Annotated in this window: 49 protein-coding genes (2 of these 49 cut by a window edge); 24 read left to right on the forward strand and 25 right to left on the reverse strand. The window is 56.3% G+C overall.

Annotated features, from left to right (window positions below; translation table 11 throughout):
• On the reverse strand, nt 1-136 hold the 5' end (the start) of the coding sequence (locus ACR0IK_RS18235) for a response regulator transcription factor (RefSeq protein ID WP_480642624.1). It extends 572 nt beyond the left edge of the window; only the first 136 of its 708 coding nucleotides appear in the window; its start codon is at nt 134-136; its stop codon lies off the left edge, out of view.
• Between the two features lie 219 nt (nt 137-355).
• Here ACR0IK_RS18235 and ACR0IK_RS18240 point away from each other — a divergent pair, with 219 nt between their 5' ends.
• Nucleotides 356-1,084 (forward strand): adenylate/guanylate cyclase domain-containing protein, encoded by a 729-nt coding sequence (locus ACR0IK_RS18240; protein WP_480642625.1) that lies wholly within the window; start codon nt 356-358, stop codon nt 1,082-1,084.
• 131 nt (nt 1,085-1,215) lie between these two features.
• Here ACR0IK_RS18240 and ACR0IK_RS18245 read toward each other — a convergent pair whose 3' ends face one another.
• Complete coding sequence (locus tag ACR0IK_RS18245) at nt 1,216-1,944, reverse strand: DUF5765 domain-containing protein (RefSeq protein ID WP_480642626.1); 729 nt, start codon at nt 1,942-1,944, stop codon at nt 1,216-1,218.
• 112 nt (nt 1,945-2,056) lie between these two features.
• Between ACR0IK_RS18245 and ACR0IK_RS18250 the strand changes: the two genes are divergently transcribed.
• Complete coding sequence (locus ACR0IK_RS18250) at nt 2,057-2,878, forward strand: class I SAM-dependent methyltransferase (RefSeq protein ID WP_480642628.1); 822 nt, start codon at nt 2,057-2,059, stop codon at nt 2,876-2,878.
• Nucleotides 2,879-3,018: 140 nt separating this feature from the next.
• Nucleotides 3,019-4,029: a fatty acid desaturase gene (locus tag ACR0IK_RS18255; protein WP_480642630.1), complete on the forward strand. Its 1,011-nt coding sequence runs from the start codon at nt 3,019-3,021 to the stop codon at nt 4,027-4,029.
• A 290-nt stretch (nt 4,030-4,319) separates the two neighbouring features.
• Here the strand turns inward: ACR0IK_RS18255 and ACR0IK_RS18260 are convergent, their stop codons facing one another.
• The 5 genes from ACR0IK_RS18260 to ACR0IK_RS18280 all read right to left on the reverse strand — a co-directional run bounded on the left by ACR0IK_RS18260 (nt 4,320) and on the right by ACR0IK_RS18280 (nt 8,856).
• Nucleotides 4,320-4,580 (reverse strand): DUF6525 family protein, encoded by a 261-nt coding sequence (locus ACR0IK_RS18260; RefSeq protein WP_480642631.1) that lies wholly within the window; start codon nt 4,578-4,580, stop codon nt 4,320-4,322.
• Nucleotides 4,577-5,212 (reverse strand): DUF1826 domain-containing protein, encoded by a 636-nt coding sequence (locus ACR0IK_RS18265; protein ID WP_480642632.1) that lies wholly within the window; start codon nt 5,210-5,212, stop codon nt 4,577-4,579. The genes ACR0IK_RS18260 and ACR0IK_RS18265 overlap by 4 nt, the downstream gene beginning before the upstream one ends.
• Nucleotides 5,209-6,423 (reverse strand): GTP-binding protein, encoded by a 1,215-nt coding sequence (locus tag ACR0IK_RS18270; protein ID WP_480642633.1) that lies wholly within the window; start codon nt 6,421-6,423, stop codon nt 5,209-5,211. The genes ACR0IK_RS18265 and ACR0IK_RS18270 overlap by 4 nt, the downstream gene beginning before the upstream one ends.
• Before the next feature lie 3 nt (nt 6,424-6,426).
• On the reverse strand, nt 6,427-7,539 hold the full coding sequence (locus ACR0IK_RS18275) for a CobW family GTP-binding protein (RefSeq protein ID WP_480642634.1): 1,113 nt from the start codon (nt 7,537-7,539) through the stop codon (nt 6,427-6,429).
• A 225-nt stretch (nt 7,540-7,764) separates the two neighbouring features.
• Nucleotides 7,765-8,856, reverse strand: a complete 1,092-nt coding sequence (locus ACR0IK_RS18280; protein WP_480642635.1) for a zinc ABC transporter substrate-binding protein — start codon at nt 8,854-8,856, stop codon at nt 7,765-7,767.
• Nucleotides 8,857-8,897: 41 nt separating this feature from the next.
• On the opposite strand from ACR0IK_RS18280, the gene ACR0IK_RS18285 reads away from it, so the two are divergent.
• From ACR0IK_RS18285 to ACR0IK_RS18295, 3 genes are read left to right on the forward strand one after another with little or no spacing between them, the layout of a single operon-like run.
• Nucleotides 8,898-9,425 (forward strand): transcriptional repressor, encoded by a 528-nt coding sequence (locus tag ACR0IK_RS18285; protein ID WP_480642636.1) that lies wholly within the window; start codon nt 8,898-8,900, stop codon nt 9,423-9,425.
• 2 nt (nt 9,426-9,427) lie between these two features.
• Entirely contained in the window at nt 9,428-10,168 is a 741-nt protein-coding gene (locus ACR0IK_RS18290) for a metal ABC transporter ATP-binding protein (RefSeq protein ID WP_480642637.1), read from the forward strand.
• Nucleotides 10,168-10,965: an iron chelate uptake ABC transporter family permease subunit gene (locus tag ACR0IK_RS18295; RefSeq protein WP_480642638.1), complete on the forward strand. Its 798-nt coding sequence runs from the start codon at nt 10,168-10,170 to the stop codon at nt 10,963-10,965. Before ACR0IK_RS18290 ends, ACR0IK_RS18295 begins: the two co-directional genes overlap by 1 nt.
• A 107-nt stretch (nt 10,966-11,072) precedes the next feature.
• Here the strand turns inward: ACR0IK_RS18295 and ACR0IK_RS18300 are convergent, their stop codons facing one another.
• A complete protein-coding gene (locus ACR0IK_RS18300; protein WP_480642639.1) occupies nt 11,073-12,053 on the reverse strand; it encodes a hypothetical protein in 981 nt (326 codons plus the stop codon).
• Nucleotides 12,054-12,636: 583 nt separating this feature from the next.
• Between ACR0IK_RS18300 and ACR0IK_RS18305 the strand changes: the two genes are divergently transcribed.
• The 6 genes from ACR0IK_RS18305 (at nt 12,637) to ACR0IK_RS18330 (ending at nt 19,931) form a co-directional block, all read left to right on the forward strand.
• A complete protein-coding gene (locus tag ACR0IK_RS18305) occupies nt 12,637-13,866 on the forward strand; it encodes an alpha/beta hydrolase family protein (RefSeq protein ID WP_480642640.1) in 1,230 nt (409 codons plus the stop codon).
• Between the two features lie 599 nt (nt 13,867-14,465).
• A complete protein-coding gene (locus tag ACR0IK_RS18310) occupies nt 14,466-15,137 on the forward strand; it encodes a Crp/Fnr family transcriptional regulator (protein ID WP_480642641.1) in 672 nt (223 codons plus the stop codon).
• 103 nt (nt 15,138-15,240) lie between these two features.
• Complete coding sequence (locus ACR0IK_RS18315) at nt 15,241-15,453, forward strand: YgaP family membrane protein (protein WP_480642642.1); 213 nt, start codon at nt 15,241-15,243, stop codon at nt 15,451-15,453.
• A 46-nt stretch (nt 15,454-15,499) separates the two neighbouring features.
• Complete coding sequence (locus ACR0IK_RS18320; protein WP_480642643.1) at nt 15,500-16,384, forward strand: MBL fold metallo-hydrolase; 885 nt, start codon at nt 15,500-15,502, stop codon at nt 16,382-16,384.
• 21 nt (nt 16,385-16,405) lie between these two features.
• The gene (locus tag ACR0IK_RS18325; RefSeq protein WP_480642644.1) at nt 16,406-18,085 is read left to right on the forward strand and encodes a bifunctional protein tyrosine phosphatase family protein/NAD(P)/FAD-dependent oxidoreductase; all 1,680 of its coding nucleotides are present in this window, start codon (nt 16,406-16,408) and stop codon (nt 18,083-18,085) included.
• An 85-nt stretch (nt 18,086-18,170) separates the two neighbouring features.
• Complete coding sequence (locus tag ACR0IK_RS18330) at nt 18,171-19,931, forward strand: SulP family inorganic anion transporter (protein WP_480642645.1); 1,761 nt, start codon at nt 18,171-18,173, stop codon at nt 19,929-19,931.
• A gap of 39 nt (nt 19,932-19,970) precedes the next feature.
• Here ACR0IK_RS18330 and betI read toward each other — a convergent pair whose 3' ends face one another.
• A complete protein-coding gene (betI, locus tag ACR0IK_RS18335; protein ID WP_480642646.1) occupies nt 19,971-20,567 on the reverse strand; it encodes a transcriptional regulator BetI in 597 nt (198 codons plus the stop codon).
• Nucleotides 20,568-20,710: 143 nt separating this feature from the next.
• Here betI and ACR0IK_RS18340 point away from each other — a divergent pair, with 143 nt between their 5' ends.
• Both ACR0IK_RS18340 and betA read left to right on the forward strand, forming a co-directional pair.
• Entirely contained in the window at nt 20,711-21,070 is a 360-nt protein-coding gene (locus ACR0IK_RS18340; RefSeq protein WP_480594921.1) for a cupin domain-containing protein, read from the forward strand.
• A gap of 5 nt (nt 21,071-21,075) precedes the next feature.
• Nucleotides 21,076-22,812, forward strand: coding sequence for a choline dehydrogenase (gene betA, locus ACR0IK_RS18345; protein WP_480642692.1), 1,737 nt, complete (start codon nt 21,076-21,078; stop codon nt 22,810-22,812).
• An 88-nt stretch (nt 22,813-22,900) separates the two neighbouring features.
• On the opposite strand, the gene ACR0IK_RS18350 is transcribed toward betA, so the two are convergent.
• Nucleotides 22,901-25,363 (reverse strand): CoA transferase, encoded by a 2,463-nt coding sequence (locus ACR0IK_RS18350; protein ID WP_480642648.1) that lies wholly within the window; start codon nt 25,361-25,363, stop codon nt 22,901-22,903.
• Between the two features lie 216 nt (nt 25,364-25,579).
• On the opposite strand from ACR0IK_RS18350, the gene ACR0IK_RS18355 reads away from it, so the two are divergent.
• The gene (locus ACR0IK_RS18355; protein WP_480642693.1) at nt 25,580-26,209 is read left to right on the forward strand and encodes a LysR family transcriptional regulator; all 630 of its coding nucleotides are present in this window, start codon (nt 25,580-25,582) and stop codon (nt 26,207-26,209) included.
• A 176-nt stretch (nt 26,210-26,385) separates the two neighbouring features.
• On the opposite strand, the gene ACR0IK_RS18360 is transcribed toward ACR0IK_RS18355, so the two are convergent.
• Both ACR0IK_RS18360 and ACR0IK_RS18365 read right to left on the reverse strand, forming a co-directional pair.
• Nucleotides 26,386-28,884: a tetratricopeptide repeat protein gene (locus ACR0IK_RS18360; RefSeq protein ID WP_480642649.1), complete on the reverse strand. Its 2,499-nt coding sequence runs from the start codon at nt 28,882-28,884 to the stop codon at nt 26,386-26,388.
• Nucleotides 28,885-29,153: 269 nt separating this feature from the next.
• Nucleotides 29,154-29,915, reverse strand: a complete 762-nt coding sequence (locus ACR0IK_RS18365; RefSeq protein WP_480642651.1) for an AraC family transcriptional regulator — start codon at nt 29,913-29,915, stop codon at nt 29,154-29,156.
• Between the two features lie 119 nt (nt 29,916-30,034).
• On the opposite strand from ACR0IK_RS18365, the gene ACR0IK_RS18370 reads away from it, so the two are divergent.
• Both ACR0IK_RS18370 and ACR0IK_RS18375 read left to right on the forward strand, forming a co-directional pair.
• Complete coding sequence (locus tag ACR0IK_RS18370) at nt 30,035-31,225, forward strand: MFS transporter (protein WP_480642652.1); 1,191 nt, start codon at nt 30,035-30,037, stop codon at nt 31,223-31,225.
• A 201-nt stretch (nt 31,226-31,426) separates the two neighbouring features.
• Nucleotides 31,427-31,843: a VOC family protein gene (locus ACR0IK_RS18375; RefSeq protein WP_480595601.1), complete on the forward strand. Its 417-nt coding sequence runs from the start codon at nt 31,427-31,429 to the stop codon at nt 31,841-31,843.
• Nucleotides 31,844-32,451: 608 nt separating this feature from the next.
• Here ACR0IK_RS18375 and guaD read toward each other — a convergent pair.
• The 5 genes from guaD to xdhA all read right to left on the reverse strand — a co-directional run bounded on the left by guaD (nt 32,452) and on the right by xdhA (nt 40,206).
• Nucleotides 32,452-33,816 carry a guanine deaminase gene (gene guaD / locus ACR0IK_RS18380; protein WP_480642653.1) on the reverse strand — a complete coding sequence of 455 codons (1,365 nt, stop codon included), beginning with the start codon at nt 33,814-33,816 and terminating at the stop codon, nt 32,452-32,454.
• Nucleotides 33,817-33,878: 62 nt separating this feature from the next.
• Nucleotides 33,879-35,480: a xanthine/uracil/vitamin C permease gene (locus tag ACR0IK_RS18385; RefSeq protein WP_480642654.1), complete on the reverse strand. Its 1,602-nt coding sequence runs from the start codon at nt 35,478-35,480 to the stop codon at nt 33,879-33,881.
• 43 nt (nt 35,481-35,523) lie between these two features.
• Nucleotides 35,524-36,405: a xanthine dehydrogenase accessory protein XdhC gene (gene xdhC, locus ACR0IK_RS18390; protein WP_480642655.1), complete on the reverse strand. Its 882-nt coding sequence runs from the start codon at nt 36,403-36,405 to the stop codon at nt 35,524-35,526.
• Between the two features lie 3 nt (nt 36,406-36,408).
• Nucleotides 36,409-38,727, reverse strand: a complete 2,319-nt coding sequence (xdhB, locus tag ACR0IK_RS18395) for a xanthine dehydrogenase molybdopterin binding subunit (RefSeq protein ID WP_480642656.1) — start codon at nt 38,725-38,727, stop codon at nt 36,409-36,411.
• A gap of 15 nt (nt 38,728-38,742) precedes the next feature.
• Entirely contained in the window at nt 38,743-40,206 is a 1,464-nt protein-coding gene (xdhA, locus tag ACR0IK_RS18400) for a xanthine dehydrogenase small subunit (RefSeq protein ID WP_480642657.1), read from the reverse strand.
• A 156-nt stretch (nt 40,207-40,362) separates the two neighbouring features.
• Between xdhA and ACR0IK_RS18405 the strand changes: the two genes are divergently transcribed.
• Nucleotides 40,363-41,265: a LysR family transcriptional regulator gene (locus ACR0IK_RS18405; protein ID WP_480595616.1), complete on the forward strand. Its 903-nt coding sequence runs from the start codon at nt 40,363-40,365 to the stop codon at nt 41,263-41,265.
• 71 nt (nt 41,266-41,336) lie between these two features.
• Here the strand turns inward: ACR0IK_RS18405 and ACR0IK_RS18410 are convergent, their stop codons facing one another.
• A complete protein-coding gene (locus ACR0IK_RS18410) occupies nt 41,337-42,569 on the reverse strand; it encodes a urate hydroxylase PuuD (RefSeq protein ID WP_480642658.1) in 1,233 nt (410 codons plus the stop codon).
• A 101-nt stretch (nt 42,570-42,670) separates the two neighbouring features.
• Here ACR0IK_RS18410 and ACR0IK_RS18415 point away from each other — a divergent pair, with 101 nt between their 5' ends.
• Nucleotides 42,671-43,591 carry a LysR family transcriptional regulator gene (locus ACR0IK_RS18415; RefSeq protein ID WP_480595621.1) on the forward strand — a complete coding sequence of 307 codons (921 nt, stop codon included), beginning with the start codon at nt 42,671-42,673 and terminating at the stop codon, nt 43,589-43,591.
• Between the two features lie 5 nt (nt 43,592-43,596).
• On the opposite strand, the gene uraH is transcribed toward ACR0IK_RS18415, so the two are convergent.
• The gene (uraH, locus tag ACR0IK_RS18420) at nt 43,597-43,950 is read right to left on the reverse strand and encodes a hydroxyisourate hydrolase (RefSeq protein WP_480595623.1); all 354 of its coding nucleotides are present in this window, start codon (nt 43,948-43,950) and stop codon (nt 43,597-43,599) included.
• A gap of 147 nt (nt 43,951-44,097) precedes the next feature.
• On the opposite strand from uraH, the gene puuE reads away from it, so the two are divergent.
• The 3 genes from puuE to ACR0IK_RS18435 are packed head-to-tail and all read left to right on the forward strand — an operon-like array spanning nt 44,098 to nt 47,471.
• Nucleotides 44,098-45,510: an allantoinase PuuE gene (gene puuE / locus ACR0IK_RS18425; RefSeq protein ID WP_480595627.1), complete on the forward strand. Its 1,413-nt coding sequence runs from the start codon at nt 44,098-44,100 to the stop codon at nt 45,508-45,510.
• Complete coding sequence (locus ACR0IK_RS18430; RefSeq protein WP_480642659.1) at nt 45,507-45,992, forward strand: ureidoglycolate lyase; 486 nt, start codon at nt 45,507-45,509, stop codon at nt 45,990-45,992. Before puuE ends, ACR0IK_RS18430 begins: the two co-directional genes overlap by 4 nt.
• 54 nt (nt 45,993-46,046) lie before the next feature.
• Nucleotides 46,047-47,471: a uracil-xanthine permease family protein gene (locus tag ACR0IK_RS18435; RefSeq protein WP_480642660.1), complete on the forward strand. Its 1,425-nt coding sequence runs from the start codon at nt 46,047-46,049 to the stop codon at nt 47,469-47,471.
• Nucleotides 47,472-48,012: 541 nt separating this feature from the next.
• Here ACR0IK_RS18435 and bhcD read toward each other — a convergent pair.
• The 4 genes from bhcD to bhcA form a co-directional block, all read right to left on the reverse strand.
• A complete protein-coding gene (gene bhcD, locus ACR0IK_RS18440) occupies nt 48,013-48,978 on the reverse strand; it encodes an iminosuccinate reductase BhcD (protein WP_480642661.1) in 966 nt (321 codons plus the stop codon).
• Nucleotides 48,979-49,095: 117 nt separating this feature from the next.
• Entirely contained in the window at nt 49,096-50,259 is a 1,164-nt protein-coding gene (bhcC, locus tag ACR0IK_RS18445) for a 3-hydroxy-D-aspartate aldolase BhcC (protein ID WP_480642662.1), read from the reverse strand.
• Between the two features lie 42 nt (nt 50,260-50,301).
• On the reverse strand, nt 50,302-51,270 hold the full coding sequence (gene bhcB / locus ACR0IK_RS18450; RefSeq protein ID WP_480595693.1) for a beta-hydroxyaspartate dehydratase BhcB: 969 nt from the start codon (nt 51,268-51,270) through the stop codon (nt 50,302-50,304).
• Nucleotides 51,270-52,460 (reverse strand): L-aspartate--glyoxylate aminotransferase BhcA, encoded by a 1,191-nt coding sequence (bhcA, locus tag ACR0IK_RS18455; protein WP_480642663.1) that lies wholly within the window; start codon nt 52,458-52,460, stop codon nt 51,270-51,272. Before bhcA ends, bhcB begins: the two co-directional genes overlap by 1 nt.
• Nucleotides 52,461-52,629: 169 nt before the next feature.
• On the opposite strand from bhcA, the gene bhcR reads away from it, so the two are divergent.
• Entirely contained in the window at nt 52,630-53,478 is an 849-nt protein-coding gene (bhcR, locus tag ACR0IK_RS18460; protein ID WP_480595640.1) for an HTH-type transcriptional regulator BhcR, read from the forward strand.
• A 10-nt stretch (nt 53,479-53,488) separates the two neighbouring features.
• On the opposite strand, the gene ACR0IK_RS18465 is transcribed toward bhcR, so the two are convergent.
• A complete protein-coding gene (locus ACR0IK_RS18465; protein ID WP_480642665.1) occupies nt 53,489-54,328 on the reverse strand; it encodes a bifunctional allantoicase/(S)-ureidoglycine aminohydrolase in 840 nt (279 codons plus the stop codon).
• 887 nt (nt 54,329-55,215) lie between these two features.
• Between ACR0IK_RS18465 and ACR0IK_RS18470 the strand changes: the two genes are divergently transcribed.
• Nucleotides 55,216-56,247, forward strand: a complete 1,032-nt coding sequence (locus ACR0IK_RS18470; protein WP_480642667.1) for a hypothetical protein — start codon at nt 55,216-55,218, stop codon at nt 56,245-56,247.
• Here the strand turns inward: ACR0IK_RS18470 and ACR0IK_RS18475 are convergent.
• Nucleotides 56,222-57,671, reverse strand: partial view of a winged helix-turn-helix domain-containing tetratricopeptide repeat protein gene (locus ACR0IK_RS18475; RefSeq protein ID WP_480642669.1) — the 3' portion only. 104 nt of this gene lie beyond the right edge of the window; the window shows 1,450 of its 1,554 coding nt (coding positions 105-1,554); its start codon lies beyond the right edge, outside the window; it ends in the stop codon at nt 56,222-56,224. The genes ACR0IK_RS18470 and ACR0IK_RS18475 overlap by 26 nt on opposite strands.

The raw sequence follows: 57,671 nt of genomic DNA on the forward strand, positions 1-57,671 counted from the left end.
ATTTCGAGGCGAGGATCGCGCGGGCATCCGCGACATTGGACGCCTGAAGGACGCTGAAATGAGGCTTGAGAAGCGCAGACGTCAAAGCGAGCAATGACGGATCATCTTCTACCAACAATACATTCAGCTTTTTCAAGGTTCAGTCCTCAACACTATGTTTCGATACGCGATTTCACATGGATGGGTGTCGCGGCCCGCAGTGCTCTAACCTCTTTTTGGAATATGTATCCGGTGAGGCACAAGCCTAGCGTGCGCTAAACCAGCCGCTGTTAACACTTCATTAACATTTGCGTCGCGGCTTGTTGACAATATGCAAGTAGCCTGCGGTGCAAATACTTTATTTTGTGGTGCACAAATGCTGAACACTTCGTTTTCAATTATTGAGCCTGTTGACTACCCCGAGATGCCCGAGCCGTTAAGCCCCTGGAAGAACCTTGGTTCTTTGGGTGTCGTGGATATGAACCGAGACGATCAGTCGGTCGTAAAAAGATTTCCGACCCAGCCCGGCAAGACCCCGTCTGACCAAGGCAACCTGATCGACCAGACCTTTGAAGAAAACATCTCGCTTTGCTCTGGTGACAGTGAAAACGACAGTCTTCTGATCACGATCATGATGACAGACGTAGTGAACTCGACCGAAATTATCGCACGCCTTGGTGATGCAAAATGGCGGGACATCATGGACTGCCTTGATGCGGCCGCGATCCGGACTGTTGCCCAGCACGATGGCTCGCTTATCAAACTGATGGGGGATGGGTTGCTGGCGGCATTCCCACGACCCAGCGCTGCGATTGCCTGTGCCCGGGCGTTTCAGGCTGCGGCAAGTAAATCCGGCCTCAAGATCCGCACCGGGATTCACGCTGGAGAATGCTTGCGAACAGTTAACGACGTGACGGGGATCGCGATTGCAATTACGGCCCGTGTCCTGAGCCTCACGCCGGGCGGGCATGTCTGGGTTTCCAGCACCGTACGTGATCTGGTTCTTGGGTCTGGTCTGGATTTCACCAAAATGGGGTCAAGGCCACTGAAGGGGCTGTCGGAAGAGTGGGTTCTTTATCAACTGGTTGAGGAAGACACGGCATAGCGCCGCGTCAGTTTGTGTTTTCGACTCTCAAAAGCTCAAGGGGGTCTGAATGTTCGGCGAAGAACCCATTCAGGTCGCAAGCATGATGAGGGAAGAAATGGTGATGCGCGGGTGAACGGGTTGTTCGGTTTCTAGAGTGTTCTTTTATATCTACCGTTCACCCTGCGCAGCACATCCCATATCGGCCACGATTTCACGAACAGGAATTCCCGTAGCGGCGTGAAGACAATTATCATTACAATTCCAAGTGAGAACAGACACCAAATGGCGGGCATTTCCGTTGGGCTGGATGCTGTTGCCCAGGCTAGCGTCGGTCCGATCAACAGCTGAAAGCCTGCTACTTTCCACGCGCCCAACAGGGCCGGAAGTATGAACATCACGGTGAAGTAAACCGGGAAATTCAAATCATATTGCCGCCCGAGTATCGTGGCAGGCAGACGTTCACCCAGGTCATTCAGCGGTAAATGCCAGCCGATATGCCAGCTTTCCTTCTTCACGCACAGATGGTCGCTGCACAAAAGCCGACCAGGTCTGCACGCGCCGGCCCATTCGAAGGGGTAGATTTGTATCAGCAGATACGCCCCGGTCAGTGCACCTATGCCCAGAACAACCGGCATGACTATCCGGCGTACGTCGCTGGGGATGAAATAAAGCGCCAGGATACAGGTAAACAATGGCTGAAACGCTATGTGCAAATAAGCCAGCAATGTTGCAACCTGGTTCTGGGGCAGGGCACATTGGCCTTCCACCGAATAGGAGTACCCCTGTAGCACCTCGATCGCAGTAAAATACACCAGCGGAGTCCAGAGCAAAGCGCTGTCGCCCTGACGTATTGCTTTTACTGTGGCGACGACCCCCACGGCGGCGATCGTATAAGAAGCTGGCCCACTCCAACACATTGTTCTATCAATTTCCGAAACTTACCATGTCGGGATCAGTATGCATTCGTTGAACCGCCGAGAAAGGCCTTTTTTGATCGACGAGGTTCTGGATGATTTCGCAAGGTTTGATTTTCCGCTGAAAGACATCTGGCTTAGCGCCGCCCGGTTTCATTTCCAAAACCTCGACCCTGAGATTTCAGCTCTGCCGCAGGGCGCGCGTGCGCTAGAAGTCGGTTGCGGTGCCGGAATACTGCTGACGTTATTGGCGCAAAGGCACCCAAATGTCAGCCTGGAAGGAATCGAACCTTTTGCCGAAGGTTTTGAGGCGATGGAAGGTGTGCTGCAACATGCCCAGGGGTTGGGGGCCAAGATATATCGCTCGACCTACGAGGATTATAACGCCTCACACGCGTATGATCTGGTCTATCTGGTCAATGTGCTGGAGCATCTTCCGGACTGGAGGCACTTTCTGGGTACATTGCCGCGACTTCTGAAGCCCAAAGGGCGATGCGTCGTGCTGTGTCCCAACTATGGGTTCCCCTACGAGCCGCATTTCAACATCCCCATTGTCGGCTCAAAGGTGACCACCGGGCGACTGTTCCGGCGGCGAATTGACTGGGTTGAAGACACCTATGGGGTACATGGTCTGTGGAACAGTCTGAACTTTGTCCGACTGTCCGAAATCAAGCGGTATCTGGCCGCGTCCCAGCTGAATTTACGTGTGCGGCACGAGATAACGGACCGGATGATTGACCGGTTCAACACCGATCCTGTGTTTCAAAAACACATCGGAGTGTTCAACAGGGTTGGGCGCGCAGCTAAGGCACTTGGTCTAACGCAAGCGTTTCGCCTTGGGCCTTTTGAGAACATTCAACCTTACATGTTTCTGGAGTTTTCCCGCGTATCCCAGTGACATCAGGTCCTGTCCGCGCGATCATCGTACCAAGTCAGGTTGTGTTACCAGGCAATCGATAGGCGGCCCAACCCTTGCTAAGGTCAGGTTGTTGATGGCACAGTGCTTTCAAATTAGCAGATTTTGTCCAGCGACTAAGTATGAACTCGATCAAAGTTCCGCGCGAGTTTGCACGAGCAGACGATCGGTCGGCCTGCAAAGCTTTGGCGATCAGTGTGATTATCGTCGCGCTTGGGTTGGGTGTCCCCGCCGTCTTTGCTGGATCCTGGTTGGCACTGATTGGCGGCGCGCTTCTCTTCGGCGCAGGGATTCTGCGGCTTTACTCAATCCAGCATGATTGTGGGCATTACAGCTATTTCTCGGATCGAAAGCTGAACGACCTTCTCGGCAACGGTCTGTCTATTTTTTCGGGAATTGCGCACAGTGTTCTGAGGTACAATCACAATCTACACCACCTGCACCTTGGTGATCTGGAACACCGGGATGTCCACGAGGTTTTTGTAATGACACTGCGCGAATATGAGTCCGCGCCCGTTTCCAGAAAACTGTTCTATCGCATCTACAGGCATCCGATCACATTGTTCCTTCTGGGGCCACTGCTGATCTACTTTGTGCAGTATCGCTGGCCTAGAAATACGCTGAAAGTCAGTGTTCGGGATGTTTTGCTTCAGAATATCGCAATGTTTGGGTTCTGGTTTCTGGTGATCACGTTTCTGGGGTGGTGGGCGTTTTTTGCCCTGATCCTTGGGAGCGTCTTTGCGGGCAGCTTTGGGATTTTTGTCGTCTATATTGGTCACAATTTCGAAGAAACCTATTGGCGGGATACAGGCGAAAAAAACGCTCAGGCCGCGGCGTTGAATGGCGCAAGTTCTCTTCGTCTGGGAGTTCTTGTTGACTTTGTACTCTTGAATTTTGGGTTTCACGATCTGCATCACTACAATGCAAAGATCCCGTGTTATCGCCTGAAGGAATGTAACGCAGCGATAGCCGAAGATTGGAACAGCGCGGCTATTGGTGTGAAAGACTCTTTGGAATGCCTGCGGTGGCGGCTATGGGATGAAGATGCGAACAGAATGATACCGTTTCCGCAGTCTTTCCGACACGACATCCGCTTTGGATTGGTCAATTCAAAGGAGTCACGTCAGAGGTAATCTCAGCAAATTTGTTTGGCGCCCATCAAGTCCAGGGTGCTAGTCATTTGCAACGACACGTTGGGCAAAAAGCTCCTGCAGGCATCGACGATCCGTGTCCCTGTGGTGGCAATGATAATGGCCGCATACCTGCCGGTATTGATGAATGTATCACCCGGGCAAGGCCAATTTCACTTTGGCGCAGTAGGAAACCGCAGGATTCATCAAGCACATACTGACCATCGCCGCACCATTTGCCCGATCCGCCTGAGGGTAAACTGGCGACAGGCCCCATACTCATCCGGTGGTGATCACATGACCGCAGTTGTTACCGTGTCTTTCGCTAACTGCACAGACTCAAGGCGTCTCAACTCCTCCAGCGCGTGTCTTTGGTCACCCGTCCGAGCCAGCGCATTGTTGTAGGCCCGAAGAACTGAGCGTGGACGCCAGGGCAGGGCGGCTTGCGCCACCCACGCGCGTAAAACTGGGGGAAGGCGGTCGAATTCGCGCATCGGGTCCTCTCGGCGACGCCGTTTCCTGAGGTTTGTCTTACCAAGATTGCGGCCCATCATTCGACCTCGTCGATGTCAAAAATTGGATCCAGCACAAGAATAAGGCGCGTTTCACTCGTACCCGCGATCGGTGGTGAGCGATGCACCAGACCAACGGGTGGATCCTGCGGCCAGAGAGTACCGCGCATGATCATCGGCGCGCCGGTCGGGACAGTGAAAACCCGCATTGGGTCTGCGCCATCTGTCGAAATTCCGTATTGTGTGCCGGTGCCCCGATAGGTGCAGATCAGGCGGGCATAGATTGCGTCAATGTGGAACTTCCGGCAGGCGTTGGTGGTGATCGCGTCCAGACGCAGGCGCAAAAAAGGCGCGCGCATTATCTTGGCAAAACGGGCAGCCAAATCGGAGATATCGTTTTCGAACCAGCTGCGTTCAGTCGTGTCTTGCATACCCGCAATGTCGCACAGATGTTGCACGGCACTTGATATTGCCTCCGGACGCAGGATGAGCCGTGCGCTGGGAAGTTGTGATGGGTCGAGCGCGTCGATCCATGCCTGAAACTCGGTATCAGGCTGACGCCGCCAGATTGTCGCAGCGCATCCCGGCATTTCGATTTCCGCCAGTCCTTCGGTGGTGTATGCAACACCGACACCCACCGCCACATCTTTCAATTCTGTTCGGACAAAGTTCACGCGGCATCCTCCACCCGGCGCCAGAGCGGGAACGGGTCGGGCAGATCCATTGGAAGGGCGTCCGGTCCGGGTGCATCGTTCTTGGACAGCAAACAGGAATCGAGCCGGGACTTCAGCACCGGCCAGTTGATACCCGCGCCGATGAAGACAATCTCTTGCCGCCGGTCGCCCCATGGCTGGCTCCAATGCTGTTTGATGTAGTCCAGCACCGATGGGTGGTCGGGCCACCGGCTATCCGGCACGGACGCCCACCAGGTGCCGATCGGTTGAACGCTCGAAAGGGCGCCCGCGAGGGAGAACTCAGCCACCCATTCAGGCCGCGTCGCAATCCAGAAATGGCCCTTTGCACGGATCACACCGGGCAATTCGCCGTTGAGCATGGCCAGAATTTTCTCGGGCTCAAACGGCTGTCGTGCGCGGTAGACAAAGGACGAAACACCGTATTCCTCGGTTTCTGGAACATGGTCGTCGAAACCGTAGAGCTCTTTGGCCCACATTGGGTGCTGATGAGCCGCTTCGAAATCGAACAAGCCGGTGTCCAGAATGGCGTCGCTGTCGACGTCGGAATGGTTTGTTTCCAAGATAACGGCGTCCGCGTTCAGGCTGCGGATAATCTTGCGCGCGGCATCGGTTCGTTCCGCCCCGGCATCGTCAATCTTGTTGAGAATGACCACGTCTGCAAATTCGATCTGATCCGTCAGTAGATGCACCAGAGTGCGCTCATCGCCTTCGCCCATTGTTTCGCCTCGGTCATGCAGGAAATCATGGCTGGAGAAGTCCTTGAGCAGGTTCACGGCATCAACGACCGTAACCATGGTGTCAAGGCGGGCGACATCCGAGAGGCTGTTGCCATCCTCGTCCCGGAAATCAAAGGTTGCAGCAACGGGCAGGGGTTCCGAGATGCCCGTGGACTCGATCAGCAGGTAGTCGAACCGGCCTTCAGCCGCCAGCCGACGTACTTCATTCAGCAGGTCATCGCGCAGGGTGCAGCAGATGCAGCCGTTCGACATCTCGACCAGCGTTTCATCGGTGCGGCTCAGCACGGTTTCGGCGCGCACCAGGTCAGCGTCGATATTCACTTCGGACATGTCGTTGACAATCACGGCAACGCGCCGGCCTTCGCGGTTGTTCAGCACACGGTTCAGCAGCGTGGTTTTTCCGGCCCCGAGGAAGCCGGACAGGACGGTGACGGGAAGACGGGTATCAGTCATGGCTCAGAAGTTTTCCTGCGTTGCGGTGTTGGATTGATGGGCGCGCAACATGTCGAGGCTGCGCTGCAGTTCGGGATGGCTGAGATCACGGGCAATGACCACAATGCGCGAGCGGCGGTCATCCCCGATCCAGTTGTTCAGCGGAATGGGCGGGTCGAAGATGTTCTGCACGCCGTGAAACACGAATGGCACCTCGATGCCTTCTAGGAAGACAATGCCTTTCACGCGCAGAATGTCAGGGCCTTTCAGCGCAATCAGGGTGTCCAGCCAGTAGTCAAAAACAGTGTCCTTGATTGGCGCATCCAGAATGATCGAGGCGGAACTGATCCGGATATCATGAGGCGTCGGTGCAAACGCCACCGGCTTGGGCTTGGACAGCCCGGACAGGTTAGCAAATGAGTCTGCCTTGGGGTCGGCGTTCGGCGTCGTCCACAGGATTGCGTCTTCCTGAGCTACACCCTTGCGCAAGCCGCTCAGCCCCCATAGTTTTTTTGGATCGAATTGCCCAGCGATAGGGCACTCAACCCGGGCAGTGGGGTTGAGCGTATTCAATCGCTTGGAAAAGGTATCCGCCGCCGTCTTGGAAACAAGATCGGTTTTGCTGAGCAGGATCAGATCGGCCATCGCGACCTGTGAGACCGCTTCGAACTGCGCATCCAGAGTCTCGGGTCCATTGGCTGCATCGACGACGGTCACCAAGCCATCCATGCGGGTTGTGCGCCCCAGTTCGGGTTCAATCAATAGCGTCTGCAGGATGGGGCCGGGGTCAGCAAGACCCGTCGTTTCGATTACAATTCGTTCAAACTGAAGTAGCCCGTCGTCCCGCCGATCGATTAAATCTGCGATGGTTCCGGCCAGATCCCCCCGAATGGAACAGCACAGACAGCCGGATTGCATCAGGATGACCTCATCCTCAGTGGTTTCGATCAAATCATGGTCCAGCCCGGCCTCGCCGAATTCATTCACAATGACCGCGATTTTCTCGGAAGATGACTCTGATAGTACCGCGTTCAAGAGCGTTGTTTTCCCGGCACCCAGAAAGCCTGTCAGAACAGTGACGGGTAGCCGTCTGTCTTTCGTAAGGTCTACGTCTTGTGCGTCCTGGGAAATCACCATTCTCTCCTGTTTTCGGAATGTGATATCATAACATAATGGAAAAACAACACAAGCTGTCCAATGCACGATCACAACGCAGGCTAAAACATGCTGGTAGAGACGAAACCTAAAGCGCCTTGGGAAATGATGCAGGGGCGCGGTCGGTTGGAGTATGGCATACGGTTCGTCGCGTGCAGTAGGAGGTGGTTGGCCCGGCCGAAATCCCAACTTCAGCCGGGATTCGGTTTAGAGGCACTCGGCCAGTGTATTGGCCATATTGCGGATAACTTGCGGATAGAGTTCCGCACCGGGCTCAAGATCAGAACCAAGTGGGTCCATTACCCCGGTGTTGGCTTCGGTGCCAGACAGAACGGTTGCAACGATCCCGGGGTTGAACTGAGGTTCGGTCATGACGCAGTCGATACCCTCTTTGCGGATACGGTCCTGAATTTCGGCGATACGCGCCGGGCTTGGGTCGGATGCGTCGCTGAGGGAAATCGCGCCCGAGGCCGGGAAGTTGAATGCATCCTCGAAATACTGGTAGGCGTCATGGAACACGATGAAGCTGCCGCCACGGACCGGCTCCAGGGTTTCGACCACTTCGGCAGACAGTGCCGCCATTTCTTCGCGTGCAGCCGCGGCATTAGCAAAATATGCACCCGCGTTGTCTGGATCAGCAGCCGATAGTTGCGCCGCAATTACGTTCAGCCAGGTATCGGCGTTTGCCGGAGATAACCAGGCATGGGGGTCATGGTTGCCATGTGCGTGATCGTTGTGATCATCGTGGTCAGCATGATCTGCGTGATCATGGTCCTCGTGGTCATGATCGTCGTGCTTGGCGTGATCATTGTGATCATGCTCGTCTTCATGCGCGTGCTCGTCATCATGATCGTCGTCGTTGTGATCATGTTCATCTTCGTGCGCATGCTCACCGTCTTCGGCATGCTTGTCGCCGTGGTCGGCATGATCATGTGCCTCGAACAAGACGTTTTCGCGGAAATCCAGTCGAACTGTTCCGTCCGAGGCAAGCAACGATGTGACTGAGGCGCCATCAGCGAGAGTCCCGACCGCGTCTTCCAGCCAAGGTGTCAGGTCTTCACCGATCCAGAACACCAGGTCTGCCTCTTGCAGTGCGGCGGCTTCCGATGGGCGCAGGTTGTATTCGTGAGGCGACGCACCCGGCTGGATGATCAGGTCAGGTGTTCCAACACCATCCATGACACGGGTCACCAGCGAATGGAGTGGCGCGATATCGACTGCCACGTTCGGAACATCCGCCATGGCCGTGCCACCCACAAGTGCAGCCGAGATCGATACTGGGAGAAGCTTTCTGGACATCAGACCCTCTGTGTGATTTTATAACGTTACGAGCCGCATACATGATATGGAATAACATGACAAGTGACGCGCAACCCCTGCCAGTCGACAAGACGGCCCCGGTCGGGTTCCAGGAACATGATCACGAGCATTGCGTTGAGACCGCGCTGGCCACGGCGGAAGCCCACTGCAAACAGGAAGGGCTTCGTCTGACCCCGGTGCGACGCAAGGTTCTGGAGATGTTGCTGCAAGAGCATAGGGCGCTTGGGGCCTATCCCATCCTTGACCGATTGCGCGACGCAGGATTTGGATCTCAGCCTCCGGTGGCTTACCGGGCCCTCGACTTTCTTGTTCAAAACGGGTTTGTGCACAAGATCGAGCGTTTGAACGCGTTTGTCGCCTGCTCAAATCCTGGCGCAGCCCATTCTCCGGCCTTCATGATCTGCAGAAAATGCGATGCCGTGGCCGAGGCTCAGTCGACCCCGGCCAAGGGCGTCTTGGGTGCGGCAGCGCGTGCAGCGGGTTTCGAGATTGAACGAACGGTTGTAGAAGCTGAGGGACTCTGCCCAGACTGCACCGAAAAGGCGTAGAAATGACCCTTATTACCGTTGAGAACCTCAGCGTGCGCTATGGCGCAAACACCGTTCTACACCACGTGGACTTGGCAATTGAACCGGGAGAAATCGTAACCATTGTCGGACCAAATGGCTCTGGCAAGACCAGCCTTTTGCGGGCTATCATTGGTGCAACCAAGCCATCCGTGGGGAACGTTTCCCGCAAGCCCGGTTTGAAGATCGGCTATGTCCCGCAAAAATTACATATTGATCCGACACTGCCGATTTCTGTTGAACGTTTCATGGGTCTGACCCACCGTGTTTCACGCAAAAGCTGCGCCGAGGCGCTTGAAACGGCTGGGGTGCCTGATCTTTTGCAGCGCCAGATGTCACAATTGTCCGGCGGGCAGTTTCAGAGGGTTTTGCTGGCCCGTGCTCTGATCAATCGGCCGGATATCCTGCTTTTGGACGAAGCGACCCAAGGGCTCGACCAGCCGGGTTCAGCTGCGTTTTATCGCCAGATCGAAGATGTACGGCGCGAAACCGGCTGTGCCATTCTAATGATCAGCCACGAATTGCATGTGGTCATGAGTGCCTCGGATCGGGTGATATGTCTGAACGGACACGTGTGCTGCGAAGGATCGCCCGCCGTTGTCGCCTCAGCCCCGGAATACCGCGCGCTATTCGGAACCGGTACCGGCGGTGCGCTGGCCCTTTATCGACATGATCATGACCACGATCACGACAACTGTGACCACTCTCAGGAAGCTGCGGAATAATGCTTGATGATTTTATGACTCGCGCGACACTTGCGGGTGTTGGCGTTGCCCTTGCCGCGGCCCCCCTTGGGTGTTTCGTCGTCTGGCGCCGGATGGCGTATTTCGGAGACGCAACAGCCCACGCAGCAATCCTTGGTGTCGCCCTTTCGCTGACCTTTCAAATGTCGGTCTTCACCGGGGCACTGGCTGTTGCATTGGTCATGGCACTAACCGTCACCCTGTTGGCCGGTCGTGGCTATGCGATGGACACGCTATTGGGGGTCTTAGCCCATTCCGCACTGGCTTTTGGCCTTGTGGCGGTTTCGTTCCTGTCGGGCGTTCGCATTGACCTGATGGCATATCTCTTCGGCGATATTCTTGCGGTTTCTCGCTCTGACCTTGTGGTGATCTGGGGAGGTGCTGCGCTTGTCGTAGCGCTGATTGCGTGGCGGTGGTCTCAACTGCTGACCGCGACATTGAACGAAGAACTGGCCTATGCCAGCGGCTTTGACCCCAAGCGCGAGCAGTTGATCCTGACGCTTTCTCTGGCTGTAACTGTGGCCGTGGCGATCAAGGTGGTGGGAGTATTGCTGATCGCGGCGATGTTGATCATACCGGCTGCTGCGGCGCGCAGCCTTGCAAAGTCCCCGGAAACCATGGCTTTGATTGCCGCCGTGATCGGTGCGTTTTCCGCTGTTGCGGGGCTGAGGGCTGCTTATGTGTTCGATACACCTGCGGGCCCGTCTATAGTCTGCGTCGCCGCGATCTTGTTTGGTTGCTTAAGTCTGGTTGGTTGGCAGACACGGCGCCAAACTTAAACCGCTTGGGCAGAAGGTTCTGGGTGTATGGCAACCCGTTACACTTGTCCGATTGCTGATGCCAGTTTCAGTCCCGACAAGCCGTCGGTGAAGTTTGAGGTGCGAATTCACTCTCGTGGCGCGAGCTTGGTTTGGATAACGAACCGCGTTATCGGATCGGTGTCTTCCTGTTCCAATAACGCTTTGAATTGATCGTCCAATCGCGTCTCACCCCAATCACGCGAAGCAATCACGATATCCAGCGCCAACTCGCTTTGGTCTTTCAATACTCGCGAGAAAATCTGGATGATCTGCTCTTGGAGCATTGGTGACGCGGTGCCGCCATCCGCCAAAGCACGAACAAGAGCGCGCCGATATTCCAGATTTCGGTTCCCGGTACCAAGCGCATCGTCGGCGGCGTCTACCGCCTTTGACCCATCCACTTCTATCCCCGCCAGTGTCCATTCGTACAAATAGCTGCTGCCTGTGCGCAAGGCACGGGGGTAACGTGACCGAACAATCGCGACAGCCAGGGCGTCGTCTGTTTGCAAGCCCAAAAGGCGAATGGAAACTGGGACAAAACCGACTCGATTGATATCGCGCAACTCTTGCAGCAGTTGATCTTTGGGAACCTTTATTCGCAACGATCGAACAAGCTCATACGGAGCGCGATCGATTTCAATCAACGCGGTATCCCGCAATACCCTGTCTTCGTGAGAGACATACGTGGCAAAAAAATCGATACGTTCGGCAGTGCCGACATTGTCCGGCTGCCAGCCCTTTTCTGCGGAGACCAGCGCTTTCAGAAACCGTGTTCTCTCCGGTGTAATCATGAAGATTCGGCGCCATTTTCGGGACAGGCTGCGCCCCGCATCATCTTTGTCCGTGGCGCCATATGTCAAAAGAACAGCTTTTTGCGGGTCGGCCCGAAAGGCGGCCCGTGTTGCGCTGTCAATCAGAAAGGGAATCTCGGGCAATATTGCGAGGTCCTGTGCCGTTCCTTTAAGCAATTCTTTTGGAACAAACATAAACGGGTTGTCCGCTCCTGGTTCGGCCAACACGATGGCATCAGCAGAAAGCAAGTGATCAGCAAGGGATGCTTCGGGCATCGTTATGCACACCGAACACGCGTCAGCCGGTCGGGTCGCAACAACATTTGCGGCCAAGGCCCCAATGACCAGAAGGAGTATTCTTGCAAAGCGCATCAATCCATCCCGGTAGAAATGTCGAATATCATCAATCCCGCAGATCGGGTTTACGATCGGATACGGGCCATGTCTGACTGGGTCAGCAGGAGGATCGCAGATCTATGTCCTTTTTCATATCCCTAATGCATCAGGTCCAGCACAGCGTCGGTGATCTGGTGGACACATCGTTTCCAGCTAGATTGCAAATCCGGCCCGCAACCCTTCCAGCACCGCCTCCTCGGCCGTGCGCGGGGCAAAGTGGACCGACGCGAACGGCGTAGCCGACGACCTGGCCGCAACACTGAATTAGTCCAGCACCCCGCCGCTGTGATCATTGCGCAGACCTGTTTCAGGTGGAACACGGGCTTTGCTGCGTACTGAAACAACTTGATCCGATCAAGTTAAACCATATTAACGACAGCCAATCCACTGCGGTGCTTGCTGGTGAAGCCGCGTTTTGAAACCAGCTCTGGATCGGCCATACTGCGCGGCGTAGGATTTAGACATGCTGTATTTTTTTGGGCGATTTATCTTCGTTTCAATCTTGCTCACCGAAATGTCTGGCGCGCAGGAATCCATGTTCGTGGGCGATGTTCCACTGCCCGACGATGCGGTTTCTTTCGAGCGGGTGGATTTGCCGTTCTCGGGGACGTGGGTCGGGAAGTTTGACAATCGAAAGAACCACATATTTATCATTGAGAACCTTGGACATGACGACCGTGCGGACGTCATTTATGCGGTGGGAAATGACCTGAATTACCGCGGCCGGTGGTTCCGGCGCAAAGCAAGGATCGAAGGTGATACACTGATCTTTGCCGATGACGGTTTTCCCGCACGGTATTGGCTTTCGGCTTCGGGGCGTTTGCGCGGTGTATTCGCGGACGACAAGGGTTTCGCAATCCTCGAGCGCCAAAACCTGCCAGCACTGTTGGCCTCTCCGGCGGGTGACTGGTTTTCGATTGGTGAGCTTGAATTCCTGCAGACAGGGTTGGTTGAAGACGGCAGCAACATCCGGCTCGCTGTTGTGGTTTATCGCCCGGAAGGAGAGGGGCCGTTCCCACTTGCGATTGTCCATCACGGGTCAACCGGTCGGGGCACAAACCCGAATGACTTCGGGCGGGTCTGGTCATACGACTGGTTTGCGGATGTTCTGAATGCGGATGGCTGGTTGGTTGCGTACCCGCAAAGACGCGGCCGGGGCGGTTCCGATGGATTGTACGATGAAGGCTTCGCCGAGGACAGATCGCTGGGGTATTCCCGAGATTCTGCCCTGTCCCTACCGGGGGCCGAACGGGCACTGGCCGATGCAAACGCTGCATTGTTGGCGCTGCGCCAAAGGCCGGACGTAGACACAAGCAAAACCTTGCTGGCGGGCATGTCGCGCGGGGGTGTGGTAGCGATCATGCAAGCCGGACATGCCCCGCAGGATTTTGCGGGTGTGATCAACTTTGTTGGGGGCTGGGTGAACGAAATACATGGTGATCCGTCGATCAACCCAACCTTGTTCAGGCGGATTAGATCATTCGGCGGTCCGGTCCTATCGGTCTATGGTGAGCAGGACTCGCATTACAGCGTTGAACACTTCAGTGCGAACCTGGCGGAAATGGAGGCGCTTGGTGCCGATAGCCAGCTCCATTTGGTCAAGCTTCCGGGCTACGGAGACGGACATTGGGCACTATACGTGCCGAGCCTGTGGGAGGAGGTCGTTGCCAAGTTTCTCGAAAGACTTGAGTGACTTGCATGAATCTTGTCGCAAACTTCCGTGAAGCATGGAAACTGGCTGATATTTACTGATTTCAGGTGGCTAGCTTCGTGAACTGTATGAATGAACAATACCCAAATCCAAACTGACCCTTTCGGACCTCGCGTGCAACTTCAGCCCCAACTAGTATGACAGAGGCGGACTCAAACGATTTGAATCCGAACATCGGGTGAATTCGGGCACAGATGTGGGTCAGGGGCACAAAATCCGCTAAATCCGGCTGGCGTTTAGGCGGTGCTTTTGGCGATCAGGTTTGGTCTGGTTTGACGAAATCCTTGGTTTTCTGCTCGGGGACGCTCGATTACAGCACTCGGTTTCGCTCAAAGAGTGTCCAAGGGCATCCCGAACCCGAAAAAAACACGAGAATTCATGGTCGCGAACGAAATCAGGGCTGCGCCAAATTGCGGTTTTACCGGCCACCCTGAATCTGTGCTATCGGCACAATACAATCACATTTTCCATCCATCGGGGATTTGCCTGAATGGTTTACATTGGGCAGCGGATACGCTTTCACCTTAACGAATGCGTTTTATTGTGGAACGTCCCAAGCCACCATAGATGAGCAGGAAGACATGGATCACGCGTGGATCGACAAATTCAAAGGCCTGAGCCGCTTGCCTGAAGACATTCGGGCAGAGCTTGTCGCAGGCAGTCAGGTCGTTTCCCTGCCGGCGGGCACTCAGGTCTTTGCGCCCGGCCAGACGGCGGACAACCTTTTGCTGTTGCTGGACGGCACCGTACGGGTGCAGCAGAAATCGGATACCGGCCGAGAGGTCTTTTTGTACCGGGTTCATGCCGGTGAAAGCTGTGTTTTGACCACCGCCTGCATGCTGGCGTTCGAGGATTATTCGGCCGACGGGATTGCTGAAACGGACATCACTGCCGTGGCCATCCCGCGAAATACCTTTGACGGATTGGTCGCAAAATCAACGGTTTTCCGCGAGTTTGTTTTCACCGCCTATTCCCGGCGGATCACCGATCTGTTCACATTGATCGACGACATCGTTTTTCAGCGCATGGATGTACGTCTGGCCGCGCGATTGCTGGAGCTTGCGGATGAAGACAACGTGGTGCACGCAACCCACGCCATTCTGGGAACTGAACTTGGAACCGCGCGCGAGGTTGTCTCGCGCACCTTGTCCGAATTCCAGCGCCGCGGCTGGGTCGAGCAGGCCCGTGGCGAGGTCCGCCTGACCGAACGAGAAGGCTTGGAGCATATGGTGAAAGCGGCCAGTGCCACCTGAACCCTTCTGAATTGCGAAATCTCACGGCTTTGGTGATCAAGTCACCAAAGCTCCGCTTCCGTCTGTGCGATTGAATGTCCATCGATTCTCGATGGAGTGAGACATGACCACAAATATGGGAAAAATAGACCGCGCCCTGCGCATCGTGATTGCCGCAGCCCTGGCCTATGCAGCCTTTGGAACAACCATGCTTGGTACCGGCGCCCTGTTCTGGCTGGCGTTGATCGTCGCAGCGGTTTTCACGCTAACGGCCTTTGTGGGGAACTGCCCGCTCTATCGCATCATCGGCCTGAAAACCTGCAGCGACTGCGGCTGACCGGAACGGTTGCCACACCCTGAATACGACCCGGAGGAGACAACACATGACGACCTATCCCGTAAACATGGCCGTAAAACCAGACGTTTTCGCGTTCTTCGACGAGGCCACGAATACCATCAGCTATATCGTCAAGGACCCGGGTTCGAACGCCTGTGCCATCGTCGACAGCGTTATGGATATCGATTACGCGGCGGGCCGCATCACCTTTAATCATGCGGATGAACTGATCCGGGTGATAACGGAAAAAGGACTGAAGCTGGAGTGGATCATCGAAACCCATGTCCACGCCGATCATCTTTCCGCCGCGCCGTATATTCAGGAAAAACTGGGCGGTAAAATCGGGGTCGGATCGAAGATCACCGTAGTGCAGGATACGTTCGGAAAGGTCTTCAACGAAGGCACCGAGTTTCAGCGCGACGGGTCACAATTCGATGCGCTGTTCGAGGATGGCGACACTTACATGATCGGCACTATGCAGGCCTTTGCCATGTATACGCCCGGTCACACCCCGGCCTGTATGGTACATGTGATGGGCGACGCGGCCTTTGTCGGCGACACCTTGTTCATGCCCGATGGTGGCTCGGCCCGAGCCGATTTTCCGGGCGGGGATGCAGGCGTTCTGTATGACTCGATCCAGAAGGTTCTGGCCCTGCCTGACCAGACCCGGCTGTTCATGTGCCACGATTACGGACCGAACGGGCGCGATATCGCCTGGGAAACCAGCGTGGCTGAGGAAAAGGCTCACAACATCCATGTTGGCGGCGGCAAGACGAAGGAGGAGTTCGTCAGGTTCCGCACCGACCGGGACGCCACGCTTGCCATGCCCAACCTCATCATCCCATCCCTGCAGGTCAACATGCGTGCCGGAGAGGTGCCGACCGACGCTGACGGCAACCCGATGCTAAAAGTGCCGGTCAACGGCCTGTAAACCGCAAAAGGGAGGAGAGCCATGGAACTTCGTATCATTTCGCCCAAGTTCACGGTCAGCCCGCAGATCACGGTTGATGACGTCCAGACCATTGCGGCACAAGGGTACCGCGCGATCATCTGCAACCGGCCGGATGGCGAAGGCGCAGATCAGCCCTCTTTCAAGGAAATTGCCGCCGCAGCCGAGGCTGCGGGGATCGAGGCGCGCTATGTCCCGGTGCAGTCAGGCATGGTGAAAGATCAGGACGTTTCGGCGTTTGGTGAGGCGTTGGAGGACGTCCAGCGCCCGGTGCTGGCCTATTGCCGGACCGGCACGCGCTCGGCCACGCTGTGGTCGTTTCATGAGGCCAAGAAACGGCCGATGTCCGAGATCCTGTTGGCCACCAAGGCGGCCGGCTATGACATGAACGGCGTGGCCCGCCGTATTGCCAATGGTGGCAAAACGCCGACGGATACAGGCGATGCGCATTTCCAGGTGGTGATTGTCGGTGCGGGTGCAGGTGGCATTTCGGTCGCTGCCAGCCTGAAGTCGCGTCAACCCGATCTGGACATTGCGGTGATCGACCCCGCTGACATCCACTACTATCAGCCCGGCTGGACCATGGTGGGCGGCGGCATCTTTGACGCCCAGACAACGGCGAAAACCATGGGTAGCCTGATCCCGAAGGGTGTACACTGGATCAAGGCTGCGGTCGCGGCGTTCGAGCCGCAGAACAACGCCGTCGTTCTGGATGGGTGCCGGGTGGTGAAATACGACCGCCTTGTCGTGTGCCCCGGTCTGAAACTGGATTGGGGCAAGGTCGAGGGGCTGGAAGAGACCCTGGGCCGCAATGGGGTGACGTCGAACTACCGCTATGACCTTGCGCCCTACACCTGGCAACTGGTGCAGGAGATGAAGGAGGGCAGGGCGCTGTTTACACAGCCACCGATGCCGATCAAATGCGCCGGGGCGCCGCAGAAGGCCATGTACCTCTCGGGGGACGCCTGGTTTCGTAGCGGCGCACTGAAGGATATCGACATCCAGTTCATGAACGCGGGCGGCGTGCTGTTCGGGGTCAAGGATTATGTTCCGGCGCTGGAACGTTACGTCGAGAAATACGGTGCCACGCTGAACTTCTTCCACAATCTGGTTTCGATCGACGGGCCTGCCAAAAGGGCGGTTTTCGAAGTGATCAAACCGGATTGTAACCCGGATACAGTCGAGGTCGAGTTTGACATGATCCATGTGTGCCCGCCCCAGACTGCACCCGATTTCGTGCGTGTCTCGCCGCTGGCGGACGCGGCGGGCTGGGTCGACGTGGATCAATCGACACTGCGCCACAAAACCTACGACAATATCTGGTCGCTTGGTGACGTGATGAATGCGCCCAATGCAAAAACCGCCGCCGCGGCCCGCAAACAGGCGCCAACTGTGGCGGGCAACATTGTGGCCGACATCGCAGGGCGTTCGGCCGTGGCGCAATATGACGGGTATGGTTCCTGCCCGCTGACGGTCGAGCGCGGCAAGATCGTTCTGGCCGAATTCGGCTATGGCGGTGCGCTGAAACCTAGTTTCCCGCGTTTCCTGATCGATGGCACCCAGCCAAGCCGCATGGCATGGTTCCTGAAGGAAAGCCTGCTGCCACCGATTTACTGGAAGGCCATGCTGCGCGGCAAGGAGTGGATGGCACGGCCCGAGAAGCTGAAGGTCTCTCCAGAGTAGGAATTGAAACTGCCTGTGTTTTTGAGCGCAGCAACATGCGGGCGGTGTCGGCAGCACTGCCCGCTCAGAATGCCGGAAAGACTTGATGATCGAACACCTCCGCCACTATGTTCCTGTTCTGGACTGGGGCCGAACCTATACGCGCGGTGCCTTTTCGAACGACCTTATTGCGGCATTGATCGTGACGATCATGCTGATCCCGCAATCGCTGGCCTATGCCTTGCTGGCGGGGTTGCCTCCCGAGGCGGGGATTTACGCATCGATCGTGCCCATCGTTCTGTATTCGATTTTTGGCACAAGTCGGGCGCTGGCCGTTGGGCCCGTGGCGGTGGTTTCACTTTTGACGGCGACAGCCATCGGGCAGGTGGCCGAACAGGGCACGGCGGGCTATGCGGTTGCGGCGCTGACGCTTGCCTTTTTGTCTGGCGGCTTTCTTGTACTCATGGGCGTACTGCGCCTTGGGTTTCTGGCCAATTTCCTCAGCCATCCGGTGATTGCCGGATTCATTACCGCATCGGGCATTCTGATCGCGATCAGTCAGGTCAAGCATATACTGGGGGTCAGCGCACATGGGCACACGCTGCCGGAAATGCTGGGTTCGATCTTTGACCATCTACCCGAGGTCAACTGGGTGACTTTGGCAATCGGAACTTTGGCGACCGGATTTCTGTTTTGGGTCAGAAAAAACCTTAGACCGTTACTGAACCGGCTGGGTGTGCCGCCGGTGCTAGCCGATATTCTGACCAAAGCCGGACCTGTCGCAGCGGTGGTCGCCACAACCGTTGCCGTCTGGCAACTCGACCTGGCTGCCAAGGGCGTGCAGATCGTCGGGAGCGTCCCCCAAAGCCTGCCACCCCTGACCCTGCCGGGGTTTTCCCCGGACCTGATCAGCGCGCTTGCAGTTCCCGCAATCCTGATTTCGATCATTGGTTTTGTCGAAAGCGTCTCGGTCGCGCAAACTCTGGCCGCCAAGAAACGCCAGCGCATCAATCCGGACCAGGAATTGATCGGTCTTGGGGCCGCAAATCTGGGTGCCGCCTTTACCGGAGGATATCCGGTAACCGGCGGGTTTGCCCGCTCGGTCGTCAATTTCGACGCCGGGGCGGAAACGCCAGCGGCGGGTGCTTTTACCGCCATTGGTCTGGCCATTGCCGCGGTCGCGCTGACGCCTTTGGTCTTCTACCTGCCCAAGGCCACGCTGGCTGCGACTATCATCGTCGCAGTGCTCAGCCTTGTGGACCTGTCCATTCTGAAGAAGACTTGGGGCTACTCCCGCGCCGATTTTATCGCTGTGACCGTGACCATTCTGCTGACTCTGGGGTTGGGGGTCGAGGTTGGGGTGGCGTCCGGTGTGGCGATCTCGGTTCTGTTGCACCTCTACAAGACGTCACGCCCGCATGTGGCCGAGGTGGGCCTTGTCCCCGGAACCCAGCATTTCCGGAACATCCTGCGCCATGAGGTTGAGACGGTGCCTTCGCTGGTGACGCTGCGGGTTGACGAAAGCCTGTATTTCGTGAATGCGCGTTTTCTGGAGACATTGATCCAAAGCCGCGTGGCCGAAGGCAGCGCGGTTCGAAACGTGGTGTTGATGTTCTCGGCGGTGAACGAGGTGGACTTTTCAGCCCTAGAAAGCCTTGAGGCGATAAACCACCGGCTGACTGATATGGGGGTTGGTCTGCATCTGTCCGAGGTCAAGGGGCCGGTCATGGACAGGCTGAACCGCACACATTTTCCCGAAGTTCTGAACGGCCGGGTGTTTCTGTCGCAGTATGACGCTTGGAAAAGCCTTGCCGAAAGTGACACACACGCGGTTGGCGCGACGAGGTTGTCCTCGGTTAGCGGGTAACTCCCGATCCCGGTTCGTCGATCGCGTCGCGCGGGCAGTCTAAGGTCCGTCTGAGCGGTGCGCTGATAGCGCCTGTTCTGTCAGGGTGGCCACCAGATTCTGGGCCGCTTTCAGGTCGACGGGCTCGACGCGAGTTGCGTGTTGCAGCCATACTCCGTCAATCAGCGCAACGATCATGCGCGCTATGTGCCCGGCCTCTTCACCGGAATAAAGCGGCGCAATTGCCGCGCGAACAACGACAAGGTTTTGCTGCTGATAGCGCAGCAGTTCCTGATGATACTCCGCGTCCGACCCGGCTAGGCAATAGAGCGTCAGCCACACCGACGACAGCCGTTTGTTCGATTGCTCGGGCGCCAGCGCCATGCGCACCAGCGCCAGCACCTTGTCCCGAGGAGGGGTGCCCTGTTCCGCGATCAGGTCCAGTTGCTCCCCGTAGGACTTCACCGCATGGCGGATCGCCGCCAGCAGCAGCCCCTGTTTGGTGTCGTAATAGTGGCAGACCAGCCCGGCAGAAACACCCGCCTGACGCGCCACATCCCTGATCTTCAGCGCACAAAACCCCTGATCATTCAGAACGTCCATGGTGGCTTCAATTATCTGAAGTTTGCGTGTTTGAATGTCTGTCAAACGGGACACGGGCTGAGATCTCCTGACTTCAGGCAGTAGTAGACGGGGCATGAGCCGAAGGCCAGAGACATCATTGAACCGCTGTTCAATATTTCGTTGAACCACTGTTCAATCAATGCTAGCCGTTTCGAAACACAATTCCGGAGGTCCAAATGATCCGCGCCATCAACCTGACCGATGCCGGGACACATGCCCTGATGGCTGACCCTCGCCAGATGGTCATGAGCTCGCCCGAGGTGGCCTCTCCGCAGGAGTGGGAAAACCTAGTGATCGATCGCGCCTCGGATGAGGTGCGCGTTGGGACCTGGAGGTGTGAGCCTTACACGGATGAGATTGTTGACTATGCCTATGACGAGTTCATGTACATGATCTCAGGAACGGTCGAGTTGATTTACCCTGATGGCAGCTCTGACAGGTTCGGGCCCGGCCAAGCGTTCCTGCTGCCCAAGGGGTTCACGGGTACGTGGAAACAGCCCGAAACCGTTGTCAAATTCATGGCGATGATCCGCTGAACCGGATGGAGCACTACGACTATATCATTGTGGGCGCTGGTTCTGCGGGTTGCGTTCTGGCGAACCGCTTGGGCGAAGATACACACAAGCGCATTCTGGTGATCGAGGCCGGAGGCAGCGACAAGGCGATGATCGTGCGGATGCCCTCGGCCCTGTCGATCCCGATGAACACCAAACGGTTCAACTGGGGGTTCGTGACCGAACCCGAGCCGCATCTGGACGGGCGTGTCATGAACTTGCCGCGCGGCAAGGGGCTGGGGGGATCAAGCTCGATCAATGGCATGTGCTACGTACGCGGCAATCCGATGGATTATGAGCTTTGGGCGGATCACGGTGCCACGGGATGGAACTGGGCTAATGTGTTGCCTTATTTCAAGCGACTGGAAAGTGCTTCGGACCTGAGTGCATATCGGGGGCAATGTGGTCCAATCAAGGTGACCCGGGGGTCGGAAACCAACCCTCTCTATCAGGCGTTCATCGAGGCGGGCGTTCAGGCCGGATATGCTCGCAGCGCCAACATGAATGACATCCAGCATGAAGGCTTCGGTCCGATGGAAATGAACGTGGGCGGCGGTGAGCGTTGCAGTGCCGCCACCGCTTATCTGCGTCCGGCCATGGCGCGGGGCAACGTTCGGGTCGTGACCCACGCCCACACAACGCGCATTCTGACAGAAGGGCGCAAGGCGGTCGGCGTCGAATATGACCACAAGGGAAAGCTTGTTCAGGCACGGGGATCTGAGGTGATCCTGTCGGCAGGCTCGATCATGTCGCCGGCGATCCTGCAGCGCTCTGGCATTGGGCCGGGAGGCACGCTGCAACAAGCTGGCATCGCTGTTGTCCATGACTTACCCGGCGTCGGCGGCAACCTGATGGATCATCTGGAGTTGTACGTGCAGCAGGAATGCACGCAGCCGGTATCGCTCCACCCGTATATGAGCCCTTGGGCAAAAGCCCGGATCGGATTTCGCTGGCTGCTGCGCCGCGATGGTTTGGGGGCCACCAACCATTTCGAGGCCGGGGCTCACATCCGCAGCCGCGCCGGTATCCTTTACCCGGACATTCAGTTTCATTTCCTGCCGCTGGCCATTTCGTATGACGGGAAATCGCTGGCCAAGGGCCACGGGTATCAGGTGCATGTGGGCACGAAACGATCGAAAAGCCGGGGTAGGGTGCGGCTACATGCATCTGACCCGCTAGGCGCCCCGCGCGTCCGTTTCAACTATATGAGCCACGAAGACGACTGGCAGGAAATGCGTGCTTGCGTCCACTTGACGCGCGAGATTTTCCGGCAACCCGCCCTGGCCCCTTTCGCCGGGCGGGAGCTTGCTCCGGGGTCGGATTGCAGGAGTAACGCGCAGATTGATCAGTTCATCAAAGACAGGGTCGAAAGCGCCTATCATCCCTGCGGCACCTGCCGGATGGGCGGGGACGCGCAATCCGTCATTGATCCGGGCACGATGCGCGTACACGGTATAGAGGGTTTGCGCGTTGTGGACGCCTCAGTCATGCCACAGGCCACGGCCGGGGACCTCAATGTGCCGACATTGATGTTGGCCGAACGCGCCGCTGATCTGATCAGAAGCACCAGCTTGCCTGCCGCCGATCCGGCGCTGGTGATGGTGGATGCCAATTGGCAGAGCTGTCAGCGGTCACAGACAATCGATTTGGACCTGAGCGGCAGGGATACCTGTGCGCTGTTTGCCGAAGAACGAAACCATTTAAGTGGCACAACGTATCCATAACCAATTGCCGAGAACTGGCAGTTGAGGAAATCAGGCATTGCCTTCTATTGGCAAGTAGCTCAGCGTGGAGACGCCGCTTTAGGCCAGATTATTCGGGCAGGTATTTTTCCGACCAGCTTGTTCCTGCAGCACCGGTAGCGATTAGGTTGTCGATTTGCTGACCCCCATAACCCAGCCGCGCCAGAATGGTCCGCGTGTGTTGCCCATATTTCGGCATGGGCGCCGGAATACTGATCCGTCCGGACTTTGGCCGCACCGCGTTCGGGGCGACCAGATCACACCAGCGCCCCATCGGGTGTTGATCATGGCGAATAACGCGGAAGGTCGCATCGGAAAGGTCGATGTCACCTGCGCTTTCAAGCTCTAGGGCTTTTTCGCGTGTTTCGTGCAGGGATGCGAGCGGGACAACCGTGCTCTGACCAACCGAGAATGCCTTTTGCCAGTAAGAAAGGGGCTGCGTCCTGAAACGCTCCGCCAGGGCGTCATGCAGAACATCAGATGGCGCCTCTGCAAGATCGGCAAGATCGGGGACACGGGTAAGGGCGGCTTGCCGTTCCCTCGGGGCGGCGAAGAACATCCACTGATCCGCCGCTTCATAGCAATGGTAGAACGGACCCCAACCCAGCGCCTCGCGGCCAGAAGGTTCGTCAAAGGGCGCACGGCCGTCATAATCATACATGAACTGTGCCTGAATGAGGTTGCCGGCCGCCGCCAGAGATGCCCGTGCAACGCCGCCCATTCCGGTTTCGCGCAGTCGCAACAGCGCACCTCCCAATGCCACGCAGGCGCAGAAACCGGTCAGAACGTCGATGGTTCCGAAATGTGCGTGTTCTTCGGGAGTATCCATGCCGCCACCAAATCGCACCATGACACCAGTGGCCGCCTGCGCCAGATCGTCATAACCCAGATGATCAGATTTCGGCCCCCGCATCGGTCCGCCGAACGCATCCAGTTGAACCAGGATGAGGCGCGGGTTGAGCGCGTTAAGTTGTTCGGGTGCAAGCCCCAACTTGTCGCGCTGTTCATCCGTGCCGTTCACCGTGATCACGTCGGCTTCGGCAATGAGCTTGGCTAGAACTTCTTGGCCTTCGTCACTGCGCAGGTTCAGCAGGATGCTCTCCTTGCCCCGTTGCGCGTGAATGCCAAAAACAACCGTGTTCCAGGGATCGACCGAGGGCTCAACTGGCTGCACCAGCGTTACTTCAACCCCATAACGCGCCAGAGTTGAGCCGATGGTTGGGCCAGCAATAACATTGGTGAGGTCCAGAACCTTCAAACCTTCCAACCAACCACCACTGCCTGTCGTGCCGCTGGCGCGTGGGGCTTCGGCCAGCAACGCGTCCAAGTTCGCAACCGTCGGGCCGGTCTTGTCCACTGCCGCCTCATCCCCGGACAGCCAGGCCACGTTGCCCATCTGGCGCATCTCTCCGTAGTCGGCATCTTCGACTCGCAGAATCAGACCCGAGGCCAGAGCATGCGAGTCGGCTAACCATTCCTTGCTGAACCGCTGTGCCGTGGCAGGGGCTTTGGCGGTTCCGAACAGCTCTTCCCACTCATGCGCGGGGCGGGTCAAAAATGCCTCTTTCATCGCCGAGGACACGCGCGCTCGATCAGAGGCGCCGACGGGGTAGTTGCGCATCGACCATTCCGCTGGCCAGTCCTTTGTGTCTAGATAAGCCGAGAAATCGGGCAGCGCATCCGCCAGATCCTTGAGCCCCAACGTCTCCAGTACACGCCGGGGATGCGTGGCAACTGAGCCCGAGACGACATAGAACCCCCGCCCGTCGGCGCAGGTATATGTGCGATAGAACGGGTCGAGGAATTCGGACAGCTCATCGAACTTGAGGTTCATCGGCAGGCCTTCGGCTGCGCGCCGATCCAGTTCGACCTCGCGCGGGGACTTGTAGCGCTCCGGGTAATCCTCGATCTGCTCGCAATTGTAGATCAGACCTTCCAGCAGAGCGGCGGCCAAAGGGACTTCGATATGATCCCCACCGTTGCGCTCGCGCGCGTTCAGGGCAAACAGAACCGCCATGGCTCCGAAGCTTGCGCCATAGGCTGAGGCCAGCGTCAGCGGCGTGAAGGACGGGTTGATGCCCATCAGCCGCCGGTTCAGGCCCATATCGGTGAATTGCCCGGCGTAGGCGGCGATTACGGCCTCCCACGCGGGCAGTGCGGCCAGTTCCGTATCGGTAGACGCAAACCCGGGCATGGAAAGGTATATCAGTTGATCATTTGCAGCCCGAAGAGCATCCGGCCCCAACCCAAGGCGATCCATGATCCCCGGTCGGAAGTTCTCGATCACCACATCGGCGCGTTTGGCCAATTCGATCGCGGTTTCCCGCCCCTGATCCGTTTTCAGATTCAGCGTCAGAGTTTTCTTTCCGCGCGAGATCATCCGAAAGGCCGGCTTGTCAAAGGCGGGGCCATTTGGCTGATCGATCCGGATGACCTCGGCCCCCATGTCGGCAAGCATCATGCCGACAAGAGGTGCGGCCAGGTATTGCCCGAAATCAAGGACGCGAATGTGAGACAGTGGACGATCAGTCATGAGAGTTATACACAGATTTTTTGTTAGCGGCTTGCACTTCCAGCACAGATGAACGGCACTCCTGATCAAAGTACACTGGCCAAAATATGATGCACCGTATAGCAAATTGTTTTGGTCAGGGTGACACGCCCCATCTTTGGTTCGCTGAACGCCTTGCTGGTTCTTGAGGTCGCGGTGAGCCATGCCAGCCTGTCCAGCGTCGCCTAGGAAACGGGGCTGAGCCAACCCGCTGTTTCCAGGCGTATCTCAACGCTGAAAAACTGGCTGGGACAGGCGCTGTTTGAACGCAACAACAACCAGATCGTTTCTTCACCCGCTGCTGTGCGGCTGTCCGATGTAGTGGCTCTGGGTGTCGGTCATCTGGATCAGGTTTGGACCAAGATTTCGGGGCCGCCTGATCGGCAGGAAGTGCCGCTGGCTCGCTCATTCGGTATCGCCGACCAACGGTTGATGCCGCGCTTTTCGAGCCTTCGTGAGCATCTTGATGAGTCAAAAGTCCGAGTGGTGACCACTGACCAATTGGACGATATTGATTTGAGCCGATCGGATGCGGCCATGGTCTGGGACACTGACGGATTGCCGGACCGGCCGTTCATTCCTCTGATCAAACTCGAGGTGTTTCCCATCTGCAGCCACGAATTCCTGGCGTCCTACCCTGAAGCAAAGGACGATATCTCGCAGCTATCGCCGTCATTTTCTGCGTTTCGATGTGAGGGAAACGACCGCATAATGCTCTGCGCTATCGCCCACCTGCGCCGGAAACCGTCGCCCCAACGGACCAAAGGCCAGTCATGCACTGACATTCAAGCTGGACCACTTGGGTGGGGCCGAACACTTCATGTTTAGTGGTGAATTCAAGCTAAGCCCCAAAGTACTATGGTATCCCTCGCGGAATGGAGCAGATCAGTGGAGATGGGTATGAAGGTGTAGACGCCCCGCTGGCCTCAATGCGCCATTGTGGGTTCGCAAACAAATAGAATAGAGCCCCTTTACCGCACTGACCAATCCGTATGAGACGAAGTTCAATCCGGCAAACCAGCTTTCCGAAGATCTCCGACAAATCTGTCAAGATCGAGTTGTTGCAGGTTTTCGAATGCCAGACGGACGCGCGAACATGTCATGTCGGGCCGTTTTTCTTTGCTCTGACGGATTACTTGTATCGCCTCGTTTGTGGCTTTCTGCCGTATCAGAATGACCGCCAACACAAAGCGACCGAATGGATCAACCGATTTTCCCTCCAATGCTGTTCTTGCGCAGGTTTCGGCCTGTTCATGCTTGTCGAGAACATAAAGGCAAAAGGCTTTGGCCAACAATTTCACCTTGAAATATGGACCTGATGGCCCAAACCGAGTTGCGGTGTCAAAATGCGGTAGCGCAAGCTTGGCCTGCCCATTTGCGAGATGCGCATATCCAAGAACCAAATGAGCGTTTGCCGCACTTGGGTTGAGACTGACTGCAAGTTGTGCCTCTGCAATCGCGGCATCGTGCTTGTTGAACTGGGTGTAGGCACGGGCGAGACTGGCGTGCGCGAAACTGCTTTGCTCATCCAGGGCCACGGCGCGCTCTGCGTGGTAGAGTGCGCGTCGTTTGGCCTCTTCCCGATCCTTAACCTGGACAAAGAACAGTTTCCTAAGCTCAGCGTTTGCCATCACTGCGTGCGCAAGTGCATAGTCTGGCGTAATCTCAATGGTTCTGGTTAGAATATCTTTGGCCTTTTGTGTGTCATCATCGGTGAATTTATATAGATGCCACAGTGCTTTTTGAACTCTGTCCCAAACGTTGACCTCACCTCGTTTTAGTCGGGCTTGTTCGCGCACATCGAACCGCAATTCCCAGTCTATGTGTCCGACTACGGCTGACGCGATTTCCTCCTGCAAGGAAAAAACATCTTCTGTTTTGTGGTCCAGGCGATCAGCCCAAAGATCATGCCCATTTGATGTGTCTACAAGATGGGCGGTTACGCGAACACGCTGATCGTCATAACGCACACTGCCCTCTACCAAATAGTGGGCGCCGAGACGTTGTGCGATCTCCTCGCCGGCTAAAGAAGCATCCTTGAGGAGCTTGGTGGAAGTAGGTGAGACCACCGACAGCCAATCCACTTTTGCAAGTTCAGTCACAAGTTCATGGTTGATGCCAGCCACAAACCCATTGTTGTCGTTTTGTCCGCTGAGACAGTCAAAAGGCAGCACTGCGATTACTGGCTTTTGTGGCGTTGGAAGCTGGGTCACTATCCTATCAAACAGACGGTCTTTTTCGGCTGGTGGCTCTGTTTTTGGTGCAAGTGTTACGGTTTCAGGTTGAGAGTCGGGCAAAGGTTCATGTGTTGTCGGTATTTGGAACACCGGCCCATGTCTGGGCCAGTCAACATTGTTGAGCGTCATGTAGTCTTTGAGATTGTGAGCTGCATACAAGAATGCGTGGCTGCGAGCGCCGACGTTGAGTTGCTTATTTGCGAAATTTAGGCCCACTGCGACCCGGGCCAGCAAGTATTGGCTTTCCATAAAGCTGAGCCGATGACTTTCGTGACGTTCAACCCAACTCATCGCCCCACGCCGCAGAGTTCTGACAAACTCGACGATCCCTACATCATCCTGCCAAAGCCCCAATGTGTGGTGTTTTGAATGAAAGAGGCCAAGATCATCAAGGATGGCATCCCATTGCGCAGGTATGCAGTTTCCGCGCCGCGCCAGAAGGTATGCCAACTCAAAATACGCGTGGTCGTAAAACAAGAACTGCTTGTCTTCGTACAGCGCCAGATCAATTAGATAGTAATCGGGATCACGGCTTTGGTGCGATCGAACCAATACATTGTACCCATGGAGATCCCCATGCACCCGTCCTTTTGCCGCTCTTATGCTCAATCGGCTTGGCAGGTTCTCGTCGTAGGCAAAGGCCAGCGGGTTCGGGTACCAATGCCCTTCAAACATTAGGCAACGTTCGCTGGGGTCATGACCGCAAACATCCGAAAGGAAATGGTGGAGCCGACCTGACTCAGGATTTAGTCTGTAGCCAAGCCATCCGGAAAGCAGTTCCCTGGGCGAGTGCAATCCGGGCGCCATTTCATAATCGACGTTCCAATCATCAAGAAGGCTTCTCGACAGCCGCTGAAGAACATTCAAGGCCAACTCGTAGCCGCAGTCGTTCCAAGGAAGAGAGTATTCCAGCCCTTGCGCCACAACTGTTGAAAGGATCGCGATCTTGCCGTCGTGTTCCAAAGAGTGAACTATGCGTGCCAGATGCTTTGATCCAAATGCGGGAACCGCCTCAAACGCCTCCAGATGTCTTTGGTTTTCGGTCTTTTCCTTCCAATCCGGATCGGGAAGGGCGTCAAATTTGAGAATGGCCTGACCGCTGAAATCGTCGCAAGTAATGTCGACAATATAGACAAGGGCACCGGACTTGCCGGCACTTAGCTGACGGTGAAAGTAGACTTCATCTTTTACTGACCACTTGTCAGTTATTAGCGGCAGAAACTCGATATACGCTTCAGGCCAAGAAAGGTCATCTATGGCGGGCATTGGCAACACTCCGCAAAAGTGCCGCCAAGAGTTGAATAACTCTGCGCGGCAGCACAGCTTTTTGCATGATACACAAGCAATAGTGTGAACCAAGGCGTTAAAGCAAACCCGCCAGTGATTTCCTCGCGACAGCTTGACCTGCCAAGCGAGAGATTAAAGGGCTGCAAGATGCATGAAGGCCCGTCTTCGAGAATACACCTCTGAGCGATTGAATGCGTTCAAAGTCAGCATGCCGCTGCTCGATCTCACTGTCATCTTGGGGCAACCGATCAGTTCTTCAGAAACTCACTCGGGCTGACACCGAGGGTTTGTCGGAACATGTAGCTGAATGCGCTGGTAGATTCGTACCCCATATCAAACGCGACCGATGTCACGCTCTGGCCAGAAGCAAGGAGCGAGACGGCGTGCATGACCCGCACATGCCGTAACCACCTGGACGGCGGCAGGCCCGTTTCTGCAACGAAATGCCGTTCAATCGTTTTTCGGCTCGCTGGCACATCTGAAAGCCAAGCCTCCACAGAACGCGCGTTGCCGGGATCATCCAGCGCAGCTTGAGCGGCCCCGCGGAGGCGGGCGTCCTTAGGCAGGATCAGGATCAGCGGCACATCCTTTGCCGAGATCAGCTCATGTCGAAGCAATGTGTGCAGCGCCATGTTATGCTTCTTCCTGCGCGCATTCCTACGTGCTGGCATTGTTGCATCAAATAATGCCCCAAGCAGTGGCGTCATCTTCATGACCCGGCAGTCACTGCCAAGTCTTTCAGCCTCGGCACGGTTTACGTCTACGTAGAGCATGACATTGTTGGCCCCGTATCGCATCCAGTGCTGGGTATCTGGTGGAATCCAGATCGCCATCGCCGGGCTGAGAAGCAGGACGCGGTCGGGAGTTCCTACATACATCGAGCCTGAGGCCGCTGAGATGAGTTGACCAAAATCGTGCGTATGCCAATCGTAGCTTTCTCCCAGCTCCGGCTTGATCGTCTCTCCAAGATATCGAGGGCGATCTGCCTGGTTTGGTTGCGTGCCCTTCAATGACGAATCCTCGATGATAATTGCCTTTCTTTCGACAGACAGACATATCGGCGCTGAGTAGGTTTTTCCAGTCAAACGGGCATTGGGTCCGTATTGTTGCATCTGACGGTGATACCACCATGACCGACCGAAGTTTAATGGCCTGGTTCGCTTTGGGCCACTTCGCCAATGACTGGCCGATTGCCGCCCTGTGGCTGATCGTGCCTGCGGCGGGTCTTGCAATGAACCTCTCGCCTGCCGAGGTTGGGCTGCTAGTCACGCTGTTTACTGTTGGAGGTGCGCTCGCATATGTTCCGGCTGGGCTCTTGGCGGATCGTGTCTCGAACCCAGGCCGCCTTCTCGTCGGCACGTTTTTCTGGGTTGCTCTCGGCTATGCGCTGGCTGCTTCAGCTCCGGGGTTTTGGAGCCTGGCGTGTCTTTTGGCAATTGCGGGGATGGGAAACGCGGCTTGGCATCCGATTGCGACGGGAGTACTTGCGTGCGCCAACAAGAACACTCGTGCCCATGCCTTGGGTGTTCATGCCGTGGGTGGCTCGTTCGCCGAGGTTCTAGCCCCGCTGTCGGTCGGACTGCTTCTTTCGGTCCTTGACTGGCGTGGGGTGCTGGTGGTCTCGGTGCTTCCCGCGGTTTTGATGGGGCTTTGTTTCTTACGGGTGTTGCGGGCGGTCCCTGCCTTCGAAAAACCGCTTGTTGATCGAAGTAAGCTGATGGATCTGGTGCGCGCGTGGTGCGGTCGAAACGGGTTGCGCATCGTCGCAACGATTTCCCTGTACAACATGTCTCTGATCGCGTTGCTGAGCATGATCCCACTCTACCTGGCGACGGCTCACAACCTTGCCCCCTTAGCCATTGGGATCGTTTTCGCGGCCATTCTCATAACCGGCGCGCTTGCTCAGCCATGGGTTGGATCGATTTCCGACACGCTCGGTCGCAGGCCGGTAGTCGCAGCCGGAAACGGGATTGCTGCCTTGGCAATCGCGACACTGGTATTCGACCCGCCATTTTGGATCATGATTGCCATGATGGCGCTTGGGGTTGCGGCGCTGGACGCGATCCGTGCGGCAATGCTTGCAGCGGCTGTCGATCACTCCGGGCACCGCGAAAGCACCACGTTGGGCTTCGCGTTTACCCTTTTGGATGGTGTCGGTGCGTTTGGAGCGGTTCTGGCCGGGATGGCTGCGGCCATTTCTTGGAGTGCCATGTTTGGCATGGCCGCCGCACTCGCAGGTAGTGCCGCGGTTCTAAGTGTCAGATGCCCCTGCAAGTCACCGCGAAACGGCAACGAACCCACTGCTAAGCTACCCAATTAAAGGCAAGAGAAAGAGCTGGAAAGGAATGGACCAAGAAACAATGTTTCTTACCGTAGGCAGAGGAATGACGATCGAAGCAGCCACGGCTGCTGAACACGCGTATCGGTACTGGCTGCACTAGGCGGGTGCCTGGGGGCCGCCAAGCAAGGCATGATGAGTCTCGGGCTAGAGTAACCAGTAAACCGGAAAGGAGCCCAAACATTGATTGCATACGTCACATTCGGCGCTGATGATATAAAGCGTGCGGAGCGATTTTACTCCGCATTCCTACCAGACCTTGGCTACCACTTGGAAAAGTATCACGGTGATTTGAGCTACGCGTTGCCTTCTAAACCCGGGCGATCACCGAACTTGCCCGAGTTCTATGTCAAATCCCCTTTTGACGGTCAGTCTGCTTCGGCCGGGAACGGAACAATGGTTGCATTTGAGGCACGCAGTCAACAACAGGTCCGTGACCTTCACGCCGCCGCACTCGCAGCGGGCGGGTCCGACGAGGGCCAGCCAGGATTTCGACAGGCCTATGGGCCGAGCTTTTTCGTTGGATACCTTCGCGATCCTGAAGGCAACAAGATAGCATTGTTTTCCAGCAATCCGAGCGACCCAGGGCGAGACGGATGACGGAAGCGAGATGGGAAAAAGCTGTGCGACGACCGCCGTGGCTGTGGTCAGGTGTCCTGCTATGTCTCCTCCACGGTCGGCAGTTTCCAAGGCGTCGCCGCTCCTTTCGGAGAGCTAAACCTGCTCAAGCTTCTGAACTATCTCCTCTGGCTTGTGTCGTTTGTTTGCCATTCTCTGTTCCCTGTTTCCTAAACATAACGGTGGTCCAGTTCAGATGCGGCGTTTCACCGTCGATCAAACCCATTTCTCCGCGACAGCCCTTTAGCGGTTTAGAAAGAACCAAAAACTGTGTCTTCCTTGGATAACACTTCGCAAAAAGCAGTTTTTTCGTTTACGCCACCTTCAAGCGTGCCGCCCGGTCTGCCTTGCTTGAGCAACGCTAGGGCGCCGCTCAGCAGGCCTTGACCGCAACCAAATCACAAGAATGAAACAGGAACGGGTTCTCCATCCAAATGGCCCGGATCAGGGGTCTGGGTCAAAATCTATCGTATCTGTGTCCGCTATCCTGGTTGGTATCGCAGTTGTCACCAGAATCCGAAAGCAGCAATTTGATTCGCTCAGAACCTCTGGGTTCTCGCCAATTTGCCGAAATCTCGGGATAACTGGGTCTAGCGAGCGGGTGTTTCCGGTCTATCGGAAAACTCCCGACAAAACCGGCTTACGTCAGACCGCGAAGAAGCCGTTGATTTACACGGCACTCCTGAAACATAAACCTCCTCAATAGCGCGATCATCCCCCATCATCTGCAGAACGAACAGTTCCTCTGCAAGGCTGCCCACGCGATCCATACGCAGAGCCATGGCCGGTGTGCTGCGTGCATTCAGAACGACAACGTCTGCTTCAGTACCGGGGTCGAGATTTCCGATCTTGTCTTCCAGTCCAAGAACACAGGCATTGCCGCGTGTCGCCCAATGGAATGCTTGTAGCGGATGCAGTGCGGCCCCCTGCAATTGCAGGATCTTGTAGCCCTCGTTGAGGGTCTGGAGCATCGAATAACTGGTGCCCGCACCGACATCCGTCGCGATGCCTCTGGAAATACCGCGTGCGCTCAGACCGGCGTGGTCAAAGAGGCCACTGCCGAGAAACAGGTTCGAGGTCGGGCAGAACACCGGATGCGCTCCGGTTTCCGCAAGGGCGTCGATCTCGCGTGTTTCAAGGTGGATAGAGTGACCCAGCAGCGTCTTTTGGCCTAGAAGGCCATAAGACTGGTAGACGTCCAGATAATCGCGCGCTTGCGGATAAAGCTGCTTGGTATAGGCGATCTCATCCTTGTTCTCTGACAGATGGGTCTGGATGTGACAGTCCGGGTGTTCCTGCGCCAAGGCTTGCGCCATCGCCATTTGTTCGGGCGTGGACGTGATGGCAAAACGAGGTGTGATGACATAGCCGTTCCGGCCTTTGCCATGCCAGTCCGAGATCAACGCCTTGGTGTCGTCGTATCCGGTTTGGGGCGTGTCCCGCAGACCTTCGGGCGCGTTGCGGTCCATCAGAACCTTGCCACCGAGCATTCGCATGTTTCGTCTGGTTGCCTCTGTGAAGAACGCGTCAGCCGATGTCTTATGGACCGAGCAATAGGCAACTGCAGTTGTCGTGCCATGGGTGACGAGCTGATCAAAGAACGCCCGCGCCATGAGCGCGCTGTGCTCGTCCGAGGCAAAACGGGTTTCTTCCGGGAAGGTATAATTGTTAAGCCAGTCCAAAAGCTGCGCGCCCCACGAGGCGATCACCTGTACTTGCGGGAAGTGAATATGCGTGTCGATAAACCCAGCCATCATCAGATTGGGACGATGGTCTGTCACCGGCGTGCTCCCGGCTTTTGCGCTCACCTCTGCGAAAGGTCCGGTATCCTGGATGATCCCGTCCCGGATCAGCAGTGCGCCGTCTTCGAGATAGGTGTAGGCGCCGGAATCTTCGCCGTTCTGCGGTTCGCGGTGAAAGGTCAGCAGACGACCGCGGAGCAATCTCTGAGTCATGAAAGATCTCGTTTTTACGGTAGGGAAATGGTGGGGCAGCCTTGTGACTGCCCCACTGTGGATCAAGCCTGTTGTGCAGGTGAGTCGTCGTCGATGAGATCCGGCTCATCCGGTACGATCACACGATGCTCCAGATCCTCTTTGGGCGCGAGCATCGGGTAGATATAGAGGAATGCGCCGACAATCAGATAACCGATTGTGATCCCGTCGAACTGAGGCATCTGCAGCGTGTAAGAGTGAATGATCCCGAAGGAAGACATCAACCCGCCAGCCACCGCAAACGCCCCTGCCATCCGGAAACGGCCATCGATCACATCTGCCACAATGGCACCCCAGATCAGACCCGTGAGGATCGCGCCCTGACTCAGCGCAAGGTGACCTTCGTAATGCGCACCCTCCATCAGAAGAGCCGCGGTCAGGCCTTCGTCACCGAGAGACGGCAAACCTTCGACTCCGGTGCTGCGCAGCGCATTCATAAGCGAACCCCATTTGACCATCAGGAAGGCCGAGATATGGGGCAGGATCGCAAATGAAACCGCAGCCATGTGCATCGGCTTCACAGCCCATGCGGTATTGGTGATCAGGCTTACCGAGACAAAGACCAGCACCGGTGCCGCGGCGGCAATCGGGATCAGGCCCGCAAGGAAGGACAAGAATCCGAGAAAGGCAGCTGCAGCGATCACAACGGCCACACCAACAATGTATCCTGCATGCGCATCAAGCCGCTTGTAGGCCGGATGACCGATGTAAACCGTGGTTGGGAAGGGTGATCCAAACAGCGCACCCAGCATGGTGCCAGCGCCATCTGTCACCTGGCACAATCCAACCGGGTAATGATCACCTGCCGCTTCAGCCGACTCCACGTTGTTCATCGTTTCGATGAAGTTGTAGATCTGTACCGGGATCAGCACCAAGAACAGTTCGGGGTTCGCGAACAGGTACTGCACGCCGGCGATCAGGTCGCCGAAATAGGGGATCGGGGGGTAGAAACCGATACCGCTCACGTCGATTTTGGATTCACCAAGGACAAGGGCAATTACAGTACCGGCCGCAATCGCTAAAAGACCGGCGGGGATGTTGCCCGGAAGGCGGAAACGACCGATCAGGCCCCAGAGGATAAACAGCAGCGACGTAAAGCCGATGATTGGATTCTCGAATACTTCGGCCAGCGGTACGGAGCCAATGAAAACCAAAGCTATACCGCAAAGCGTGCCAAGCATCCCGGCGCGTGGGGTTATCCGCTTGAGGTACGGTCCGACCACCGCGCCCAGAGCGGCCACTATGCCGCCCATGAAGCCTGCACCAATACCTACTTGCCACGCGAGCATAGGATCATTGGTCGCCCAATAGATGGGTCCGATCACGCCGAACAGGTAGACGAACATGACCGGCGTCGAGATGCCGTAGGGCAGGGCGGTTACATCTTTACCCTGAGTGGTTGCCGCCCATTTGGCGAGGTATGTGTAAACAGCTACACCTGCCAAAATCGCGATAGCGGCACCGGGAACGATGCGGCCAAAGACGATTTCCGCGGGCATCTGAAACACGAACTGGCAGACCCCGGAAAGGATCAGCAGGTTCACCAGGTTGTCGGTAAACAGCGCCCAGAAAGCGCTGAAATCGCTGCGGGTAAACAGCTTGTATTCGTAGGTCCTCCCGTCCATGACGGTCTCCTCCTCTGATGTGACCGGATTTGCCAGACTGATGTCAGGCCGTTCTCCCTTTCCGGTCGTGATGGTGGCCCCCTTGGGGCGCTTGGGTTGCCCCGGTCAGGGCTGTCGCGGCAGTTTCAGAGGTCAATTCAGCCATCACCTCGGCCACCACGAAGGCGGCGATGACGCTGGGCCGCTTGTCGCGGCTACCGCTTGCCCCAATGGGGCAATTCAAATGTTCGATAGACTGTCCATCACAGTTTTTGTGTGCCCAGTTTTTAAGTTTTGCGCGCTTGGTGGCAGATCCGATCATCCCCACATAAACAGCGTCCTGACGTTCCAATGCTGCAGACGTCAGGAGGAAATCCAGCCCGTGATCATGGGTCAGAACAATAAATGCGCTGCCAGTTGGAGCACCCCAGATATCGGCTTCCGGGATAGCGCTTACCCGGGTTTCGACATTTGCCGTGCACAGATCGACTTCGTCTGCCCGTGTGTCGACGAGGATGCAACGTACCGGCAAGTGCTGAAACTGATTGGCCAGAGCGCGCCCCACGTGGCCCGCGCCCATGACATAGACATGGGGCAAAGCCTCTTCGCGTTTGGTTGCGCGTTCTGTTGCGGCCCATTTGTCTGACATCCGCATGCGAGTCAGGTTCATCTCGACGCGTCCACCGCAGCATTGACCGATTTCAGGGCCAAGCGGTACATCCATAACCTGTTGCAACGTGCCATCATGCAGCATGTCCCGCGCGGCGTTGATGGCCAAGAATTCCAACTGACCACCGCCGATGGTTCCCCAAAGTGCCTTTGGAGCCACGAACATCTCTGTCCCCTCGTCGCGTGGAGAGGATCCGCGCACGCGGGTTAGCGAAACGCGGATCACGCATCGCTGTGCGGCAAGAAATTCGGTCAGAGAACGCGGGGACCGTGCCATCGATCAAGATCCCGCTTGTAGACGCGCTACAGCCATCAGGACGCGCTCGGGCGTCGCTGGGGCGTCCAGACGTGGGCATTTGCGGTAGTCAGCAACAGAGGCCACGGCCATCGACAGCGCCTCGAACACCGAAATCCCCAGCATGAATGGCGGTTCGCCAACAGCCTTGGAACGTTTGATCGTCAACTCGCGGTTTTCCGACCAATCGGCAAGGTTGACGTTGAAGGTGCGCGGTCTGTCCGACGCGAGCGGGATCTTGTATGTCGACGGCGCATGCGTGCGCAGACGACCGGCGTCATCCCACCAGAGCTCTTCGGTGGTCAGCCACCCCATGCCCTGAATAAACGCGCCTTCAACCTGACCTTTGTCGAGAACCGGGTTCAGCGAGCGCCCAACATCATGCAAAATGTCCGTGCGCTCTACGCGGTACTCGCCGGTCAGAGTGTCAATCGTCACTTCCGAACAGGACGCACCATAGGCGTAATAGTAGAACGGGCGGCCTTGTCCTTTGGTCCGGTCCCAGTGGATTTTCGGCGTTTTGTAGAACCCGGCTGCCGACAGTTGCACACGCGCCAGATAGGCTTGCTTGATGAACGCATCGAAGGGCAGAACCTCTTGCCCGATATGTACCTGATTGGCGTGGAAGGCCACATCCTCAGGTGTGACATCCCATTTTTCAGCGGCGAATTTCACCAGACGCGCTTTGATCTGCTCAACCGCGTTCAACGCCGCCATGCCGTTCAAATCTGTTCCGCTGGAGGCTGCGGTGGCCGAGGTATTTGGAACCTTCTCCGTCGTTGTCTTGGTAATCTTGATCCGGCTGAAATCGACCTGAAACGCTTCGGCCACAACCTGCGCGACCTTGGTGTTGAGGCCCTGCCCCATTTCGGTGCCGCCATGGTTCAGATGGATCGAGCCGCCATTGTAGACATGCACCAAAGCGCCAGCCTGATTGTACCAAGTCGCGGTGAAAGAAATACCGAACTTAACCGGTGTCAGCGCGATGCCCTTTTTCAGGATCGGTGATGTCTTATTGAACTCGATGATGGCCTGACGGCGCTGGCGGTATTCCGATGTCTCTTCCAGCTCTCCGATCAACCGGCCGAGAATGCTGTCTTCGACCTCCTGATGATACGGGGTTATGTTGCGCTCCTCAGTGCCGTAGAAATTGACCTTGCGCACATCCAGTGGATCCTGCCCGGTGGCATAGGCAATCTCTTCGATCATCCGCTCAGCGGTGATTACACCTTGCGGGCCGCCAAACCCACGGAACGCGGTGTTGGACACCGTGTTGGTTTTCATCGGATGGCTGTTCAGGCGCACATTCGGATAGAAATAGGCGTTGTCCGCGTGGAAAAGCGCCCGGTCGGTCACTGGGCCCGACAGGTCTGCCGAGAACCCACACCGCGCGGCAAAGCTGCCTTCCACCGCCTGAATGCGCCCATCGTTGTCAAAGGCGACGTCATAGTCGATCACGAAGTCATGGCGTTTGCCGGTCGCTGTCATGTCCTGATCCCGGTCGGGGCGGATTTTGACAGCGCGGTTCCACTTTTTGGCGGCTATGGCTGCGACCGCGCAGAACAGGTTCATCTGGCTTTCCTTGCCGCCAAATCCACCACCCATGCGGCGCACATTGACCACGACTGCGTTGGACGGCACGCCTAAGACATGCGCCACCATATGCTGCGCCTCGGACGGGTGCTGCGTCGAACAATGCACGACCACATCATCGTCTTCACCTGGAATGGCAAATGCGATGTGACCTTCAAGGTACATGTGATCCTGTCCGCCAACGTTCATACGGCCTTTAATTCGGTTTGGTGCAGCGGCCTGAGCTTGGGCGACATCTCCGCGCTCCAGCTTGAGCGGTGCCGTGACATGGGGATATCCAGCTTCCTGCGCCGCAATCGGGTCCAGCGCGTGGGGCAGGGTTTCGTAGTCGATCTTTGCCAGTTCGGCGGCCCGGCGCGCGATGTCGCGGGTTTCGGCAACAACAGCAAACAAAGGCTGCCCATGAAACTGAATGGCATCGGTCGGGAAAACCGGTTCGTCGTTCAGATGTGTCGGGCTGATATCATTGACCCCCGGCACATCATCCGCGGTCAACACGCCGACAACGCCGGGCGCGGCCAGAACGTCGGTGAAGTCGACGCCCAATAGCTTGGCGTGCGCGACGTCAGAGACGCCGAGATACGCGTGCAGCGTGCCTTCGGGCTGGGCTATATCGTCGGTATAATCGGCCCGCCCGGTGACATGCTTGATCGCACTGTCATGTTTGACGTTGGTGTGGGCCGCCCCGGTGACGGAAACGTTATCTTTCATTGTCTCGTCTCCTTTTTAAGCACAAGCCAGTTGAACGGGAGTGTCGGTTTGGGCGTCCATTTCAAGGAAGAACCGACGCAGAAGGTTCTGGGCCGACAGCATTCGGTAGTCGGACGATGCACGCCAATCGGTGAGAGGGCTGAAATCCTCTGCCAGCGCTACGGCGGCGGCTTCAAAGCTTTCGCGCGTCCAGGGTTGACCGTTTAACGCGGTCTCTGCAGCAGCGGCACGTTTGGGCGTGGCGGCCATGCCGCCGAACGCGATGCGTGTATTGCTGATGACCCCGTCTGCGACTGTCATATGGATGCCGGCGGCGACGGAAGAGATATCCTCGTCGCGGCGCTTGGAAATCTTGTAGGCCGCGTTCAGATCGTTGGCACCGGGCAAGGGGACGCGGATGCTTTCGACGAATTCGTCGGGCTGGCGATCCTGTTTGCCATAGTCGATGAAGAAGTCTTCCAGAAGCAGCGTCCGGCTCTCGGAACCGCGCCGCAGCGTGATTTCTGCGCCAAGCGCGATCAGAACCGGCGGTGTATCCCCGATGGGCGAGCCATTGGCGATGTTGCCGCCGACGGTTCCCATATTCCGCACCTGCCACCCTGCGATGCGGTCCCAGTAGGAGGACAGGTGTGGCAGGTGTTCAGACAGAAGTTCCTGGCAATCGGTGTAGCTGGCGCCAGCACCGATCAGGAGGAGGGAACCCTGTCTTTCGACTGTTTTCAGGTCTTCGAGATGACCGGTGAAGATGGCAGGCCCGATGTTGCGCAGGAATTTGGTGACCCAAAGACCCACATCTGTCGCCCCCGCCACGATTGTGGCGCTGGGGTAGGTCTGCAGACACGCAGCAAGATCATCAATGCTGGATGGGAGAATGCTCAAGTTGTCTTCGGGCCCGGACACAACGCGCCGTCCGTCTTTGAGGGCGGCCAAACGCGCGGTCATGGTTTCACGCTCGGTATTCAGATAATCCGACGCTGAAGTGCCATAGCGGCTGACGGCAACGGCGGCGCGGATGATCGGCTCATATCCGGTGCAGCGGCATAGATTGCCCTGCAGTGCTGTTTCAACTTGTGTTTCGGTTGGTTCGGGTGTTTGCATCCAAAGTGCATAAAGCGCCATGACGAAACCCGGCGTGCAGAACCCGCACTGGCTGCCGTGATGATCGATCATCGCCTGTTGAACCGGGTGGAGGCGACCGTCAGGGCCGGACAGGTGTTCGACCGTTACGACATGACAGCCATCGACCGAGGCGAGAAACCGGATGCAGGCGTTCACGGGAACATAGGCCAGCCCCGCATTGCCAAGCCGACCGACAAGCACGGTGCACGCGCCGCAGTCACCTTCGGCGCAACCTTCTTTTGTGCCTGTCAGCCGACGTTCCAACCGCAGGAAGTCCAGAAGCGTCTGGTCTGCTGATACGTTTGGAACGGACACATCCTTGCCATTCAGGATAAATTGGATGTCGGTGCGATGCGTCATGGTATTCTCCCTATGCCCCTGCCTTTCAGGTGGGTGATCGGGGGGACCATAGGCGCAACGATTGAGTCTTAAAATCGTCGGAAACGGCAAATACTTTCAACACAGCGTTGAAAAAGAAAATGCCGTGGCGCAGTCTTTCCGCAAGGAGAGGATCGAATGTCATACATCGAAAGCCTGCGTGTTTTTGTCAGAGTAATGGAGTTGGGCAGCATTACATCCGGCGGGCGCGACCTTCGGTTAACCCCGGCGGTGGCCAGCAAACGGTTGAAAGAGCTTGAGAACCATTTGGGCGTGCGGTTGTTCAACAGAACAACTAGGTCGATGACACCAACCGAAGTCGGATCGGTTTTTTACGATGAGGCCAAGGCTGTTCTGTTGGCGCTCGATCATGCCGAAGCGCGTGTCGCCAGCTTTTCCGACGCCCCCAGAGGTGCAATCCGTATCACCGCGCCGCTGGGTGTTGGGCGGCGAATCGTTGCTCCGTTGGTCCCTGAGTTTTCGGATCGCTACCCGGAAACAGAGATTCGCATGCGTCTGTCCGATCGCAAGGTGGATATTCTGGCCGACGGCTTGGACATCGCGTTTTTCGTCGGCGAGCCCGGTGATTCAACCATGAAGCTACGGAAGTTCGCCGATTGTGATCGTGTGCTGTGCGCATCGCCGGAATACTTGTCGAAATCTGGGGTGCCCAAAACACCGGATGACTTGCTGCATACGCCACACAATTGTCTGTTGCTGCGCTATCCCAGATCTCCCGAATATTTCTGGACTCTCCGGACCGACATGGGACCGCGGAAACTTGAAGTGCGTGGCAAATACGACGCTGATGATGGTGACGTGTTGACCGACTGGGCCTTGGCGGGCACGGGGATCGTAAACAAACCGCGTTTCGACGTGCGCGAGTATCTCGAGAACGGCCGACTGATCGAAGTTCTACCTGAGACGCCCCCTGTGCCGACGATTTTCGGCTGTCTTTACCCGCACAAAAAGCTGCAGGACCCCAAGGTGCGTCTGTTCGTCGAGCATGTTGCGCAGCACAGCAAACGCTTTTTTGCTTAGTGAAAAAGGGCAAAAAACTGGGCGTACTAGCCCAGTTTACCTATCCCGCCAATTAAACGAGCGTCTCGCGTCTATTGATCCCTGACTTCACGTACCCACGCAATGATTGTCTGGCGCGATTCTTCATCCATTTGAACCGCCGATGGTGGCGGCATTGCGTGGCTGATCCCGGCCTGCAGATATATCTGGTCGGCCTGACGGGCTACATCACCGGGTGTTTCAAGATACACCTTCTTGGGGGCCCACTTCATTGTGCCATAAACCGGCTCACGCGCGTGGCACATGGAACAATTGCCAAGGACCGTGTCATACGCTTCCTCGAATCCGGCAGCCGACGCATATTTTTGCTCGTATGGCGTCAGCTCCCGTGCTTCTGCGTCTTCCCATGTCTCACCGGTTCTGACCGAAGACAGCCAGGCGATAACAACCATGAGAATAACGGTGACCCCCCAGGTCCAGTGCGGACCTTTTCCGGTTGCGTGCATCGTGTTGAAATAGTGCCGGATGGTCACGCCTGTCAGAAAGATCAGGCTGGCGATGATCCACGAGTACTCTGTTCCGAAGGCTAGCGGGTAGTGGTTCGACAGCATCAGGAACACGACCGGCAGGGTCAGATAATTGTTATGCGTGGAACGCACCTTGGCGATTTTTCCATATTTGGCGTCGGGTGTTCGACCAGCCTTGAGGTCTTCGACCACGATCCGCTGGTTTGGCATGATCTGGAAGAAAACGTTGGCGGTCATGATCGTCGCGGTAAACGCACCAAGATGCAAAAGCGCGGCACGACCGGTGAATATCTGGTTGTAGCCCCAGGACATGATCACAAGGATCACGAACAGCAGCAGCATCAGTACGGTCGGGTGATCGCTCAGCTTCGATTTGCACATCTGATCGTAAAGCAGCCAGCCGATGGTCAGTGATCCGCCAGAGATCAGGATACCCTGCCACAGCGAGAGGTCCACTTTGGTTGGGTCGAGCAGGAACAGCTCGCCGCCGACCCAGTAGATGATCATCAGTAAAGCCGCACCCGAAAGCCACGTCGTGTAGCTTTGCCATTTATGCCAGGTCAGGTGTTCAGGCATCCGTGCAGGCGCCACCAGGTATTTGACGGTGTGATAGAATCCGCCCCCATGCACCTCCCATTCTTCGCCGTAGGCCCCTTCTGGCAGGGCAGGGTTCGGCTTCAGCATAAGATCGAGTGCGATAAAGTAGAATGACGCACCAATCCACGCCATCGCGGTGATCACATGCAGCCAGCGGATAGAAAAGGCGATCCACTCCCACATTACGGCCAAGTCGTACATGGCATTGCTCCTAAGATTCTAAGTTCCCGGGCACTCTATGCGATAGAGTTTTCCTCTGGTATTGCTACGAAAGACCAAGCAGTATCAAAAAATGCAAAAAAATGTCCTACTTAGATAACATCCGCACTTTTGTCCGTGTCTACGAATTGGGAAGCATGTCCGCAGCAGGCCGCGATCTGCGCGTCTCGCCAGCGGTCACGTCTGCAAGAATTTCCCAACTGGAAGAACACCTTGGCGTACGATTGTTTCAGCGCACCACGCGCAGTCTCGCCCCGACAGAACAGGGGAAATCCTTCTATCGCGGAGCGACAGATATTTTGGAAGCTGTCCAGAATGCTGAAGCCCAAATCGCCAATATCACTGAGAACCTGAAGGGCTCACTATATGTTGCAGCGCCTTTAGGAGTTGGCAGACGTTTGATAGCACCGCAAGTGCCAAAATTCCTTGCAGAGTACCCTGAAGTGAACGTTAGATTGCGGCTGACTGATCGAAAGGTCGACCTGACGACCGAAGGTCTCGATCTCGCGTTTTTCTTAGGCCAACCGGAAGACAGTAACTTGCGAATTCGCAAGATTGCCGATGTCGAGAGGGTGCTTTGTGCATCCCCCAAATATATAAAAAAACGTGGGATGCCTGAAAGCGGAGACGATATTATCGCCGATGCGCATGAGTGTTTAAGTCTGCGCTTTCCAGGCGCCACCGAGTTTCAGTGGCTTCTAAAAACCCAACTGGGACCCAAGCGATTTCGCGTTTCCGGGCGTTATGAGTCGGACGATGGCGACGTCCTGACGGACTGGGCGCTTGCTGGCCATGGTATTGCGATGAAGCCAATATTTGAGATTGCTCAGCATCTGAAAGCCGGAACTTTGGTTCCGGTGGCAAAGGAAACGCCACCCGAACCGATTCAGATGGCATGTTTATTTACGCACCGCCGAATGCAGGACCCCAAAACGCGCCTCTTTATGGAGTTCATAATCGAGCGCATAGGGTCAACGATTGCGGCGACTAACACGTCCTCTTAGGTCGCTCAGCTACCTCGATATGTCGAAAAGCCGAAAGGCGACAGAAGCAAAGGGACATGGTAATGCGAGTGTTCTGACATCCCGAAACGGATTGGGATCACATCCAAGAAACGCGGAGTCTCGGGAGGCGTGCCCGAGGCATCGAGGTATTCTCCGGCATAAAAAACCAATTCGTATTCACCTGTTGAAAACTCTGCCGTTGGCAAAATCTGCTCATCGGTGCGGCCATCATCATTTGTGACCAGAGTTTTCAGCAATGTGCGATCCGCGCCGTCAATGCGGAACAACTCGATTTTTAAACCCTCGGCAGGGCACCCTCGAGCCGTATCCAGTACGTGCGTTGTAAGATAACCGGTCATTTGCACCTCTCCTCAATTTTGGGTTTTAATATTCCGATTACTTCGCGAGAAGCAAAGGTAGTCTGCCCGAAGGCTCCTTCGCATTCTTTTTGAAAAACATCTCTGATTATTCGGGTTATTCATCACCTCAAGAAGAAGGAAAGTGATGTGACGCGTTATCCAAGAGACATGACCGGCTATGGTTGTCAAATGCCAGTGGCGAACTGGCCAAACGGGGCGAAGATCGCGGTTCAGATCGTGCTGAACTACGAAGAAGGTGGCGAAAACAATATCTTGCACGGCGATGCCGCCTCTGAGGCGTTCTTGTCCGAAATCACGGGTGCTGCCCCATGGCCGGGGCAACGGCATTGGAACATGGAATCCATCTACGAATACGGCAGCCGGGCCGGATTCTGGCGGGTGCTCCACCTTTTGCAGGACGTGCCCGTCACCGTTTACGGCGTCGCTACCGCCCTGGCGCGCGCGCCACAACAGGTGGCAGCGATGAAACGCGCCGGATGGGAAATCGCAAGCCATGGCCTGAAATGGATTGAGCACAAGGACATGGGCGCCGAAGAAGAGCGTGCTCAGATCCGTGAAGCCATCCGACTGCACACCGAAGTCACGGGGCAGCCACCACGTGGCTGGTACACGGGGCGCTGTTCGATGAACACCATCGACCTTGCGGCTGGGGAAGGTGACTTCGCCTACATCGCGGACAGCTATGCCGACGATTTGCCCTATTGGGTAAAGGCTGGCGGCAAGGATCAGTTGATTGTGCCGTACACGCTGGACTGTAACGACATGCGCTTTGCGATTCAGGCGGGCTACACCAATGGCGATCAGTTCGAGAGTTACCTGAAAGACAGTTTCGACATGCTGTATGCCGAGGGTGAGGCCGGTGCGCCCAAAATGATGTCGATTGGCCTGCACTGCAGGTTGATTGGTCGCCCGGGTCGCGCGATGGCGCTGAAGCGCGTGCTGGAACACTTCAAAAAACACGACGGTGTCTGGTTCGCTACGCGCGAACAGATCGCTGATCACTGGACAATGGAGCACCCACCAATGCAACGTCTGACCCCGTCCGAAATGGATCAGTCAACCTTTGTTACTGAGTTCGGTGGTGTATTCGAACACAGCCCGTGGATTGCTGAAGGCGCGTATGATCTGGAGCTTGGGCCGACGCACGATAATGCCGCCGGTGTTCACAACGCGTTGGCGAGGGTGTTCCGGTCTGCAACTGGGGACCAACGCCTCGGTGTCCTGACCGCCCACCCGGACTTGGCGGGTAAGCTTGCCGCGGCTGGTCGCCTGACAAAGGAAAGCACCGCTGAACAGGCCGGAGCCGGTCTGGATATGCTGACCGATGAAGAACGCGCAACATTCACAGCGCTGAACGAGGCCTACACAACCAAGTTCGGCTTTCCTTTCATCATTGCGGTTAAAGACAACACAAAGGCCAGCATCCTGGAAGCTTTCAAACGCCGGATCGACAGCGACCGCGACACCGAATTTGCTGAGGCCTGCCGCCAGGTTGAACGGATCGCCGAATTGCGCCTGATTGAGAAGTTCGGGGCATGACGACGGTCTTGAAAACTCAACCTCTGACTGCGGAGGCTTTTGCGTCGTTTGGCGATATCATCGAAGTGTCAGGCGACGTTGACAAATACATCAACCAAGGAAGATGCGCACGATATCATGACCGTGCCGTGCTCGATTTTCACGATGGACGTCCGGGGATCAGCGTTTTTAAATCCGAAGCTTTCAGCTTTCCTATCAAACTGGAGATGGTTGAACGTCACCCGGATGGCAGCCAAGCGTTCCTGCCCATGTCAGACAAACCCTTCGTTGTGGTTGTAGCCCCCGACGAAGGCGGGGCACCGGGTCAACCGATCGCATTCAAAACAGCTCCGGGGCAGGGCGTGAACTACTTCCGCAATACTTGGCACGGGGTGCTGACCCCACTTTATGCGCCTGGCCTTTTTGCGGTGGTGGATCGAATAGGAACCGGGCCCAACCTCGAAGAGCATTGGTTCGAGGAGGCCTTTACAATCACGGAATGAGGGACCTTGCCGGAAGAGGAGCCGGACAATGTTCCTCAAGGGAGGAAAGACACAATGTCAGATGCATCCATCGGAACGCCGGAACAGCTCCGCGATCCGAATTACTCGCCGCCGCTTCTGAAAGCGGTACCACTGGGAATTCAGCACGTGCTGGCGATGTTCGTTTCCAACGTCACGCCAGCCATTATCGTGTGCGGCGCGGCCGGGTTCGGATTTGGTTCGAACAGCCCCGACTTTCCTCAAATGATCTACATGATCCAGATGTCGATGTTCTTTGCAGGCATCGCGACTTTGTTCCAATCCATTGGTGTAGGCCCGGTTGGCGCCCGGTTACCAATTGTTCAGGGAACGTCGTTTGCCTTCATCCCAATCATGATCCCACTGGTGGTCGGAAAGGGTGTCGATGCCATTGCCGTCTTGATGGGCGGCGTGGTCGTCGGCGGTCTGTTCCATGCCTTCCTTGGGCTGTTCATAGGCCGTCTTCGATTTGCACTTCCACCCTTGGTCACAGGCCTCGTGGTGACCATGATCGGTTTGGCGCTTGTAAAGGTTGGGGTTCAGTATGCTGCCGGCGGTGTGCCTGCCATTGGTACCGAGGAGTATGGTTCGGGCCTTAACTGGTTCATGGCTGGAAGCGTAATTGTGGTGACGCTCGGCCTGAAGTTCTTTGCGCGAGGCATGCTGTCCGTGTCAGCGGTATTGATCGGCTTGTTGGTCGGTTACGCATTGGCATTTGTACTTGGCCAAGTAAATTTGGGTAATGTCGGTAGTGCAGCACCGTTCGCTCTGCCAAACCCGCTGCATTTCGGTCTCGAATTCTCGGTCGCAGCCATCATCGGTTTCTGTGCGATGTCCTTTGTTTCGGCCGTTGAAACGGTAGGGGACGTGTCCGGTATCACCAAAGGCGGCGCCGGACGTGAGGCAACCGACAAGGAGATTCAGGGCGCAACCTACGCCGATGGTATCGGCACCGCGATCTCCGGTCTCTTCGGCGCATTGCCGAACACCTCGTTCAGTCAGAATGTCGGTTTGATTGCCATGACCGGCGTCATGAGCCGCATGGTGGTTACCATCGGGGCTCTTTTCCTGATCGTATGCGGGCTTATTCCGAAAATCGGTGCGATCATCTCGTCGATCCCGATCGAAGTTCTGGGCGGCGGTGTGATCGTGATGTTCGGCATGGTGGTCGCGGCGGGTGTTTCGATGCTGTCGGATGTGAACTGGAACCGGCGCAATATGGTGATCTTTGCGATTTCCCTAAGCCTTGGTTTGGGATTGCAATTGGAGCCCGGCGCGCTTCAGTATCTGCCCGGCACACTCAAGGTTCTGGCCACTTCGGGTATCCTGCCTGCTGCGGTCATCGCAATTATACTGAACTTGGTTCTTCCCGAGGAGCTTTCGGACGAAGCGACAGAAGAAGTTTCAGGCGGTATGGCTGGCCACGGTCTGGGGTCTATTGGCCATGACGATCACGTCTGATGAGGTGAAGGTGAATCTCTGAGCGTCACTGCAACAAAAAAGCGGCGTGCCTGGGCTCGCCGCTTTTTTTCGAGATACCCAACCGTCGAGGCAAGGCTACCAGCCTGACCGATGAATTCGAAATTGGCCTGGCTATTTCTTAACCGAAGGTCGGCACGTCAGTGCCAAAAAACGCTTCAGTTTTGAACAATCCACGCAGTGTCACGCGCAGCGTCACAATGTGGGCGCGATTTTTTACCCCCAGTAGGATTAGTCCAACATCAAGACACTCTGCCTCGCTTTTCAAGTGGTTGCGGGTTTCGTCCGATATCCTTTTTTGACACGCCCAAAGCCGAGGCAGTATCCACCTGGTAAAAACTGTTTCCCGGATGCGCCGGACCGGCCATCACGAAATACAGCTTCAAGGCGCTCAAGCCGTATCATTCCACCAATGGCGAATGGCGGAAATGACAAGGTGGCTGGGGGCTTCAAGTATTCGCCAGACAGGAAATCACAAAGCGGGAGCAGCCTGTCAGCAAAGACTGGCCGCACCCGGTTTTCTTTAGAATTCTACTTGGATCGCGATCCCTTTCTGAACAGCGAGATCGACCACTGACGCCGCAACGGCTAGATCCTGAAGACCCACGCCGGTACCATCGAACAGTGTGATCTGATCATTGGATGTCCGACCGGGATTTGTGCCGTTGATGACCGCACCAAGCTGGGCAACGTCGCTTTCTTCGATCAGGCCTTGGGCAACGGCGTGCTGTGCTTCGCCGATGGTGACGGATTGCGCGACCTCGTCCGTGAAGACTTTTGCTTTGGCCAACAGCGCCGCTTCCACCTCTTGCTTGCCCTTGGTGTCCGTCCCCATGCATGCAACGTGAGTTCCGGGACTGACATGATCCGCCATCAGCGACGGAGCAAATGCCGAGGTGATTGAGATGATCACATCCGCCTCTGTCATGCCGTTCAGTTCGACGGCTTCAAAGGGAATGCCGGCTTCGTTGGCGACTTTTTCGATATTCGGCAGCATCTCGGGATGGTAATTCCAGCCAATAACCTTTTCAAATGCGCGCTGTTCCAGCGCCGCGCGAAGCTGAAATGCGGCTTGGTGACCGGCGCCAATCATGCCGATGACCTTGGCGTTTGGGCGGGCAAGGTGTTTGATTGACACGGAAGATGCCGCCGCAGTGCGCAGAGCTGTCAGTAGATTGCCGCCGACCATTGCCGAGGGTTTGCCAGTGTCGGGGTCGAACAGAAACACGGTGGACTGGTGGTTGATCAACCCGCGCTTTTCCAGATTGTTCGGCCAGTAGCCTCCCGCCTTAAGACCAAGTGTTAGCCCCGCGCGGTCAAACCCGCCCTTGAATCCATAAAGTGCATCTTCATGTCCGATGGCTTCGCGCACGACCGGAAAGTTATAGGCGTCACCCGACGCCATGGCAGCAAAGACCTGTTCCACGGCATCAAAGGCCGCGTCACGGGTCATGAGGTCAGCGATTTCACGCTCGGGTACGATCAACATGTCTTTCTCCGTTCAGAATTCGTGCGCCCGCGTGCTTTTCCCGAAGGGAGGGAGTGCACACGGGCGGCTATCCGGCTACGTCCGAGCCGGACTTTCCTGTTTTAAATAGGCTCTGGCTCAATAAGCGTGACCACGGGCGGAGACGGGCCAAACGCATTCAACCTTGCCGTTCCGGACGCCAACATACCAATCGTGCACGTTTGCGGTCGGGTCGCAGTGACCGGGAACCAGCTTGAGCTTATCGTTGACGTTCAGCACCCCGTTCGGATCCATCACAACCCCATGCTCGTCCGAGCATTTGATGTATTCGACATCGTCGCGCCCGAAGACAACCGGCAGACCGCTGTCAACCGACTGGGCCTTGAGACCTGCATCGACGATGGCCTTGTCGACCTTGGCGTGGCTCATGACGCTGGTCAGGATGAAGAACGCGTTTTCCCATTCGCCCCGGTCGATGCGGTTGCCGTCCTTGTCGAGGATGCGGCCATAGTCTGCATCCATGAATGCGTAGGACCCGCACTGCAGTTCGTTGTACACGCCCGAATTGGACTCGAAGTAGTAAGAACCGGTGCCACCACCCGAGACCAGCTCACATTCGATGCCTTCGGCCTTAAGTCCCTCAACGGCGTCTTTTACCATCGCGATGGCGGTGTCGAGCTTTTCCTTGCGCGCCTCGTAGGTGTCGAGGTGCTGCATGGCTCCCTGATAGGCCTGAATACCGGTGAATTTCAGGTTGTCGGCGGCTTCTACCGCTTTGGCGATCTCGATTACTTCGGGCGTCGTGGTTACGCCGCAGCGCCCGGCGCCGCAGTCGATTTCGACGAAGACCTCAAGCTGTGTCCCGTGATCCACCGCCGCGCCCGAAAGATCCGCGACATTGTCCAGATCATCAACACATACGATGATGCGGCTGCCCAGTTTTGGCAGGCTGGCAAGACGGTCGATCTTGGCTGGGTCTCGCACCTGGTTCGACACCAAGACGTCTTTGATGCCGCCGCGCACGAACACCTCAGCCTCCGAGACTTTCTGACAGCAAACACCGACCGCACCGCCGATTTTCTCTTGCAGCTTGGCCACATCGACCGACTTGTGCATTTTCCCGTGCACGCGGTGACGCATGCCATGGGCCTTGGCGTAATCGCCCATTTTCTTGATGTTGCGCTCAAGCGCGTCGAGATCCAATATCAGGCTGGGGGTCTGGATATCTGCTTCATCCATTCCGGGCTTGGCCGGAATGTCATAGCCTACTTCGAATTGGTCGAGATTGGTCATATCTTTCATTTCCGTCTTCCTATGTCGGGATTGATGTCTGTTGGATTGCGGTCAGGCATTCAGCCAAGGCAGCTTGTCCAGATCGACATTGCCCCCGGTGATGATCAGACCGACACGCTTACCCTTGAAAGCGTCCGGGTTCTTCAGGATCGTGGCCAGCGGTACGGCCGAGGATGGCTCCATCACGATCCGCAGGTGTTTCCACGTCAACTTCATCGCATCGATAATCTCTTGTTCCGATGCGGTGTAGATTTCGGTGACGTGGTTTGACACGAAATGCCAGGTGAGGTCTTTAAGCGGAACCAGCAGCCCGTCGGCAATCGTCTTTGGCGCGTCGTCCGCGATGATGTGGCCAGCCTTGAAGCTGCGATAAGCATCGTCGGCCTGTTCGGGCTCTGCCGCTATGATCGCTGTTTCCGGGGCTAGAGTGGACAGAGTCAGACACGTGCCGGACACCATGCCACCGCCACCGATGGGGGCGACGACTGCGTCCAGCCCGTCGGTCTGCTCAATAAACTCACGTGAACAGGTGCCTTGCCCGGCGATTACGCGCGGATCGTTGTAGGGATGAACAAAATCCCCACCCGTGGCCGCCTGCACCTCGGCAAATGTCGCTTCTCGAGATGAGGTGGATGGCTCACATTCGGTGATCTTCCCGCCATAGCGACGAACCGTGTCCTTCTTAGCCTGCGGTGCCGTACGCGGCATTACCACGTTACAGGGAATACCCCGTTTCATCGCCGCATAGGACAGGCATGAGGCGTGGTTGCCCGAGGAATGGGTCGCAACGCCCTTTTTCGCCTGCTCCTCATCCAGCCCGAACACCGCATTTGTGGCGCCTCGTACCTTGAACGCACCCGGTTCCTGAAAGTTCTCACATTTGAAGAACAGCTGCGCCCCGGTCAGTTCGTTCAGGTGGTCCGAAGTGCGGACCGGAGTGCGGCGGATGAAAGGTTCTATCCGATCATGCGCCGCCAGCATGTCCTCATAAGTTGGGATGTACATGTTGCAATCCTTCATCATGCAGCGTCCTTCTGAACGGCAGCGGGATGACCACGGTAGTATTCCTGTGCGGCCGCCACGCCCGAGCCAAGCTCAATGTTCAGGCCCAGATCAGCCATGCACATTTCAGCGGTGGCGATGCCGGACAGAGCCATGACATCCGTCAGGCTGCCCAGGTGTCCGATGCGGAACACCTTGCCGGCAACTTCGCCAAGGCCAACGCCAAAGGCGACGCCATATTTGTCTGCGGCATGGGTAACGATATCCGTCGCGTTGAACCCGTTCGGTGTTCGGATCGCGCTTACGGTGTCAGAATACACCGACGGGTTTGCTGCACACAGCTCCAGCCCCCAGGCACCCACGGCCGCGCGGACACCTTCGGCGATACGGGTATGTCGGGCAAAAACGTTTTCCAGACCTTCACTCAGCAGCATGTCGCAGGCCTGGTTGAGGCCATTCATCAAGCCAACAGCGGGCGTGTAGGGATAGGCATTATTGGCGTAACCCTTGGCCATGTCATGCACATCAAAGAAGGTACGGGGCAAGGTACCGGTCTCGGTCGCTTCCATCGCCTTCTGACTAAAGCCAACGATGGCAAGGCCCGCAGTCAGCATGAAACCTTTTTGCGAACCCGTGACGGCGACGTCGACGCCCCATTCGTCAAAACGGAAGTCCATGGAAGCGATCGATGAGACACCATCGACAAACAGCATGGCAGGGTGCCCGGCGGCATTCAGTGCCTTGCGTACGGCGGCAATGTCCGACTTTACGCCGGTTGCCGTTTCGTTATGCGTGGCGAGAACGACCTTGATTTCGTGGTTGGTGTCGGCGGTCAGAATCTCTTCGTAGCGGTCGGCGGGCAGACCGTCGCCCCAAGGGGTCTCGACGATCTCGACATTCAGCCCATGGCGTTGGCACATGTCGATCCAGCGGTGGCTGAACATGCCGTTACGGGCAGCCAGAACCTTGTCACCCGCTGACAGGGTATTGGTCAAAGCCGTCTCCCAACCACCGGTCCCGGTTGAGGGGAAAATAAAGACTTCGGCGCTTTCGCTTTTCAGAATTTTACGAACGCCCGTGCGCGCAGGATGCAGAATCTGCCCGAACAGCGGCGAGCGATGGTCGATCGTCGGCATATCGCAGGCCTTGCGCAGGCTTTCAGGAATATTGGTCGGGCCCGGGATGAAAACGGGGTTTTGAAAGCTCATGGATGGTCTCCTTCGGTCGTTGCTGACACAATAGAGCCAAGCCATTCAGTTCGAAATTTTTTTGAAAACGCATTTCAAAATGCAGTTTAAGAAATTTAACTTATAGTTGTCAGTGCCTTATATTTTTCATATGTTGAATTCGTCTTTCACATATGATCAGAGGGTTTTTATGAATTCTCAAGATAATGACCCAAAATCCCGCCGCAAATCCCGGGGAAGACCACGGGGATGGGATGACAAAACCGCTCAGAACACGATCAAATCTCTGGATCGTGCGATGGAGGTTTTCGAATACCTGAGCAAGGCGCAAGGCAAGGCGTTGACCACGCTGTCCGACGAAATGCGCCAATCCCCGGCGACAGTGTACCGTATCCTCGTGACGTTGGAGGGCAGGGGGCTTGTCGAATTCGATCACGACGAACAGGTCTGGCATATCGGCCCGCGTGCGTTTGTCATTGGTTCACGCTTTCTGCGCCGCACTAGTCTTGTCGACCGGGCCAGACCGATCATGCGCAAGCTGATGGAAGTAACGGGTGAGACCGCCAATCTTGGTGTCGAGAAGGAAGGCTCTGTCCTTTTTCTGAGCCAGGTTGAGACGCATGCCAGCATTCGAGCATTCTTTCCGCCGGGTACACTTTCGCCAATGCACGCATCGGGGATAGGCAAAGCGTTGCTGGCTCACATGGATGAAGATCGGCTGAACAGACTGTTGAGCACCGTGGACTTGCAATCTTTCACGGACAGATCAATTACCGATCCAGAGGCGTTGAAAGCCGACCTTGCAGTTGTCAGAGCGCAAGGCTTTTCGGTGGACAACGAGGAAAAAAACTCGGGCATGCGATGTATTGCAGCCCCGGTTTTCGACATCAATCGCGAGGCGGTTGCCGGGATCTCGGTTTCTGGGCCGACAAGCCGGATCGGCGAAGCCGAGATTGAACAGCTGAGCCGCCCCGTAATTGAGGCGGCACATCAATTGACCCATGCAATCGGTGGGGCTGCTATTCCACCGCCGTCCTGAGCCGTCGGTGCTACCGACAGGCGACCGAAGCCGGTCGCAGCGCCATGTGCCGGTTCACATCCTTGTAGAGCAGGTAGCGAAACTTGCCCGGACCACCTGCATAACAGGCCTGAGGGCAGAATGCGCGCAACCACATGTAATCGCCGGCTTCGACTTCGACCCAGTCACTGTTCAGCCGGTAGACAGCCTTTCCTTCCAGAACATATAGGCCATGTTCCATAACATGGGTTTCAAGGAAGGGGATGACGGCGCCGGGCTCGAAGGTCACCACCGTGACATGCATGTCGTGACGCAGGTCACTTGGGTCGACAAATCGCGTCGTGGCCCATTTGCCATCGGTCCCGGGCATTGGTGTCGGCGCTATGTCGTTTTCGTTGAGTATCAGAACATCGGGTTTGTCCAACCCGTCTACAGCTTCGTAAGCCTTTCGAATCCAGTGAAACCGCAGTGTTTCATCTGCCCGATTGTGCAAGGTCCATTCAATAGCGGGCGGCAAATAGGCATAGCCACCTTGTGTTAGCTCGTGCGTCTGGCCTCCTACACTTAGCGTCGCGGTTCCTTCGACGACAAATAGCACACCTTCGGCCCCGGGGTCGGTCTCGGGTCGGTTAGAGCCGCCACCGGGCTGCACCTCCATGATGTATTGCGAAAAGGTTTCGGCAAAGCCGCTTAATGGTCGTGAAATAACCCACAAACGGGTGTGGTCCCAAAACGGAAGAAAACTGGTCACAATGTCCCGCATTGTCCCTTTCGGAATCACAGCATAGGCGTCTGTAAAAACGGCGCGATCTGTCAACAACTGGTCTTGTCCGGGATGCCCGCCATGTGGCGCGAAGTATTTGTTGTTCATGTATGCTCCTGACGAATAACCGTGTCCGTCAACATATGCTTCGGTTGAAGGGGTTGGACCAGTCGTAAGGGAACAACAGCTCCATCTGGAAAAATTTGATAATCTCACGAATTTTTTGGCGACCGTGGTGATGCTGTCAGGCCGATCAGGATACTCCGCAAAGCTGTTGAACCCCTAAAACCAGCACCTCTTCGCTCGCCAATGTTGCATTGCCTGGATCAGTTGCTGGATTGGGTAGCATGCCTCTTTCAGGCAACTTGTGAGTAGAGGTTGGTGATGCCCTTGATTTTGTTCCGGACTTCAGTCGGGCAGCTGTGCCGCATACTTTGCTGAACTATTAAGACGGAAAATATGCTTAAGACGAAAAAAGCTGTGTTCAGATGGCCAGCTTCGCAAACTGTTTTTATGGGCAAATTCCGAGCCCGAACGGCCTTTACGGATTATCTGTGCAACTTCGATGCCGTTCAGTGCGGCGGATGTAGATACAAAGAAATTGCGTCAGAGCATAAGTCTTATCCATTCGCCAGGATTTATTGCGGCCGCGTCTCTGGCGACGTGCTAGGTCGGCAATCAGCGGTGAATACCTAACACCCGGCGGTTCAAAGATGCATGATCGACGGAAATACCGCGTCCTGTGGAAGAATGTGTGCCATTGAATGAGATTGCCACTACCCGCCTTGTTCGAAATCCGAGACGCATTTAACAAAGGTGCCCCCCCTCAGACAGACAGGGTTAAAAATCTGCGACAAAGCCACCAGAGGTTGTTTTCTGATAATTTTGAAGGACCCAAGCGAGCCAAAAAGTTCGTTTTCTGAAACGTTGACCAGTAACTTAGTGTGATCAAACATCGAACTAGAATAGCAACCTGACTTGGCGAGGATGGGAAATTGACGAGTTTATTCATAATCGCCTTGGCTGTTACCGTTCTGAACACTATGCCAATTTGGCTGGCTGAACTGGCTGATAAATGCGGTATTTCCGACATAACGGTAGGCTTGTTGGCAAGCATCGTCCTATTATCATCTGCGGCGGGATGCGCGATTGGAGCCGACACACGACATAGAGCATTGCCTCGTGCCGCGGGGGTTGTTGCGGTCTGCGGAATTGCTGGTGCTGCGATGGTGCAGGCTATTCCGAAGACGGTTTTGTTTGCCGGGGCAAGCAGTACAGGTCTGTCGTTAGGCATTGTTTTAGCTCTGCCCCTGTCGCGCAGTTTCGCGGAGAAAAAGGTTCTGCGAATGATAGGCAATGGAATGGCGATCGGCTGTACCGCTTCCTTTGTTCTGCTGGTTGGTATCCATGTATTCGAGTTATCATTGCTGCCTTTTTTGGCCCTTCTAGCGGCGATGCAGGTGGCCCTGCTGTTTTGGAAAATGCCTGTACCAAGCAAGCGCAGTATCAGGCACTTAAACTGGAAAAAGGACGTTAGCTTGCTGCCGTTCTTTGCATGTATGGGCGCTTATTGGGCCTTTCTCGAAGTGTACTCGGTTGAGCTAAACCTTGGCAGCCTCAGCGCCTGGCTAGCCGGAAGCCTGTTGCTGTCCGGTTTGGGTTCTTACCTTGCTGGTCTCATGCCGAACCGGCTGAGACTGCAGGCTGGGATAATTGGTCTGTTACTCGCCGCCTTTGCCGGCGGGCTTACCTATTTATCTAAAACCGAGTTGCTGATTGGCGCCACTATCCTGATCAACGCATTCGGCCTGTTCCTGTTTTTTCCGCTGTACCTGGATCGGACAGACGCCCCGGCGGCGGGTATGGCACGTTACCTTCTGGGGTTTGCATTGGGTGGCGTAACCGGGAGCCTCGCAATCGCAGTGGGGGGCTATCCGGCTTTGGCCGCCGCCGTTGCGGTCTCAGGTTTGATCGCCGTGCCCGCAATGAGGCGTCTGCGGTCTAATTCGGGTATTCCGGAATTCTGAGCCCGGCCTTTCGCCATCCTCGCACAGCCATCTCTCCGCGTTCCGGAGTTATTCCGGTCAAAGCGAGTTCTTCATAGACGACGTCCTCGAAGATCGGAAACATCTCTCGCATGACTTCGACTGACGCTTGTGCTTTTTCAGTGTTGCCCAATTCGCCATGAAGCCAAGCAAGGTGCGCCTGATACCAAAAGAAGTCGGGCATGGGAACTTTTTCGATCTCTACCAGCGCCGCCTCGATAAAACCTTGAGATGCATAGAGCCAGCATCGTGCGTAATGGTACCATCCGGGATGGACCGGACTTAGTTCAATAGCCCTATCCAGCAATTCGACGGCGCGATCATATTCACCTAAAAACAGATGGCAGGACCCGATCTCGGCCAAAACATCGCAGTGGCCGGAATTCAGTTCCAGCGCTCGTTCGGCGGCGACCCTGAATCCGGCAATGTCCATCTGATAGTAGATAGTCAGCGCCAGTGTCATTTGCGCAAAGGCATTTAGCCCATCGCATTCCACCGCCTTGCGCGCAGCTTCTGCTGATAGCGCCAAGGCATCTACATCAGGGCGCTGGTTGACGTGATAGCGGTACTCTTCCAGTAACAGCATGGCATAGGCCGCCCACCCATCTGATGATTGGGGATCAGTTTCGAGCGCGTCCTTTAACCTGTCCCGAATCTCTGCATGTATGGAATGATCGTAGGACCGGTAATACTCATAAAACTGCGCAACGAGAAAATACGTGTCCCAGGAATGCGTACGTCCGTCCGGTAGGGATCGAGCGACTTGTTTCGCAACGAGGCCGTGGCGGCTACCGAGGCGCCCTGCAATCAATGCGGCAATGTCTTCCTGAATGTCAAACAGGTCTTCGGGTCCGCCACCGCGATCGAATTGCTCGGTGGCGACCAGCCTGCCGTTACGGGCCTCGGTCACCTGCACGGTCACCCGCAGCTGGCTTTGAGACCTTCGGATGCTGCCTTCGACGACATGGGTGACCCCATATCTGTCCGACATCTCAGCGTTTGAAACCTTATCCGTGGCCAATTGGGCGGTTGTGCGATGTGACAACAGTGTGAGTTCGCGAAACCGCGACAGGTTGGTGATCGCATCTTCGGTCAACCCTTCGGCCAGAAACCCGTCGTTAAAACTCCTGCCCAAACTTCTGAACGGAAGAACCGCAAGAACAATTCCGTCCGGCGCCGGCGTGTCTTGTGTGTTGGTCGCGGCGGTGTCGATTTCAGCGACAAAGCGGAAACCTTTCCCATGCACTGTCCGGATTGTGTGCTGATCCCGCCCCGTGTCACCAACCGCCTGGCGGGCTTCTTTCATAGCGGTCGACAAAGTAGCGTCCGTGATAAACCGGCCTTGCCACACCTGGTCGACCAGCTCGTCCTTCAGCACTACCCGATCCCGGTTCGTAATGAGGTAC

Source organism: Ruegeria sp. BF7 (assembly GCF_056538605.1).

Coding starts and splice junctions, on each gene's coding strand:
- ACR0IK_RS18240 (WP_480642625.1), top strand. CDS start 356: ATGCTGAACACTTCGTTTTCAATTATTGAGCCTGTTGACTACCCCGAG.
- ACR0IK_RS18255 (WP_480642630.1), top strand. CDS start 3,019: ATGAACTCGATCAAAGTTCCGCGCGAGTTTGCACGAGCAGACGATCGG.
- ACR0IK_RS18260 (WP_480642631.1), bottom strand. CDS start 4,580: ATGATGGGCCGCAATCTTGGTAAGACAAACCTCAGGAAACGGCGTCGC.
- ACR0IK_RS18270 (WP_480642633.1), bottom strand. CDS start 6,423: ATGACTGATACCCGTCTTCCCGTCACCGTCCTGTCCGGCTTCCTCGGG.
- ACR0IK_RS18275 (WP_480642634.1), bottom strand. CDS start 7,539: ATGGTGATTTCCCAGGACGCACAAGACGTAGACCTTACGAAAGACAGA.
- ACR0IK_RS18280 (WP_480642635.1), bottom strand. CDS start 8,856: ATGTCCAGAAAGCTTCTCCCAGTATCGATCTCGGCTGCACTTGTGGGT.
- ACR0IK_RS18285 (WP_480642636.1), top strand. CDS start 8,898: ATGATATGGAATAACATGACAAGTGACGCGCAACCCCTGCCAGTCGAC.
- ACR0IK_RS18290 (WP_480642637.1), top strand. CDS start 9,428: ATGACCCTTATTACCGTTGAGAACCTCAGCGTGCGCTATGGCGCAAAC.
- ACR0IK_RS18295 (WP_480642638.1), top strand. CDS start 10,168: ATGCTTGATGATTTTATGACTCGCGCGACACTTGCGGGTGTTGGCGTT.
- ACR0IK_RS18300 (WP_480642639.1), bottom strand. CDS start 12,053: ATGCCCGAAGCATCCCTTGCTGATCACTTGCTTTCTGCTGATGCCATC.
- ACR0IK_RS18305 (WP_480642640.1), top strand. CDS start 12,637: ATGCTGTATTTTTTTGGGCGATTTATCTTCGTTTCAATCTTGCTCACC.
- ACR0IK_RS18310 (WP_480642641.1), top strand. CDS start 14,466: ATGGATCACGCGTGGATCGACAAATTCAAAGGCCTGAGCCGCTTGCCT.
- ACR0IK_RS18315 (WP_480642642.1), top strand. CDS start 15,241: ATGACCACAAATATGGGAAAAATAGACCGCGCCCTGCGCATCGTGATT.
- ACR0IK_RS18320 (WP_480642643.1), top strand. CDS start 15,500: ATGACGACCTATCCCGTAAACATGGCCGTAAAACCAGACGTTTTCGCG.
- ACR0IK_RS18325 (WP_480642644.1), top strand. CDS start 16,406: ATGGAACTTCGTATCATTTCGCCCAAGTTCACGGTCAGCCCGCAGATC.
- ACR0IK_RS18330 (WP_480642645.1), top strand. CDS start 18,171: ATGATCGAACACCTCCGCCACTATGTTCCTGTTCTGGACTGGGGCCGA.
- ACR0IK_RS18340 (WP_480594921.1), top strand. CDS start 20,711: ATGATCCGCGCCATCAACCTGACCGATGCCGGGACACATGCCCTGATG.
- betA (WP_480642692.1), top strand. CDS start 21,076: ATGGAGCACTACGACTATATCATTGTGGGCGCTGGTTCTGCGGGTTGC.
- ACR0IK_RS18350 (WP_480642648.1), bottom strand. CDS start 25,363: ATGACTGATCGTCCACTGTCTCACATTCGCGTCCTTGATTTCGGGCAA.
- ACR0IK_RS18360 (WP_480642649.1), bottom strand. CDS start 28,884: ATGCCCGCCATAGATGACCTTTCTTGGCCTGAAGCGTATATCGAGTTT.
- ACR0IK_RS18370 (WP_480642652.1), top strand. CDS start 30,035: ATGACCGACCGAAGTTTAATGGCCTGGTTCGCTTTGGGCCACTTCGCC.
- guaD (WP_480642653.1), bottom strand. CDS start 33,816: ATGACTCAGAGATTGCTCCGCGGTCGTCTGCTGACCTTTCACCGCGAA.
- ACR0IK_RS18385 (WP_480642654.1), bottom strand. CDS start 35,480: ATGGACGGGAGGACCTACGAATACAAGCTGTTTACCCGCAGCGATTTC.
- xdhC (WP_480642655.1), bottom strand. CDS start 36,405: ATGGCACGGTCCCCGCGTTCTCTGACCGAATTTCTTGCCGCACAGCGA.
- xdhB (WP_480642656.1), bottom strand. CDS start 38,727: ATGAAAGATAACGTTTCCGTCACCGGGGCGGCCCACACCAACGTCAAA.
- xdhA (WP_480642657.1), bottom strand. CDS start 40,206: ATGACGCATCGCACCGACATCCAATTTATCCTGAATGGCAAGGATGTG.
- ACR0IK_RS18405 (WP_480595616.1), top strand. CDS start 40,363: ATGTCATACATCGAAAGCCTGCGTGTTTTTGTCAGAGTAATGGAGTTG.
- ACR0IK_RS18410 (WP_480642658.1), bottom strand. CDS start 42,569: ATGTACGACTTGGCCGTAATGTGGGAGTGGATCGCCTTTTCTATCCGC.
- ACR0IK_RS18415 (WP_480595621.1), top strand. CDS start 42,671: ATGTCCTACTTAGATAACATCCGCACTTTTGTCCGTGTCTACGAATTG.
- uraH (WP_480595623.1), bottom strand. CDS start 43,950: ATGACCGGTTATCTTACAACGCACGTACTGGATACGGCTCGAGGGTGC.
- ACR0IK_RS18430 (WP_480642659.1), top strand. CDS start 45,507: ATGACGACGGTCTTGAAAACTCAACCTCTGACTGCGGAGGCTTTTGCG.
- ACR0IK_RS18435 (WP_480642660.1), top strand. CDS start 46,047: ATGTCAGATGCATCCATCGGAACGCCGGAACAGCTCCGCGATCCGAAT.
- bhcD (WP_480642661.1), bottom strand. CDS start 48,978: ATGTTGATCGTACCCGAGCGTGAAATCGCTGACCTCATGACCCGTGAC.
- bhcC (WP_480642662.1), bottom strand. CDS start 50,259: ATGAAAGATATGACCAATCTCGACCAATTCGAAGTAGGCTATGACATT.
- bhcB (WP_480595693.1), bottom strand. CDS start 51,270: ATGAAGGATTGCAACATGTACATCCCAACTTATGAGGACATGCTGGCG.
- bhcA (WP_480642663.1), bottom strand. CDS start 52,460: ATGAGCTTTCAAAACCCCGTTTTCATCCCGGGCCCGACCAATATTCCT.
- bhcR (WP_480595640.1), top strand. CDS start 52,630: ATGAATTCTCAAGATAATGACCCAAAATCCCGCCGCAAATCCCGGGGA.
- ACR0IK_RS18465 (WP_480642665.1), bottom strand. CDS start 54,328: ATGAACAACAAATACTTCGCGCCACATGGCGGGCATCCCGGACAAGAC.